The following is a 54,564-nucleotide window of genomic DNA, read 5'->3' as shown; positions in this document are numbered from 1 at the left end:
GAAGCGGTGGCAGAGGCCTATGATGAGATCAAGAAGTCCCGCGCCCGGTTCCGTGCGGCGGCGGGTGTGGCTTCCTCCAATGCCTCCTCTGGTTCCCGCCCCATGTATGATGCGGCGGCTGACGAGGACTAAAGCAAAGGAACAAAAAAGGACCCCGGAGCTCATAACGCTCCGGGGTCTTTGTTTGATCTGTCTCAATGGGGAAAAGGGTTACCAGGGCAGCCAATTGCCTTCTTCCCGGGCAGCCAGGACATCCAGTGCTCCGTCCAGCATCTCGGCTGCTTCTCCCCGGGTCAACTGGGTGGACAGGGCAGCGGCGTTAGCCTGATCGGTGCGGAGTACTCCGGCAGCGGCCAGATTGGCAGCGGGCTGAGCGGCCCAGTGGGTTTGACTGTCGGAGAAAAATACCTCCGCGGGCACATCCGAGACATGGAGAAGATTGTTCAGCATCACCGTGGCCTCTCCCCGCGTGACGATCTCATCGGCTCCAAATACGGGAGCACCGGAGTCGTCCTTGGAGCCCTGAATCGCTCCGGCCTTTAATGCCGCGGACACAGAACCCTTGGCCCAGGTGGGAATGGCGGCGTCATCGGAAAAGCCGGTGAGGGTGACGCCTTCCAGGGGCTCCAGGCCGGATACAGCCATAGCCATGGTCAAAAACTGGGCTCTGCTGACCGGGGCGTCCGAATCAAAAAAGTATTGGCCATTCACAGACTGTCCCACATAGATGCCTTCCTCGGCCAGGCGAATGGCAGCTTTGTGGGCGGGATCACCCTCCAGATCGTCATAAGTTACTTTGGTGTCCGGCTTTTCGATGCGAATGGTGACCTTAGCCTCGGGGGAGGTGTTGCCGGCCGGGTCCACTGCCACATAGGTGAAGGAATCGTTGCCAGTCTTGTTCTCATAGGGGGTGTACACAAATTGGCTGGAGCCATCCTCTGCCACCGTCACCGCACCCCGGGCGGGGGTGGAGGTGAGCTGGAAGGTAAGAGTATCCCCTTCAGAGTCCACCGCGTCAAAATAGCTGGTAATTGCCACATTGCGGTAGGTGGACAGGTCCATGTTCCGGGCAATGGGGGCCTGATTCTCCTCTGTGAGCAGGTAGAGAGTCACCGTACCGGTTTGGGTGCTGGGGCCGGAGGAGAAGGTTGGGAGAAAGGTAAAGGTTGCAGTGGTCACAGATGGATTCTGGGAGGTCTGGAAGCGAAGCCCAGCCAGAGCGGTGTTATCCACCACAGAGCCCTCCTCTACCGGCTGGCCGCCGATGAGCAGGGTGCCAGCCCCGGGGTCGGGTAACGTTTGAATGGTGATGTTCTGCAGAGGGTCCTGTTCCGAGCTGGAGGCAAAATCCTCCGGTCCAAAGGTAATAATAGAGCCGATGAGTCCGTTTTTGGAGATGTCTGCCACAGAAGGGGCCTCATCCTTTTTATTCCAGAAAAAGGCCGAGGTGGGCAGGCAAAGGGTAAGGAACACAGCTGTGGCCGTGATCGGGGCCAGAAAGCGCTGCGAAGAGAATGAGCGTTTCATGGGATACCTCCTTCAATGGATGATGTATCCCTAGTGTTCGGCCTGGGCAGGGAAATTATGCGAACACAAAAATTGGAAAACCGTCCTCAGCCGAGTTGGAACATGGGGGAGGAGAGATACCGGTCGCCGGAATCGGGAAGGACCACCACAATGGTCTTGCCGGCGTGCTCCGGCTGACGGGCCAGCTGTATGGCGGCCCAGAGGGCAGCTCCGGAGGAAATGCCCACTAAAATTCCCTCGGTACCCACGATGTCCCGTCCGGCCTGGAAGGCGTCGGCATCCTTGACCCGGATCACCTGGTCATAGATACTACGGTCCAAGGTGGCGGGAATGAAGTTGGCGCCAATACCCTGAATCTGGTGGGGGCCCGCCTGGCCGCCGGAGAGGAGGGGGGAGGCGTCAGGCTCCACAGCCACCACTTGAAGGGCTGGATTTTGTTCCTTGAGATACCGTCCGGTGCCGGATAACGTTCCTCCTGTTCCCACAGAGGCCACCAGAATATCCACCTTTCCCTCTGTGTCCCGCCAGATCTCAGGGCCGGTGGTACGGTAGTGGGCCAGCGGGTTGGCGGGGTTGTTGAACTGATCGGGGATGAAGCTGCCTGGGATGGAGGCGGACAGCTCCTTGGCCTTGTCCACCGCTCCCTGCATCCCCAGGGCCCCGGGGGTCAGTACCAACTGAGCCCCATAGGCGGCCAGCATGGCCCGGCGCTCCGCGCTCATGGTGTCAGGCATGGTGAGGATAACCCGGTAGCCCCGGGCCGCAGCAACGCAGGCCAGGCCGATTCCGGTATTGCCGGAGGTGGGCTCAATGATGGTGCCTCCCGGTTGAAGAAGTCCCCGTTCTTCGGCATCTTGAATGAGGGAGAGGCCAACCCGGTCTTTAGCGGAGCCGGCTGGATTCAGATATTCCAACTTTGCCAACAGGGCTGCGCTTAGTTGATGCTGTTTCTCCATACGGCTGAGACGTAGAAGGGGAGTGTTGCCGATTAGCTCCTCCACGCTTTGATAGACAGTTGCCATCGGAATCGTCCTTTCTTGATCATTTGGATATTCCTATCATAATACTATGAATATGCCTTTGTCAATCGCATTGCAAAAAAGGGCAAAAGCGGGTATAATATTTCTATTAAAACATATTTTTGATAGGTAGGTCGTACACGAATGCTATCGGATATTTGGGGAGAAGATATTTTATTTCTATAATTTTATTGCCGTACTGCCGTTAACCTTAATCAGATGTGATATGATCTCAGTTCAATTAAATCCTAATTAAAATAAGAAGCTCTATGTCCGCTGTGATTGTGGGGCTTTTTGGATTTAAGTCAATCAAACGCCTAAAAATGTAAGGCCAGTAAGTTTTTCTTACTGGCTTTATACATTTTTAGGATAAGATTCACTCACTGCAGCTAGGCAATAATAGGGGTCAAGGTACAGCTGACTGCCGTTCCGTAACCCGTAAATCTATTGTAATTAAGAGGTGACTTTACATTTTCCTTACTACGCCTTAAACCTTCATTCTGTCTTTTCCGGGGCACGGTGGAATTCCGCTGCTTCAACTCCACCCTCCACGCGGGCCGGGCGGCGGCTTATATCAACCTGTGCCTGGCCATGTCCGCCCAGGCCATCGCCCAGCGCAGCACGGTGATGCGCAAGACCCACAGCGACAACGAACTGTTTACCTTCCGGGTGTGGCTGGTGCGGCTGGGCCTGAACGGTTCTGAATTCAAGCACACCCGTGACCACCTGCTGGCCAACCTGGAGGGTGATCGCGCCTGGCGATACGATAAGGCCAGCTATAAAGCCAATCAAAAGAAGAAAAACAGAACCGCTGAGAGGTGAAAGTTTGAAAATTCAAATCGAAGATACCATCTATACCGGTACCGGGACAGAGATCATGGACCGCCTGCGGAATCGCTCCTTCGACCCAACGGAGTTCCCGGATGCGGACACCTACATCTGGTTCCTGCAACACAACGTGATCCGCACCACCGGAATGGAATGCCCCCTCCCAGACGGTGACACCGAACAGCGTTCGAGGGCTATGCTCAAGCACCTGGAACGTATCGGCGCTCTCGTAACACTTGAGGTAGTCCCGGCACACTGAACTTGTCAATGTTAGAGAAGGAGAAGGTCTGGATGTTGCGATAGATTGCTTCGCGCAGGTTAGCGGAAAAGCCTGCGGAAGCGCTGGCCGAGAAATAGCCGGCAGCCGCCCCAAATACCAGACCGAAAAACGCCAGGGTCACCATAATAGCTCCGTAGCGGTAGACCGCAGGTAGATTGGCTGCCTGCAGTCCCTGGTCAATAATACGGGCAGTCACAAAGGGAAGAAGGATTTCCATAATTACTTCTAATGTGGTAAATCCAATGCAGAGCAGGGCGTCCTTTCGGTATCGCCCAATCTGCTGGAGTACAGTTTTCATGGGGGTAAACCTCCTTTTAATGCGTATTCTTAAAGAACAATGCAGATTATGGCACAAAGCTACTTGAATGTGAAATTCAAATCAATTATAATCAATAAAAAACTTTTATTGATTAGAGAGGAGCGGCGAAGTGAATACTACCCAGCTGGAATGCTTTATGTCGGTGGCAAACCACCTGAATTTTTCCCGGGCGGCCAAGCAACTGCAAATTACCCAGCCGGCTGTCAGCCATCAAATCAAAACCCTAGAGGACGAACTGGGGACAGCCCTGTTTCACAGGAGCAGCAAAAGTGTGCGTCTGACCCAGGAGGGACATATGTTTACGCAATATGCCGAGGAGATTCTCAAGCTGTCCGGTATGTCCCGGGCGAGGCTGCGGGAGAGCCAGGCATCCAAACCCATGCGTTTCGGCATGGGCTGCCGGAGCATGGGAGAACTTAATCTGCTCCAGCCGGTGCTGCATAACTTAAAGGAGTTGGAGCCTGGAATTTTGCCCGTTCTGCGTCTGATTCCCTTTGATTCTCTGGAAAACCTGTTGTCAGAGGGCGATATTCAGGTCATGTTCGCCTTCGAGGAAGCGGCTCCGAAAAATCAAGTGTATCGGGAGCTGGCCTGGGGATCGATGTCCGCAGTGTGCGCAGAAGACCATCCGCTGGCACACTATGAGAGCGTTGGAGTCGACCAGCTAAAGGAAGGAGGACGGATTGCAGCGGGGCGTCCTCCGGTATGCCCGCCCTCGCTGTGTATGGTCCAAGGCCAGATCATTGGCGGTAAGAAGCCGGAGCAAGTCATCTTTTGCGAAAGTAGGGAAGTAATGGACGCGTTGACGCAGGCTGGGTGCGCCTTTTCTCTGGCTGTGGATGTGCCACAGCTGCGTATGCCGGGATTGCGTTATATTCCGTTGGAGGGGACAGAGCCCGTTTCCTTTGGCGTGTCCTATAATATGAATCAGCACAAACCAATTTTGCGCCAGTTTCTGCGTTTGTTAGAGGAAGAGATGAAAAAACGAGCATAAGAGCTGAAAAGAGCCTGGGACCGTATGCGGTCCCGGGCTCTTTTGAAAAAACAGACCAAAGCAGAACAGAACTGTCATATCCCCCATACCACGCTCATAGGATAGGGCAAAGGTAGGTGGACAGGCATGGAAGAACAAATGAGAGTCCAGGCATATCAGCAGGCAGCTGGAGCGCTGCCCTTATCACTGCGCCAGCGGGCGCTGGCCATATCCCTGCAGCGGCAGGCTCAGGTAGAGGAACTCCGACTGCGGGTAGGCAGACCCATGACAGTCGTTGTGTCCGGGCAGGAATATCCCCTGAGTGGAGGGAATGTGGAGGGGCGGGAGCTGGAACAGGTGGTTGAGATCGCCAGCCGAGCCTCCCTCCATGCGGTTCTGGACCAGGTGCGCAGAGGATATTTAACTATGGCCGGAGGGCACCGGATTGGGTTATGTGGCACGGCGGTTATGCGGGATGGGAATATTCACAGCCTCAGCCGCTTGTCGTCGCTCAATATACGGGTAGCCTGTCAGGTTCGGGGTGCTGCGGACCCAGTTATGGCCGCCGTATGTCCCGACGGACGGCTGGTCAGCACCCTGATCTTGGCTCCACCTGGGCTGGGAAAAACCACCCTGCTACGGGATCTCATCCGCCAGGTGTCGGACGGGGAGCACTGCACGGCCATGCGGGTGGCGGTAGCCGATGAGCGGGGAGAGGTAGCGGGTCTGTATCAGGGGAGGGCACAGCTGGATGTAGGCGCTCACACAGATGTGCTGGAGGGCTGTCCCAAAGCCCAGGGGCTTATGCTGCTGCTGCGCGCCATGAATCCCCAAGTGCTGGCGGCAGATGAGATTACCGCTCCCGAGGACGTGGCAGCGCTGCGCGCGGCAATGGGGTGCGGCGTAGTCCTGTTGGCCACGGCCCACGGGGAGTCGCGGGGGGATCTGGAGCGCCGGATGCTGTACCGTCCTATTTTGGAAGAAGGACTGTTCCAGCGTCTGGTGCGGATCCGCCAGGAAAACACACGCAGGTACTACTATATTGAGGAGCTGGATTAAATGTGGAAGCTGTTGGGCGCAATTCTGCTGGCCTCCGGCTGTGGGTGGATAGGGTTCCAGGCGTCTGCCGAGCTGGGCAGGCGGGTGCGAGCCTTACAGGCAATGACACAGGGCCTTGGCCTGTTGGAGCAGGAGCTGGAGTTGGACAGCCCTCCGCTTCCTCAGCTGATGGAGCGGCTAGCACAGCGAAGCCGGGAACCGGCGCGGACATTATTTCAGGGATGCGGAGAGGCGCTGGAGCGGCTGGAGTGGGAGGATTTTTCCCAAAGCTGGCGACGTCTGGTGGAGGGGCTGGAGGTCCTGGGGGAGGAGGACGCGATGTGTCTGCTTCCCCTGGGCGACACCTTGGGACGGTGCGATTGGGAGGAGCAAAAGCGGGTAGTGAGCGGTGTGCGGCACGAGTTATCCCAGCTGCTGCTGCAGGCTCAGCAGCTGCGGCGCAGCCAAGGCAGGGTGTACCAGGCATTGGGGCTGTCTGGAGGCGCTTTTTTTGTGATTTTGCTGTTATGAGAACAGTGGAGAGAAGGAGTACGAAAGAGAGGGCTTTCCATGGATGTGGATTTAATTTTTAAAATAGCCGCCATTGGGATTCTGGTGGCAGTGCTCAACCAGGTGCTCAGCCGGGCGGGGCGGGACGAACAGGCGATGATGACCACGCTTACCGGTCTGGTTGTGGTGCTGATGATGGTGGTGCAGGAGATTGCCAGTCTGTTTGACATGGTAAAGACGCTGTTTCATCTGTGATGGAAACCATGGTGAAAATTGCCGCGGTTGGCGTTACAGCGGCGGTGTTGGGAACGGTGCTGCGAAAGAGTGCGCCGGAAATCAGCCTGCTTCTGGCCCTGGCAGCCGGGCTGTGGATGCTGGGTATGGTAGCGGACGGTTTGGGAGGCGTGGCCCAGCTGATGGAGGAGCTGACCGGACAGGCAGGGCTGTCCGAGGAGCTGTTGGAGCCGGTGGCAAAGACGGTGGCCATCTCCATTTTGACGCGGGTAACGTCAGAGATCTGTCGCTCGGCAGGGGAGAGCGGTACTGCCGCCTTTGTGGAGACGGCGGGGACCTTGGCAGCCTTACTGGTGGCTCTGCCCTTGATCCGGGCGGTCACGGTGCTGATAGCGGAGATGTTGGGATGAGAAAAATATGGATCAGTTTCATTCTGCTGGCTGCATGTGTGGTTCCCTGCCACGGGGCGGAGCCGATGTCAGTCCCCGGGCTGGACGAGCTGTGGGAGCAGACGGAGTCCTACGGCGTGGAGGAGGGGGCCGATCTGGAACAGGGGATGGGACACCTGTTGAGCGACGCGGCAGAGCAGCTTGGGGAGTTGGGGAAATCCAGTCTGGCGGCCGGTTTAAAACTGCTGGCGGTGGTCCTGCTGTGCTCCCTGGCGGAGGGGGCGGCGGGGCAGGAAAAGAGAGAGGGCCTACAGGCCGTGGAGCTGGCAGGCGCTTTGGCCATTACCGCGCTGACCATGACGGATATGGCAGCAATGATTGGGCTGGGGCGGGAGACGATTGGGAAGATGGAGGTATTTTCCCAGTCCATTCTCCCAGTCATGGCGGTACTGACAGCGGCCACTGGGAGTGTGACCGGGGCGGCGGTACGCCAGGGGGCGACCGTTTTATTTTCCCAGCTTCTTATTATGGTTTTGGACAAGCTGATCATCCCATTGGTATACGGCTATGTGGCCGTCAGCTGCGCCTATGCCGCTGTGGACAATCCGGGGCTGGGGAAGCTGGCGGGAGTATTAAAAGGGATTGCCGCCTTTTTGTTGACTGCGCTGCTGGTTGTGTTTGTAGGCTATCTAACTGCCACCGGAGCGGTGGCGGGAAGTGTGGATGCCTCGGCAATTAAAGCGGCGAAGCTGGCCATCTCCCGGGCGATTCCGGTAGTGGGCGGGGTGTTGGCGGATGCCTCTGAGACGGTTCTGGCGGGGGCCGGAGCGCTGAAGGGGACCGTGGGAGTGGCGGGGATGCTGGTGGTTTTGGCCATTTGCCTGTCCCCCTTTCTCCAGTTGGGGCTACAGTATTTAGTTTATAAAGGAGCGGCTGTCCTTTGTGCGACGGTGGCACAGCCCCGGCTCAGCCGTCTCATTAATGCCATCGGCGGAGCGTTTGGAATCGTCCTTGGCATGACGGGGGCGTCGGCTTTGGTGCTCTTGGTCAGCATTGTATCCGCTCTGACAGCGGCGGTGCCCGGATGAGCGGGGCCCAGGAATGGCTGCTGGGCATTTTAGCAGCTTGTATTCTCTGTTCCGTAGCGGAGAGTCTGATGCCCTCCGGGCCGGTGAAACGGGTAGGAAAGCTGGTGTGCGGCCTGGTTCTTTTATGTGCGCTGCTGGCAGGGACAGGGAAGCTGGACTGGTCGGAAAGCCAAAGATGGGCAGAGCAATGGAATGCTCAGCTGGAGCTGGAAAAACAGGACTTGGAAAATCAGGTCAATGAGGAGATGAAAGTCATCATAGAAGAGAAGTTTGAGGCATATATTGTGGACAAGGCGGCGGAAATGGGGCTGGTCTGTACTCCACGGGTGTCCTGTCGGATGGAGGGGGAGCTGTGGGTGCCGGAAGAAATTCGGGTAACCGGAACATTCAGCGCCCAAGAGCGGGCACAGCTGGAGCAGTGCTTGCAGGAGGAACTGGGTGTTTCTCCTGAGCGGCAGGTCTACGAAGGAGAGGAGGGGACGCCGTGAAAAAAGGCTGGACCGGACAGTTGGCTGCGTGGAGGGGGGCGCTGGAGAAGTATAAATATGTGCTTCTGGTGATGGCGGCAGGTGCCGTACTGCTGTTGCTTCCGTTGGGGAGTGCTGGCGGAGAGCAGGAGAATCCGGGAACAGCAGCCGGGACAACACAGGAGTTTGATTTAGCGGCATTTGAGGGAAAGCTGGAGCAGGCTCTGTCCCAGGTGCAGGGGGCGGGGAGTGTGAAAGTGGTGCTGTCCATCCAAACTGGACAGCGGCAAATTCTGGCAGAGGACCAGGAGCAGGATGCGGACGGGGCTTATAATACAGCTACCGTTACCCTGGGACGGGGCTCAGGCAATCAGGAGGTAGTTCCGCTACAGACGGTAGCACCTCAATTTCGGGGAGCCCTTGTGGTATGTCCCGGGGGAGGGGACCCAAAGGTGCGTTTGGATCTGGCCCAGGCAGTTGCGGCTCTGACCGGACTGGGCGCGGATCGAATCACCATTTGTCAGGGAAATACGTAATGTCAATATCGTAGGAGGAATGAAGTTATGAGAACGGGGAACAAGGGGACGAATTGGTCGCAGCTGTGGAAGCGCAACGCGGTGGTGGGAGCCATTGCTCTGTTCGTATGTGCGGCGGTGTATCTGAACTGGAACTATGAGCAGGAGGCCCAGGCGGGAAAGACGCTGGGCCAGTCCACCATGGTGGGCAGTGAGACGGAAGATCCCCTGCTCCAGAGCACAACAGGCTCGGGTGTTCCGGACGGCACTCAGGCTGATACGCAGACAGGGGCGCAGGGAGAGGCTCAGACCACCGCCGGAGCCGAGGCGGGGACAGGGAGCGACTACTTTGCCACCGCTCGTCTCAACCGTCAGCAGGCCAGAGACAGCGCCTTGTCCCTGCTCCAGGATGCCGCAGCCAGGGAGGATGCGGACGAGACTGTAAAAAATCAAGTCAACGATACTATTCAGACGATGGCCGACTACACAGTGACAGAGGCCCAGATTGAAAATCTGGTGGTGGCCAAGGGCTATACCGACTGTGTGGCGTTTATTGGGGAGGAAGCACTCAGCTTGGCAGTGGCTGCACCTGAGGGCGGATTGACTGAGGCGGATACAGCTAAGATTGTGGATGTGGTCCATCAGACGGCTGGCTTCACCGCGGATCAAATTAAAATCATTGAGGTGAACTAAACGGGTAGGGGAGAAGAACTTTTGGATCTGCGGTTGTCAAGGGGGAAGAAATGTGGTAGAATAACCACATGCAAAACTGTCCCGCGATACTGCGATCTTTAAGGAGCGTGGCAACCATGAGTGAAAACAAGGAATACGTCTCCCGCTCTGACGAGCTGGGCAATATCCATATTTCCGAAGAGGTGCTGGCGGCGATCTCTGCAGCCGCTGCCCTGGAGGTAGAGGGAGTCAGCAGCCTGGCCGCCAATCTGGGCAGCGACATCGCTGAGCTGTTAGGAAAGAAGAACCTGGCTAAGGGTGTTCGGGTGAAGATGGAGGACGACAAGGTGATTGTAGACCTGTCTGTTCTCATCTCCTATGGCCATACCATCCCGGAGATGGGTAAGGCTGTCCAGGAGGGGGTCAAGGCGGCCATTGAGTCCATGACTGGCCTGGAGGTCTCCAGCGTTAACGTGAATGTGGGGGGAATTACCTTCCCGCCTAAGGCGTAACAAACCTCGTTTTAACAGGGAACGTAAAACGGACGGCATTTTGCCGTCCGTTTTTTCATGGAAAAAAGAGGACCGGAGCTTTTGAACTCCGGTCCTCTCTGCGTCTCAGAACTTACTTGATCATGGAAGCGACCTCGGCTGCGAAGTCGTCCTCCTTCTTCTCAATGCCCTCACCGGTCTCAAAGCGGGTGTAGGCCTTGACGGAGATCTTGCCGCCCAGCTGCTTGGCAACCTCAGCGATGTGCTTCTCCACGGAGACCTTGTTCTCCTTAACGAAGGCCTGCTGGAGCAGGCAGTTCTCCTCGTAGTACTTGCCGATACGGCCCATAACCATCTTCTCAATGATGTTCTCGGGCTTGTTGGCGTTCTTGGGATCCTCCTTAGCCTGAGCCAGCAGGATCTCCTTCTCCTTGTCCAGGGTGGACTGGTCAACATTGGACTTGTCCAGGAAGGAGGGGTTCATAGCGGCGATCTGCATGGCAACATCCTTGCCCAGCTCCACAACCTTGGCAGCCTCGATGCCCTCAACCTCCAGGTTGACAAGCACGCCGATCTTGCCGCCCATGTGGATATAGGGGACGTTCACGCCCTGAGCATAGCGGACGAAGCGGCGGATCTGGATGTTCTCGCCGATGGCCAGCACCTTGTCAGCGGTGACGTCAGCCACGGTGCGGTCAGTGCCGGGGTAGGTGCAGGCCTTCAGAGCCTCCACGTCGGCGGGGTCCTTCTCAGCCACAACAGCGGCCAGAGACTTGACGAAGTCCTGGAAGACCTCATTCTTAGCCACGAAGTCGGTCTGGGAGTTGACCTCGATGATCACGCCCACGCCGTTGTCAGCCACGATGGCGTAGGACACGCCCTCAGCGGCCACCTTGCCGGCCTTCTTGGTCTGAGCGGCCAGGCCCTTCTCGCGCAGCCACTCAATGGCCTTGTCGATGTCGCCCTCGGCCTCGGTGAGGGCCTTCTTGCAGTCCATCATGCCAACGCCGGTCATCTCGCGCAGCTTCTGTACGTCCTTAGCGGTGATAGCCATAAAAATACCTCCATTTACTCTCAGCCGGTCCAGGACCGGCCGCTGAACTTAACAATAAGAACAGCGCCCGCCCGCGCGGGACGGGCGCTGCTGTAGACAAAAAGCGATGGGGTCTTACTCGGCGGCGGGAGCCTCAGCCTCAGCGGCGGGGGCCTCATCCTGACCCTGCTTGCCCTCCTGGATGGCGTTAGCCATGACAGAGGAGATCAGCTTGATGGCGCGGATGGCGTCGTCGTTGCCGGGGATGACGTAGTCGATCTCGTCGGGATCGCAGTTGGTGTCCACGATGGCCACGATGGGGATGTTCAGCTTGCGGGCCTCGTTGATGGCGTTGCGCTCCTTGCGGGGGTCAACCACGAACAGGGCGCCGGGGAGCTTCTTCATCTCAGTGACGCCGCCCAGGTACTTCTCCAGCTTGGCGATCTCACCCAGGTGCTTCATGACTTCCTTTTTGGGCAGCATGTCGAAGGTGCCGTCCTCCTGCATCTTCTTCAGCTGGTTCAGGCGCTCCACGCGGCCACGCATGGTCTTGAAGTTGGTGAGCATACCGCCCAGCCAGCGGGCGTTGACCCAGTACATGCCGACGCGGCCGGCCTCTTCCTTGATGGCCTCCTGAGCCTGCTTCTTGGTGCCCACGAAGAGGATGGTCTCACCCTTCTCGCCCAGCTCGCGGACGAAGTTATAGGCCTCTTCCAGCTTCTTCACGGTCTTCTGCAGGTCGATGATATAGATACCGTTGCGCTCGGTATAGATGTAGGTGGCCATCTTGGGGTTCCACCGACGGGTCTGGTGGCCGAAGTGAACGCCGGCCTCCAGCAGCTGCTTCATAGATACGACTGCCATTGCTTGTTTCCTCCTATTTTTCAGTTAAACTTTCTGGGGGCATCATATTCCCCGCCAACCAGGAAAGAAATCCCCGGCACCGGGCGGAAAATCCGCACTCCCACGCATAATGCTCTGGTATTTTATCATAGCTTTCCCTGTATTGCAAGACTTTTTTCCTCTTTTAAAGGAAAATATAGGGAAATAGGGAGAGAAGTTTTTTCAAAAAGGTGTTGCTTTTCTGAAAAAACTATGGTATTATAACTGATGCGTTTATGAAACGATCCTCCAAAGAGAAAGAGGTGAACATACAATGAAGGAAGGCCTCCATCCCAACTATCAGCAGACCACGATTCGGTGCGCCTGCGGCAACGTGATCGAGACTGGCTCCACCAAGCAGGATATCCGCGTAGAAGTGTGCTCTAAGTGTCACCCCTTCTACACCGGCAAGCAGAAAATGGTGGATACCGGTGGCCGTGTCAGCCGCTTCAACAAGAAGTTTGGCCTGGACAAGTAAGATCGTGCCTATAAAAGCCGCGCCGAGTAATCGGTGCGGCTTTTTGTAGTATTTTGCGCCCTTACAGTCGCACAAACCCTGGTTCCCCGGTAATCAGCCGGGCCTTCAGGTCCCGGCAAATAATATTTAAGGAGGAAACCACATGTTTAAGCGTATTGACCCCAAGCAGCTGCAGGAAAACGTATTTTCCCTCATCGGAGATAAGTGGATGTTGATTACAGCCGGCACGAAGGAGCAGTGCAACACTATGACTGCCTCTTGGGGCGGAGTGGGCGTCATTTGGGGCGCGCCTGCGGCCACCTGCTATATCCGGCCGCAGCGGTATACTAAGGAATTTATTGACCGGGAGGAGTACTTCACTCTGACCTTCTTTGGGGAAGAGTGGCGGAAGGCTCTGTCTCTGTGCGGTTCTAAAAGCGGCCGGGATGTGGATAAGATCAAAGAGTGCGGATTTACTGTCCAGACGGCGGAGTGCGGAGCCCCCTATTTTGAGCAGGCAGAGCTGGTACTGGTGTGCCGGAAGCGTTTTGCCCAGCCCATGGATCCTGCCAACATGCCGGAGGATGTGAAGGAGAAGTGGTATCCTCAGAAGGATTACCACACCATGTATATTGGAGAGATTGTGGAGGTTTTGACCAAGTGATCTCCCGATCTGTTAGGAGAACTGAATGACCGAACAGAATATAAAACAACAAATCAACCGCGCGGTGCTGGTGGGACTGAATGCCTTCAGCCTGGACCGGGATGAAAATGCCACTGAGGCCACCATGGAGGAACTTGCTGCTCTGCTGGAGACGGCAGGGGGGGAGAGCGTGGGGATGGTGCTGCAGTCCAAGGACAGCCCCGACCCCCGCACCTTCATTGGGGAGGGAAAGGTGGCCGAGGTCAAGGACCTGGTGAAAGCTATGGACGCGGATATGGTCATCTTTGACAACGCCCTCTCGCCCTCCCAGCAGCGGGTTCTCAGTGAAGAGCTGAAGGTCCAGGTTCTGGACCGCTCTGCCCTGATTCTGGACATTTTTGCCCAGCGGGCCCGGACCCGAGAGGGGCGGCTGCAAGTGGAGCTGGCCCAGTACAAGTATCTGCTGCCCCGGCTGCTGGGCATGTGGACCCACCTGGAGCGCCAGGAGGGCGCCATCGGCACCCGGGGACCTGGCGAGACCCAGTTGGAGACCGACCGCCGCCACATTCGCCGGAAAATTTCCAAGCTAGAAGCGGAGCTGAAGGAGGTCCGTCGGGTTCGGGCCACTCAGCGGGAGCGCCGGATCAAAAATGAAGTGCCGGTGGTAGCTATTGTGGGCTACACTAATGCGGGCAAGTCTACCTTATTAAATAAGCTGACCGGGGCGGACATTCCAGCCAACAACCGGCTCTTTGATACCCTGGACACCACCACTCGTACCCTGGAGATTTCCGACACCTGCACTGTGCTGCTGTCAGACACCGTAGGCTTTATCCGCAAGCTGCCCCACCACCTGGTGGAGGCTTTCAAAGCCACCCTGGAGGAGCTGTCTTTTGCCGATCTGCTGCTCCATGTGATTGACGCATCCAATGAGGAGTGGCGGGAGCAGGCGGCGGTGGTGGATCAGCTGATCCATGAGCTGGGAGCGGACCGGACCCCGCGCATTGAGGTGTACAACAAGTGCGACTGCTGGGACAGCGATATCCGTCCCCACGGAGAGGGACGAGTGTCCATTTCGGCCAAGACGGGGGAGGGATTGCCCGATCTGCTCAAGGCCATTGGACAGGTGCTGGACAACGGAGCCAAGCGTGTGACCATCCATCTGCCCTATGACAAAGGCGGCCTGCTGGACAAGCTGTACCAGGAGGCCAAGGTGGAAAAGGTGGACTACGCCCAGACCATCGACGTAGTGGCCGTCTGTACACCTAAAGTGATTGGTCAGCTGGGCGAGCTGGTGGAGGGCTGGAAGCCCCACCGGGAGCCCTGGGAGGAATGAGATGAACTTGGATACCCCCCGGCTGCTTCTGCGGCCCTTTGTACCCGAGGACAAAGGGGAACTGTACGACTACGCCAAGGACCCAAGGGTGGGGCCGGCGGCTGGGTGGTCTCCCCACAAAAGCCAGGCGGAGAGCCTGGAGATCATTCAAACGGTGTTTTCCGCCCCCAATGTATTTGCCGTGGTGGACCGGCAGTCCGGGCGGGTGATTGGTTCAGCCGGGTACACCGGCCGTCACCGTCCGGAATTTCCTGCCCCTGACGGGGAGATCGGCTATTCCCTGCACCCGGATTTTTGGGGGCGGGGTCTGATGGGGGAGGCGATGGAGGTGCTGCTCCGGCTGGGCTTTGAGGAGCTTGAGTTTGCGTCGGTGTGGTGCAGTCACTATACGGAAAACCACCGCTCCCGCCGTGTGATCGAAAAAAGCGGCCTGCGATTCCAGATGGAGGCCCTTGTTTTGGATGAGCCCACTGGAAAGGAAAAACCGGCCCGTTTTTATGTTATCACCAGGGAGGATTGGATGAGCCGCCGAGGCTAAGAAGGGATGTGTCCCATGACAGAATATTATATCCCCACCGGAAGCAGTCAGACTGAGCTGGTGGAAAAGCGCTCCCGTTTTATCGGCCAGGTCTGGCGCGTGGAAAGCGAGGAGGAGGCCCGGGCCCGGATCGAGGAGACCAAGAAGCGGTACTACGATGCCCGGCATAACTGTTGGTGTTATCTCATCCAGGACGGTCCGGTGCGTTACTCCGACGACGGGGAGCCCCAGGGAACAGCTGGCCAGCCCATGCTGGGGGTGTTCCAGAAAGAGGGGGTGGTCAACGTCTGCTGTGTGGTCACCCGGTATTTTGGAGGGATCCTGCTGGGAGCAGGCGGACTGGTCCGGGCCTATACCCAAAGCGCCAAGGACGCTCTGGACGCAGCTGGTATCTCTGTAGTGCGCCGGTGGGTGGCCCAGGAGGTGCCCTGTACCTACGCCCAGTTTGAGGGGATTCGCCGGGAGGTGGAGAGCTTCGGCGGAGTAGTGAAAGAAGTGGACTACGGCAGCGACGTCGTGCTCTCGGTTCTGCTGCCCGAGGAGCGGGCGGAGGCATTTGCCGCCCACGTACTGGACTACTCGGCGGGTACGGTGGAGGTGCTGACAGCAGGGGAGGCCTTTCAGGACGTTCCCTGGAAACCGGCAAAGACATCATAAGCTCAAAACCCACCGGTTTAGCCGGTGGGTTTTTCCTGAGAAAAGGAAAAACACCCTGTGTCTAAGACACAGGGTGTTTTTAGTTGCCATATTCCATTACACAGCGCGGGTGACCTTACCGGAACGGAGGCATCTGGTGCAGACGTACACGTGAGTGGGGGTGCCCTTCACGATCGCCTTCACGCGCTTCACATTGGGCTTCCAGGTGCGGTTGGAACGGCGGTGAGAGTGGGAAACCTGGATGCCGAAGGTGACGCCCTTGTCGCAGAATTCGCATTTGGCCATGTTGCTTACCTCCTCGCTATGAGAATCGCTTTCAAAAAAGCCTCGACTGATATGATAGCAGAAATCTTGTCGGAATGCAAGAACTTTTTTTATAATTTATAAATTGGGGAGAGAAAAAGAGGACTACTTTTGGCTTTGTCTTGCGAAACCTATGAAGTTCGTCTATACTAAGAAGTAATAGGAATGTTCCGCAGAAGGCTGGTGTGCCTAAGGCGGGGAAGGAAGGGATTGAAGTGACAGAAAGTCTGTACAGCGTCAAGCTGGGTGAGATCATTCGGGAGTTTAATCTGGAGGTGCTGTGTGCCGCACCCGACTATGAGAACGTGCCGCTGCGCACCGTGGACATCAATCGGCCCGGACTGCCTCTGACTGGTTTTTTTGAACATTTTGATACCAAACGTCTGTTACTAATCGGTTTGACGGAGCATACTTATCTGGAGGGACTGTCCAGTAAGGAGCGACGGGAACGGTTTGACCGGCTGTTGTCCTATCCGGTGCCCGCTGTGATTATTACCCGGGAGCTGGATGCCTACCCCGAGTGTCTGGACGCAGCCCGGGAGCACGGGCGGACGATTCTGCGCACCAAGGCCCAGACCTCCGCGTTTATGAGTGCGCTGATTGGCAGCCTATATAACCAACTGGCACCCCGAATTACCCGCTCTGGTGTGATGATGGAAATTTACGGTGAGGGCGTGCTGCTCCAGGGAGAATCCGGGGTAGGCAAGAGCGAAGTGGCCATTGAGCTCATTAAGCGCGGCCACCGGATCATTGCCGACGACGCGGTGGAGATCCGGGAGACCAACCATGGCACGCTGGAAGCCACGGCTCCTGAGCTCATCCGTCACTATATGGAGCTGCGGGGCATCGGTGTCATTGATGTCCGGCGCCTGTTTGGTATGGGAGCCATCAAAATTAAGCAGGAAATCCACCTGGTCATCCGGCTGGAGCCTTGGAACGATGAGGCGGTCTATGACCGTTTGGGTCTGGAATCTGCCCAGACAGAGATTCTAGGCGTCAAAGTGCCCTCCATCACCATTCCGGTCAAGCCCGGCCGGAATCTGGCCAGTATTGTGGAGGTGGCGGCGATGAACAACCGCAACCGGAAGATGGGCCACAACGCTGCCCTGGAGCTGACCCGGCGAATGGATGAACACTTTGAAAAAATGATGGGGAACGAAGGAGAAGCGTGACCATGTATTATATCGGCGTAGATGTAGGCGGAACCAACCTGGTAGCTGGCCTGGTGGACCGGGAGGGTACTATTTTAAATAAAGTGAGCCGTCCTGTGGACCGTTCCCACTCGGCCGAGCAGCTGTGTGATGAGGTTGCCCAGCTGGCACAGCAGGCCTGTGAGCAGGGAGGGAAGAGACCGGAGGAAATCCAGGCGGTAGGGGTAGGAATCCCGGGCCTAGTGGATAATAAAACCGGTGTGGTGGTCCAGACGGCCAACATGCCCTTCCGGGATACCCCCTTCCGTGCCCGCTTCCAGAGCAAGTGGAATGTTCCGGTTTATCTGGGCAACGATGCCAACTGTGCTGCCATCGGAGAATACTGGGCGGGGGCTGCAAAGGGCTGTAGTCCCGCGGTGGTGATTACCTTGGGAACCGGAATCGGAGGGGGCATGGTGGTGGATGGGAAGCTGTTCACCGGCTGCGCTAACTCCGGTATGGAGGTCGGTCACATGGTGATTTATCCAGGTGGCCAGCTGTGCGGCTGTGGAAACCGGGGCTGTTGGGAGCAGTACGGTTCTGCCACCGCTCTGATCCGCATGACGCGGGAGGAGATGGAACGGTGCCCGGACAGCCTGCTGTGGCAGATTTGCCAGGGAGACTTGGCCCAGGTCCAGGGGCGGACCCCATTCCAGGGGGCGGCCCAGGGGGACGAGGCGGCCAGACGGGTCCTGGAGCGGTACTGGGAGGGCCTGTCGCTGGGGCTGATTAATCTGGTCAATGTCCTCCAGCCCCAGGTTATCTGTCTAGGAGGCGGAATCAGCAATGCCGATGACGCCTGGCTGCTGGAGCCGGTGCGGGAGCGAGTTAAAAACGGCACCTATGACAAGAATACCCCGGTCCGTCTGGTGCGTGCGGCCCTGGGAAATGATGCAGGAGTGGTAGGGGCAGCATTGCTGTGCCATCTGCTGTAACTGGAAGGATGTAGAAAACAGAAGGCGGAGGACGGGTGCCTCCGCCTTCTGAATTTCCTATTCTATTTTCCCAAAAGTTTTGCTATAATCGTACCAAGTAATTCCGAAGTCAGAAAATGGAGGCCCTTATGGAGCGGATAGAGCAACTGAAACAGGTACTGTCCAACCGGTGTCCGGATCTGGACCTTCGGGCAAATGAGCCCATGTCCCGGTATACTTCCTTTCGAGTAGGAGGACCGGCCGCCCTAATGGCGCTGCCCAAGACCATACAGGAGGCGGCCGCGGCGGTGGAAACGGCCGCAGAGCTGGGTATTGAGCCCTTTTTTATGGGCAACGGCTCCAATCTGTTGGTGGCGGATGAGGGCGTGGACCGGTTTCTGATCCGCTCCACGCCCGGTTTGTGTGGTTGTCAGGCGAAAGGCACAACGCTGCTGGCGGACAGCGGTATTTCTCTGGCCCGTCTGGCCATGACTGCCCGGGACCTGGGGCTGACGGGATTGGAATTTGCCCATGGGATCCCTGGCTCTCTGGGAGGAGCGGTGACCATGAACGCGGGTGCCTATGGGGGAGAAATGGCCCAGGTGGTGCGGGAAGTTACCTGCCTGACCAAATCCGGCCAGGTGGAGCGGGTAGAGGAGTTTGACTTCGGATACCGCCACAGTGCCTTCTCCGACGGCAGCCGTATGATTCTTGGGGCCCGCCTGGAGCTGGAGAAGGGGGAAACGGAGTCTATCTCTGCCCGAATGGCGGAGTTGGCCCAGCAGCGCCAGTCTAAGCAGCCCCTGGAATATCCCAGTGCAGGCTCTATGTTTAAACGTCCAGCCGGCCACTTTGCCGGAGCCCTGATTCAGGAGTGCGGCCTGAAGGGCTTTACGGTTGGCGGTGCCCAGGTGTCAGAAAAGCACGCAGGGTTTGTCATCAACCGGGGAGGGGCCACCTGTGGGGACATACTGGCCTTGGTGGAGCAGGTAAAGGAGCGGGTATTTGCCCATACCGGTGTGATGCTGGAGATGGAGGTCAAGGTGCTGCGCTGATCGAACTGCCTTTTGGTGTAGAAAGAGAGAATATAGACCCAGGGAGAGGGAAGCAACCATGGAATTTGTGATCATTTCCGGCCTGTCTGGGGCAGGGAAGAGTAAGGCGGCCTCCATTATGGAGGATATGGACTTTTTTTGTGTAGACAATTTGCCTGCGCCGCTGATTCCCAAATTTGCAGAGTTGGGCATGGCGGGAGCGGGGGAATATGACCGGGTAGTGCTGGTCTCTGACATCCGCAGCGGGACAAAATTTGACAGTTTGTTTCGGGCACTGGATGATCTAAAAGCGATGAAATGCTCCTACCGCATCCTGTTTATGGAGGCATCTGACGGAGTGATCATCAAGCGCTATAAAGAGACCCGGCGTAGCCACCCCTTGGCGGAAGAGTGTGACAGCCTGGAGCAAGCCATCCAGATGGAGCGGGAGATGCTCGCCCCGTTGCGGGAACGGGCGGAATATATCATTGATACCAGTAATTTGTCCACCGCCAAGCTGAAGGGGGAGCTGCGCCGGCTGTTTGCCAAGGGAGGGTCCTCCGAGGGACGGATGGATGTGCGGGTGACCTCCTTTGGCTTTAAGCATGGGGTGCCAATGGAAGCAGATCTGGTGTTTGACGTGCGGTTTCTGCCCAATCCCTACTACGTACCGGAACTGCGTCCTCGAACCGGCCTGGATACCGGTGTGCGGGACTATGTATTTTCCAGTCCCCAGACAGAAGAGTTTTTAAAGCGGCTGACCGATTTTGTCTGCTGGCTGCTTCCGAAGTATGAGGAGGAGGGCAAGACCTCCTTGGTGATCGCCATTGGCTGTACCGGCGGACATCACCGCTCGGTGGCCATTGCCCACGATTTGACGGAACAGATTCGCCAGGGGGGGTGGCCGGTGGTGGAGAGCCACCGGGACCTGGGGCGGAATTGAGTGCAGTCTCCGTGAAAAGAAAGGAACATGTCTATGATGGAAAACCTCCCGAATCTCCAGCAGTGGGAGCGAGGGCCAAAAATTGTAGCCGTGGGTGGTGGAACGGGGCTTTCCACTATGCTGCGGGGATTGAAGAAATACACAAAAAATCTCACTGCCATCGTCACGGTAGCGGACGACGGGGGTGGGTCCGGCATGCTGCGCCGGGATATTGGAATGCCGCCCCCCGGCGATATTCGGCACTGTATGGAGGCGTTGGCCAATACAGAGCCTATTATGCAGCGCCTGCTGACGTATCGTTTCACAGAGGGTTCGCTGGCAGGGCAGTCCTTCGGCAATTTGATTTTGGCCGCTTTGAATGGGGTAACCGGTTCCTTTGAGGAGGCGGTCAGCCAAATGAGCCAAGTGCTGGCCATCACTGGCCGGGTCATTCCGGTGACCAGTGCTGATGTTCAGCTGGAGGCTGTGTTTGAAAATGGTACCCGAGTGGTTGGCGAGTCAAAAATCTACAGCTTTAAAAAGGAACAGGACTGCCGGATTGCCCGGGTGGCCCTGATCCCTCAGCGTCCCGCCCCTTTGCCTGCCGCTTTAGAAGCCATTGGGGAGGCCGATTTGATCGTTCTGGGACCGGGCAGTCTCTATACCAGCGTGATTCCCAACCTGTTGGTAGATGGAGTGGCTCAGGCCATTGCCCAGTCTCCAGCTCCCAAGATCTATGTGTGCAATATCATGACCCAGGAAGGGGAGACCGAGGGGTATACGGCCGCCGACCATTTGGAGGCCCTCCTAGACCATGGAGCGCCCGGAATGTTGGATTTGTGCCTGGCCAACTCCGCCCCCGTTCATCCGGGGCTGGTGGAGCGCTACCGGGAAGAGGATGCAGCCCCTCTGGTGGTGGACCGGGAACGGGTTACTGCCATGGGGCTGGAACTGGTAGAGCGTCCGGTGGCCTCTGAGGGCGGAAACTTTGCCCGCCATGATCCCGATAAGCTGGCGGCCACTCTGTTGGAGATCTACCGCCGCAGAGCGGTGCGGATTTTCCATGGAGAGCGCCGGTACATTTTGGAGGAATGACCATGTCCTTTGCCGGAGAAGTGAAAGCGGAGCTGTGTCGGGCTCCACATAGCCGAAAGTGTTGTGCTCAGGCGGAGTGTTATGGTATTTTCCTTTACAGCAATACCTTTTCTGCTGGGGAGGTGCGCATCATTACAGAGAGCGCAGCGTTTGCCCAGCGGCTCCCTCTAATATTAAAAAAGGCATTTAAACTCTCCTTTGACCGCGTGCCGGAGGGGGAAGGAAAGTACATCTTCTCCATCACCGATCCCCAAAAACTCTCCATCATCCAGCAGCTGTTCGGCGGAGACCCCAAAACGCCGGCCCTCCATATTAACTTTGGTATTGTGGAGGAATCCTGCTGCCGCACAGCCTTTCTGCGGGGGGCCTTTTTGGCGGGCGGGTCGGTGACGGACCCTCGAAAGGGCTACCACTTGGAGCTGGCTACCTCCCATCTCAGCGTCAGCCGGGAGATGCTGGCGCTGATGCGGGAGATGGAGCTGGAGCCAAAGGCGGCTCAGCGGAAGGGCAACGCAGTGATTTATTTTAAGCAGAGCGACCGCATCGAGGATTTCCTCACCTCCATTGGAGCACCTCTGGCGGCCATGGAGGTCATGAACGCCAAGCTGGAAAAGGATTTAAGAGGGAGCGTCAACCGCAGAGTCAATTGTGACGCCGCAAATTTGGACAAGGCGGTGGAGGCCGCCATGGTTCAGATGGAGGCCATTCGCAAGCTGGAGGAGCAGGGGCGGCTGGCCGCCCTACCGGAGAAGTTGCGGGAGACGGCCCGGCTGCGTCTGGAGCATCCTGAGGACACCTTATCCCAGTTGGCCCAGCAGTGTGACCCTCCCGTCACCAAGTCCGCCTTAAACCACCGACTGCGCAAGCTGGTGGAGCTGAGCCGAGAGGAGTGGGAGGATGGAGGAGCAAGGGAAAAGAACTGAGCCAGCTGTAGTGCTGCGGGTGTCCACGGAACGGCTAGTTGCCACCGCCCTTATTGCTGGCTTTGCCGGCCTGGTGCTGCTGCTTCTGGGAGTGGCGGCAGGCTGGTGGCCCATGTGCGCCGCAGGAGCAGGGGTGCTGCTTCTGGGAACTGCGTGGTGTGCCTACCACCGCAGATGCCAGGTCGCTTTTTATAATGACCGGGTGGTGGTCTCCACTCCCTTTTCCCAAGAGACACATCCCTACCAGGGCCTGAATTTCCTCCTCCGCCGCTCTTGGACAGTGACCTTCCGCCGGGGCGGGACGGCCACAGGGCTGGCCGGTACAGCTATCCAAATGTGCCGAGGGAAAAAGCCGGTGGTAACAGTGGCTGCTTCCCTGTGGAGTGGGAAGGAGCTGCGCCGTGCCATCGCCTTCCTGGAGGGTCTGCCCAACCCCAAGCGTTACCTGTAAAGACCGACCAAAGAAAGAAAAGGAGTTTATTCCATGGCTGTTTGTACCTTTCGTGCTGCTGTCCCTGGGGACGAGGGGTTAATCTTGTCCTTTATCCGCTCCCTGGCCGAGTATGAGCACATGTCTGACCAAGTGGTGGCGACCCCGGAGATTTTGCGGGAGTGGTTGTTTGAAAAGAAAAAGGCGGAGGTGATCTTCGCCGTGGATCGGGAAAGAGAGGTGGGAATGGCCCTCTTTTTCCATAATTTCTCCACCTTCCTTGGCCGGGCAGGCATCTACCTAGAGGATTTGCTGGTGTGGCCGGAGGAGAGAGGGAAGGGATATGGTAAGGCTTTGCTGAAGGAACTGGCCCGTATCACAGTGGAACGGGGCTGCGGAAGACTGGAGTGGTCCTGTCTGGACTGGAACAAGCCTTCCATCGATTTCTACACCAAACGGATGGAAGCTGTCCCCATGGATGAGTGGACAGTATATCGCCTAACGGGAGAGACCCTGGAACGGGCAGCGGAGCAGTCAGATGACTGAATAAAAGAAGAAAGTAAGCACGAACAGAATAGCCCACGGGTTGACATTCATTGGGGCACATCCAAGCTGGGGAGGAGCATCTATGTCCTTTGTCCATCTACATCTGCATACCGAGTTCTCCCTCCTGGACGGGGCCTGTCGCATCAAAAAGCTGGTGGAACGGGTCAAGGAGCTGGGCCAGGAGGCGGTAGCCATCACTGATCACGGGGTGATGTACGGAGTCATCGACTTCTACCGGGCCTGTAAAGCGGAAGGGATCAAGCCGATTATTGGCTGTGAGGTCTATGTGGCTCCCAGGGGCCGGACCCGCTTCCAAAAGGTCCATGAGTTTGACGCGGAATCCCGCCATCTGGTGCTGCTATGTCGGAATGAGGAGGGATACCGGAATCTGTCCTACATGGTATCCCAGGCCTTTCTGGAGGGCTTTTATATCAAGCCCCGCATTGACATGGATCTGCTGCGGGAGCACTGCGGCGGACTGATCGCCTGCTCTGCCTGCTTGGGGGGCGAGCTGCCCCGGTTGCTGATGGCAGGGGAATATGAACAGGCCAAGAGTGTGGCGCTGGAAATGCGGGAGCTGTTCGGGGAGGACGGTTACTACCTGGAGCTACAGGACCACGGCATTGCCGCCCAGAAACAGGTCAACGCTGGACTTGTGCGCATCCACGAGGAGACCGGAATACCCCTGATCGCCACCAACGACGCCCATTATCTGCGCCGGGAAGATGCAGAGATGCAGGACATTCTCATGTGCATCCAGACAGGAAAGCTGTTGGAAGACCCGGGGCGGATGAAGTTTGAGACCCAAGAGTTCTATGTCAAGTCGGAGGAGGAGATGGCCGCTCTTTTCCCCAACTACCCGGAGGCTTTGGAGAATACGGCCAAGATTGCCCAGCTATGTAATGTGGAGTTCCAGTTCGGCAAGTACCACCTGCCCCACTTTACGCTGCCGGAAGGGTATACCGACGGGGACGCCTATTTTGAGAAGCTGTGTATGGACGGCTTTGCCCGCCGCTATCCTGAGGGCAAAGAGGAGTACCGCAAGCAGCTTCGCTATGAGATGGACATGATTCGAAAGATGGGGTTTGTGGACTACTTCCTCATTGTGTCTGACTTCATCGCCTTTGCCAAAGGAAACGGCATCCCGGTCGGTCCGGGGCGTGGCTCTGCCGCAGGCTCTATGGTATCCTACTGTCTGAACATCACCGATGTGGAGCCTATGAAGTATAACCTCTACTTCGAACGGTTTCTCAACCCTGAGCGGGTGTCCATGCCCGATATTGACATTGACTTTTGCATCCGGAGGCGGCAAGAGGTTATTGATTATGTAAACCGAAAATACGGGGCAGACCATGTGGCCCAAATTGTTACCTTCGGCACCATGGCTGCCCGAGGGTCTGTGCGGGATGTGGGCCGGGTGCTCAATTTCCCCTATGCTGAGGTGGATGCGCTGGCCAAGCTGATTCCCAGCGGGCCGGGCAACCTTCATATCACCCTGGAGGAGTCGCTAAAGCTGTCCAAGCAGCTGAAGGATGCCTATGATGGGGACCCCCGCATTAAAAAGCTCATTGATACCGCCATGGCCATTGAGGGGATGCCCCGGAACACCTCAACCCACGCGGCGGGAGTGGTCATTACCAGCCGGCCGGTCTGTGACTACGTCCCTCTGGCTACCAATGACGGCCTGCCGGTCACGCAGTATATCATGACCACCCTGGAAGAGCTGGGACTGCTAAAAATGGACTTTTTGGGCCTGCGCAACCTGACCATTTTAGATGATGCGGTCAAGATGGTTCGTGGCAAGGAACCTAACTTTACATTGCATGATATTCCGGAGAATGACCCAGCTACTATGGCCATGTTGTCGGAGGGGCGCACCGCCGGGGTGTTCCAAATGGAATCCACCGGAATGACAGGAGTTTGTCTGGGACTCAAGCCTCAGAACATTGAAGATATCACCGCGATTATTGCTCTGTACCGTCCCGGCCCCATGGAATCCATTCCCCGTTTCATCGCCTGTAAGCAGAATCCAGACAAGATCACCTATAAGCATCCATCCCTGATCCCCATCCTGTCCAACACCTATGGCTGCATCGTCTACCAGGAGCAGGTGATTCAAATTTTCCAGCAGCTGGGCGGCTACTCTCTGGGACAGGCTGATATGGTGCGCCGTGCCATGTCCAAAAAGAAGGTCAAGGATATTGAACGGGAACGGGAGGCATTTCTCCACGGCGATCCCTCCCGCAATATTGCCGGGTGTGCCGCCAAAGGGATTCCGGAGAGCGTGGCCCAGAGCATCTACGATGAGATTTATGACTTTGCCAACTACGCCTTTAATAAGGCCCATGCGGTTTGTTACGCCATCGTGGCCTATCAGACTGCCTGGTTTAAGTGCCACCATCCCAAGGAGTATATGGCCGCCCTTCTTACATCGGTGCTGGATTCCACCGAAAAGGTGGCAGAATATATCGCCGAGTGCCGGAGCATGGGCATCCAGTTGCTGCCCCCTGACATCAATGAGTCGGACGCCGACTTCACGGTAGTGGGAGAAGGAATCCGATTTGGATTGGTTGCCCTGAAGGGCGTGGGCCGATCCTTTATAACCGGCCTGCTGTCAGAGCGTGAAAAGGGTGGAGCCTTTACAGGATTTATGGACTTCTGCGACCGGATGTTCGACCAGGACTTAAACCGGAGAGTAGTGGAAAGTCTCATCAAATCCGGAGCCTTTGACCGAATGGGCTGCCACCGGTCACAACTGATGCAGGTTTATGGTCAGGTATTGGATGGAATTGCCGCCAGCCGTAAGCGGAATGTGGAGGGCCAGTTGGACCTGTTCGGTTTTGGTGGGGGAGAGGAATCCCCAAGCCCCCTGCCAGCCCTCCATCTCCCCGACTTACCTGAGTACAGTCCTCAGGAGCTGATGAGTATGGAGAAGGAGACCACAGGCCTCTATCTCTCCGGCCATCCCATGGACCAATACCGGGAGGCAGCACGGCAGCGGGGGGCCGTGACCATCGGTTCCATTTTATCAGACTTTGACCGGGAGGAGGGGCCCCAGCAGTATCGGGATGAGCAGCGGGTCACCATAGCCGGCATGGTCACTACCTACCGGACCCGTACCACCCGGTCCAACACGCTAATGGCTTATGTCAACCTGGAAGACGACACTGGCGCCATGGAGCTGCTGTGCTTCTCCCGGGTACTGGATGAAAGCGGGAGCTATATTCGGGAAAACAGCGCGATTTTGGTCAGCGGAAAGATTTCGGTCCGGGATGAAAAGGAACCCCAGCTGATGGCAGATTCCATTCGTCCCCTCAATGACCTGGATGCAGAAGCGGTGGCAGCTGGAAGTCAGAAGCTGTATCTCCGTTTCCCTAACCGGGAGGACCCGCGTCTGCGAAAGGTTCGGCTGGCTCTGTCCTTTTTCCCGGGAGAGAGCCAGGCAATCTTGTATTTTGAGGATTGCAAAAAGCGAGTGGGAACCCGTTGTCAGCTTCACCCGTTGTTGATTGAGGATTTAAAGGAGCGGCTGGGAGAAGAAAATGTAGTGATTCAATAGGACAAGGAAAAAACGAGCTTCCCCGGTGGGGAAGCTCGTTTTTTTAGAATAGATTCAGATGTGTGCCAGAGCCCGGCTGCGGTTCAAGGCGGCGTACACGAGAGTAGCGGCAATCAGCCCAAAGATCGCCTGCACAATATTTCCCGGGATGGATGCAGCGGCCGCCCAGCCCTTTCCCAGCCATAAGCAGGCATAGGCAAAGTATCCAGTTACAAGGATGGCGCCGCTAACCACTCCGCTGAGTCCCTGAGCCAGTAGTAGGTTATGCTTGCGTAGCCCACGGAAGAGAAGGGCGGCTGCCACCGCCATAGTAAATTTGATCACCAGTGTGCCGGGGGCATAGTGGGCGTAGCCGAACAAATCTGCCAACATAGAGCCGATACCGGCAGCTGCTCCGCCATACAAGGGACCCAGAATCCAGGCGGAGAGCAGAACCGCGCAGTCCCCTAAGTTGACATACCCTTGCATTGGGGAGGGAATTTGAACCACGAGCGTCATGACGGTACACAAAGCTGCAAATAGCGCAGCCTGAACTAGCTTTTTGATTTTCTGATCGGCCATAGAGAGTACACTCCTTTTTGTTTCCAGGGTTTATTCCGAACATTTTTCTTGCTATTTTCCGTAGCTTGTATTTTAATATAATCTGGCATGAAAGAAAGGGCCAATTTGATATTATTTTATAAGACCAGATGGAGGGGCCATGCTGACTTATGATTTAACTGACCGGGGAAATTTGGCCCGGTATGATTATTTGTACCGCTGTATGAAAGAGGATATTCTGGCCGGACGAATCAAAGCGGGGGAAAAGCTGCCATCCAAGCGTGCGCTGGCAAAGCATTTGGAGGTGGCGGTGGTGACGGTGGAAAACGCTTACGCCCAGCTGACTGCGGAGGGATATTTGCGGTCGGAAGAGAAGAGAGGGTATTTTGTCAATCAGGTGCAACCGGAGCATCGGACAATCAACGGGGCGATTCCTCGCCCATCTCGTCGGGAGGAGGAGCGCCAGTGGCTGCTGGACTTGAAAGGGAGTGGAAGCGGGACGGAAGGCTTTCCCTTTTCGGTGTGGGCTAGGCTGATGCGTAGGGTGCTCAGCGAACAGGGGGAGGCTCTGCTGCGGTCCATGCCCCACAACGGGGTATCGGAACTTCGCCAGGCCATTGCCCGGCACGTGTATCAATACCGGGGAATTTCCGTTCTTCCGGAGCAGATCGTGGTGGGAGCAGGAACGGAGTATTTATATAATTTAATTGTTCAGCTATTGGGTCGGGAGCAGGTATATGGGGTGGAGGATCCCAGCTATTCCAAAGCGCCCCGTATCTACCAGCTCAACGGAGCATCCTGCCTCAGTATACCGGTGGATCAGCAAGGGGCGCAACCAGATGCGGTGGAACGGCAAGAGGTGGATGTGCTGCATATCTCTCCCAATCATCAGTTCCCCACAGGAGCGGTTATGCCTATTGCCCGGCGACAGATGCTCCTCTCCTGGGCGAGGGAGCAGGAAGGGCGCTATATCATCGAAGATGACTACGACAGTGAATTTCGGTTCACAGGACGCCCCATCCCTACCTTGCAAAGCATTGACCGGGGAGAGCGGGTCATCTATATGAACACCTTTTCCCGCTCTCTGGCTCCCTCTCTGCGGATCAGCTATATGGTGCTGCCCCACTCACTGCTGGAGCTTTATCAGCACCGTCTGGGCTTTTATGCCTGCACCGTCCCGGCGATGGAGCAGTACACCCTGGCTCATTTTTTAAATGAGGGGCATTTTGAGTCCCATGTCAACCGGATGCGAGTCTATTATCGGGGACGAAGGGACGCGGTTTTACAGACCATCCAGGAAAGCGCTCTGGGAAAACGATGCCAGATTCTGGGGGCGGACGCAGGGCTTCATTTTCTGCTGCGCTTGGATACCAAACTGGAGGATTGGGACTTGGAACAACAGGCAGCTGCCCAGGGGATCCGGTTGTCCTTCCTCTCTCACTATCAGCGGGAGCCGGAATCTGGCCTGCCCCATACGCTGGTGGTAAACTACCCTGGGGTGGACTTGGAAAATCTGGCCCCTGCGCTGGAGAGATTGGCCCGTTTAATGGGATAAAAAAGCTGCCTGTATGGAAAACAGACAGCTGAATAAACGGATAAGGTCAATGTTTCAATTTTGCTTTTCCAGAAATGTGGTCCATCTCTACCTTCCAAATGGCGGTGACCGCCAGACTCTTTTCCACGGCAGCCGGGAAGGCATCCATATCATTGGGAGTAAGCCTCTCACATAAAGCATGCAAAGCGGCTGTTTTTTCCTGGGGATCGGTCACCTCCAAGACGGTTCCGGTGACAATCACTGACTGATAATAGGTGGTGTACATGGCGGGCGGCACGAAAGCAGGGGTGTCCTCGCCCACAAATGTAATACATATCCTGGGGTTGGCGCGCAACAAATCCACCTTGCGGCCCTGTCGGGCACTGTGAAAGTACAGGCAGTTGTCAACCCGCACGAAAGAGAGGGGAAGACAGTAAGGAGTATCTTCTCCAGTTGACAATGCGGCCACGCCGTGGGAACAGCGGTCAATGAGAGCAAGAGAAAATTCCAGGCTTTGTTCACGGTCTGAACGTCTCAAGGTACATTCTCCTTTCTGGGTTCTGGTGTGCTGAGAAGAGAAATCATGGAATGATATATGCCAGACGGATTAGTTTGAAACTGATGAGACATGGCGATCGCCTGAGGACGGCCGGGGACCAGAAGGGACAGCTCCAGGAGAGGGCTGCCCACGTCGTGGAACCCCAGGTGGAGGGTACAGGTGCCATCCGGATTGTCCTCGATGCGGCTTTGGATCTGGGCTTCCCGTCGCAGGGCCTCGTTGACCTTGACCAGGTTTTCATCGCAGTGCATGCGCACCGAGTAGGGCAGGCTGCTCTGACAGATCTCGCTGTTGCGCCGCCCTTTGTCTGTAATGGTGTAGCGATCGTCCTCCTTGGAGAGCTGGCCGGTTTCCACCATATGGTCCACCGCTTGTGTGAGGGAGAAGTAATCTACCCCGGCATCACATAAGGCCAACTCCAACAGCTGCAAAAAGGTGATGGGACCGGCGGCACGGGCCATGATATACAGGACCAAGAGCTTAAGGTCCAATTCATTTTGAATAAATCCCACTGGGGCCATGAAAACGCTCCTTTCTGGTCAGGCGTCTGGTCTGGCATTTATTATAACGCGGATTGAAAAAAGCCGCAAGAGCAAAAGCGGAAAAGAAGAGGACAAGGCGCTCCTGACACCAAATCCGATATGGGTCATAAGATGAGGTGTAAGCAGAACCAAATCGGGCGGGAAAACCGCCCACGTCACCCAATATATTTAGGAGGGAACCATATGCCAGAAATGGTCGTACCCGGCCCCGTGAATGAGGAGCGCAGCATCCGGGAGGCCGTATGTATACACACAAGAAAAATTTTCGATTCATGTAAAGATAAAGACTGTATCGAAGATTTGAGGGTTTACCCCACCCGCGGTTCACAGGAGGTCCTTGACCGGGCAATGTCTGTGAAGGCAGGATGCGCCGAACTGCTGTACTCGTACATCGATGTTGAGCCGGTTTGCTTTAATCGAGGTTTTTACACGGTGGATGTGCGGTATTTTTATCGTATCACCGCAGATGCGTTTATCGGCACTGCCCGTCCTGTAGAGGTGACCGGACTTGCTGTGTTTGATAAGCGAGTCATTCTGTTTGGTAGCGAGGGGAGTGCGAAGGTGTTCGCATCTGCTGGTTCGGACTGTGGTCGTGACCCTCAGCAGCTGCCTCGAACCAATGCTCCTATCGCTGTAGTGGAGGCGGTAGATCCTCTGATTCTGGGCATGAAGCTGATGGACGTGTGCGAGTGCCGGCACTGTGATTGCGGAAACACCGAAATTCCCAATGCAGTGGCGTCCTGTTTCCCGGAGGAACTGGTGACAGGCGGTGACACTCATCGTCTCTTTGTGACCCTGGGGCAGTTCAGCATCATTCGTCTGGAACGAGATACCCAACTGCTCATGCCAGTATACGACTACTGTATGCCGGAGAAGGAGTGCCCCTGTGACGGTTGCGGCTGCCAGGAGGATCCCTGCGAATTGTTCCGGAAAATCAAATTCCCTGTGGGAGAATTTTTCCCGCCCAACAGCACGCCCTGCAAGGGAAACAGCTATCAGGAGGCCCGCAGCTGCGGTTGCTGCTGAGAACTGACTAGGCTTGCAAAAGCCGCCGTCTCAGACGGCGGCTTTTTTTACATAAGGGGAGCGAATACCCGCAGTATGCTGCGATACATCTGTAAGAGGATATTTAGATGTTTAAACCGGCGTAAGGAGATGGATTCGCTCTGTTTTAGGGTTGCTTCAAAGTCAGCTCGGATATCCCGGATACAGGGAGCCTCGCATAGCCATACGCCATCCTCAAAGTGGAGAAACAGACTGCGGTAATCCAAATTGACCGTTCCTACTGTGGCAAATCGATCGTCAACCACAAAGTTTTTTGCGTGGATAAATCCAGGCTTATACTCATAAATTTTGACGCCAGCCTTGAGTAAAGGGGGATAGTGGGCACGGGTAACCTCGAACACATAGCGTTTGTCCGGGATGTGGGGGGTAATGATTCTCACATCCACGCCGGCCTTAGCTGCGTTACAAAGGGCAGTGTTTGTGGCCACATCGATGACCAGATAGGGAGTAGTAATATAAATATAATTTTTAGCTTTGGCAATCATGTTGAGATAGACGGCCTGCCCAACCGTTTCCCGATCCAAGGGAGTGTCGGTATAGGGCTGGACATAACCGGTCCAAGGGCGCACAGGGGCAGCAGGGGGACGAAACCGGTCAAAATCCTCGTCCCAGCCGCAGCAGTGGTCCCACATGGTCAAAAACATGACCGTCATGGACCAGACTGCGTCTCCCTCCAAAAGGATGGCACTATCTTTCCAGTGCCCAAAGCGCTGGCGAAGGTTGATATATTCGTCGGCCAGATTGATTCCCCCGGTAAAGCCGACCTTTCCATCAATGATCATCAGCTTTCGGTGGTCCCGGTTATTCAGGCGCAAGGACATCACTGGCACAAACCGGTTAAATACCCGGCATTGGATTCCTTTGGCCGCCATTTGCTGGTCATAGTCTCGGGGCAGGGTAAACATACACCCCATATCATCATAAATTAGGCGCACTTCCACACCTTGCGCAGCCTTCTCCTCCAAAATAGCCAGGATACTGTCCCAAAACAGGCCGGGCTGGATGATAAAGTATTCCAGGAAAATATAGTGTTCCGCTTTTTTCAGCTCCTGGAGCATCCGGGGAAAGGCCAAGTCTCCCAACGAAAAATACTCTGTTTCCGTATTGGTGTAGGCGGGACAGGCGGCGCAGCGTTCCAGATAATTGGCCTGACACACAGCGTCTCCCCCCAAGGGGAGTAGGTCGTCTGCCTTAAAATCCTCTTTCAGGGCAGAAGCAGATTTTTCAAGAATACCCTGCATACGCTTTTGAATACGTTTTGGGATGTGACCGCCGCCGATAAGCAGATAAAAGATTCCTCCAAACACTGGAAAGGGAAGGATGATCAGTAGCCAGGCAATTTTATAGCCAGGTTCCATTCGGCTGCTGATGATGGCTAAAGCGGCAAAGACGCTCACCAGGATGCAAAACCAGTAAAAATTATCCGCATATTCAGAAAAAATCGCCACCATGAGGCCAAGGGCTGCAATCTGTGCCAAAAGAGAGAGCCCTACGAAAACAGAGCGGTGAAAGAGAATGTAAAGAATCTTTTTCAAAATATACCTCCTGTAGGTACTGGAGAGAGTCCTTTACTCCTGGGGGAGGATACAGCAATCAATGGAAGAGTGGGTCAATTCAATTAGTCCGTAGGTGGATCGGCTGGCTCCCGGATTGAGAAGGATCAGACCATCCTCCAAGGTGCGCAACACAGCCTGGTGGGTATGGCCATAGAGCAGAAGATCGGCGTTTGAGGCGCGGGCATCAGCAATTGCGGCATAGGGGCCCTTCTTGACGCCCCAGAGATGGCCATGGGACAATAAAATCCGTTTTCCGGCCAGGAGAATCTGCTTTTTGGGTGGTTCTGTTGTCCACCCATCGCAGTTTCCGGGGACCATACAAAAGGGAAGTCTGGGGTAAGCGCAGGCGACTTCCTGTGCGTCCTCCATCAAATCCCCCAGATGGATCACTTGGTCCGGGTGATGGGTCTCAATGGCGAAATACATACCGGACAACGAGCGATGGGAGTCGGAAAAAACCAAAACTTTCAACTTTGTCACCTTGCCGTTCTTTCTGCATATACTGGATTGAAATGAGGTTAGGGGTGATATTTGTGATATCCAAAAATAATCAAGAAGCTGCGGGAAAAGGAATGTCTGCCGTAGAGCTGATGAAGAACCGGGCTGTACTGGCCGGCTTAGCTGGCTCTGACGATACGCAAAGGCTGATGACAATGCTTCAAAAACAGGGTGGAGTCCAGCAGGCGGCAAAGGCTGCGGCTGCTGGAGACCCCAGTCATTTGATGACCATGGTGGAACAGCTAATGAGCAGTAAGGAAGGGGCTGATTTGGTAGCCCGCATCCAACAGCAGGCCCGAAAAGCCGGAGTGGAGTAGTCGGTCTCTTCACAGGAGAGGGGAGGGGTAAGCCGTGGCTGAGTTCGAGGAAAAACTGAATGCAATTCTGGGTGACCAGGAAGCGATGGGACAGATCATGGCCCTCGCCCGCTCCCTGTCTGCCAGTGAGCAGACAGAGTCGGAGAAGACACAGGAGGAGGACGGCGTCTCAGAACGTGACAAACCGGAGGATATCCAGGCGCCGTCCTCCCAGCAGGGACCAGATTTATCCGCTCTGTTTGACCAGCTTGACCCAGCCATGCTGCAGATGGGAATGCGGATTCTGCGAGAATATCGGGGAAGGGATGACCGAAGCGCAGATCTGCTTCGGGCGCTGCGTCCATTTGTGCGGGAGGAGCGCCGGGGGAAGTTGGATAAGGCATTGCAGATTGCCCAAATGACCCGTATGATCCGTGTGGCGTTAACCGCCATGGGCGGGAGGGGGGAGGAGGGGGATGTATAATCGTTATATCCCAGAAGACACATCCTATACTTGGGTGGGGGAAGAAGCGCAACCAGCTTGGATACCGGGAGCGGAGCACCACCGAAATTCCTCTCAGCGTCCGTCACAAACAGGCAAACGGGCGGGGACCAGCCAGAGAAACCAATCCTTCTCACAAGGACACAGGCCAACCGGGGGGAAGAGCTCAAAAAACACTTGGCTTGGAGGTTTGGAAAGCCTAACAGGGCTGCTCCAGGGGGAGAAAGCTGGAGGAATGGGCGGCATCCTAAAGCGGTGGAGCGGTGAAAACTGGGATACCGGGGACATACTCCTGCTTTTGATTGTGCTATATTTATTGGTGGAGGGGGAGGACCTGGATCTGGTGATCGCTTTGGGGATTGTACTGGTCATGGGACTGGGCAGCGACAAAAAAGAGGAGGAATAAGGAGGGGGGCGGCCGAAGCCGCCCCTATGTGTGTTCTCAAGAAAGGCTGTGGAAGGACGTGCCGTCTGGTAGGGCAAAGGACGCGGTAGAAGGACAAGGGGTAGTAATGGGGGAGTAGGCGGTCATCCGATAGACCGTCTGTCCGTTGTAGTCTGTCTCCGCGCTGATTAAAAGACCGCTGTCCACACTGATCCAGTAACGTTCTACCACATTTTCTTCCTCTATTGTTACCTCCACAAAAACGCATGGGATGTCGCCCCGGGACTCATAGCCAGCCGCAGTAATAAGCTCTGGGTCCAATTCCAGCACCGTCTCATAGGTGGGCAACCGCTGGGAGAGATCGGCGGACAGACTGTCGGCGGGGGCGGTACAGTAGTTCTGAGAGCCATCATACCAGTAATAAAGAGTTTCCTCGCCAATCAAATCATTGCGGATGGAGCCGGAAGGCAGTATCTTGCGGGTGTGGGTCCAACCTCCATCTGTCCATACCTGAACTTGAATGACAGAGGAGCCCTCACCCCAAAGTGTCTCCACCGTTAGCTCCCGGTAATAGCTGTCTGAGCGAGCTAGAGTAGCGATGACGTTCTGCACCGTCTCAGGGGTTACCTCCACCTTTTGGTATGCACCTGAATTAGCGGCGCTGCTGGAGGCGGAAGAGCCTTGGGAGCTGTCCCCGGAAACGGGAAGCTGAATGGATGGGGTGTTTAGGGCAAAGAGGCTTCGGCCAAAGCTGGTAAACATGGCACCCACAATCAGTGCGATTACAGCGATGGCAATGATCAGTCGATTTTTGGGGTCCAAACTGTCACCTCATTCCGGGAAAGCAGAGAAAAACCGATAAATCAGGGATGAAACTCTGCCGGGGGCTGGGAGCGAAGACCGAAGTGCCATTCAATGGCGTCGGCAATTCGCTGGCAGGCGTGTCCGTCCCCATAGGGATTGACGGCGTGGGCCATTTTCAGATAGGCGTCCCGATCGCCCAACAGCTCACACGCCATACGGAAGATATCCGCTTCCTCCACACCGGCCAGGCGTACCGTACCGGCAGCCACAGCCTCGGGACGCTCGGTCTCCCGGCGCAGTACCAGCACCGGCTTGCCCAGAGCAGGGGCCTCCTCCTGAAGACCTCCGGAGTCGGTCATCACCAGATAGCACCGGGCCATCAGATTGTGCATCTCATCCACCGACAAGGGGGCAATGAGATGGATACGGGGATGGTTATCCAGATACGTATGGGCGGCCTCCTGGACCACCGGAGAAAGGTGGACGGGATAGACCAGCTCCACCTCGGGGAAAGCGTCAGCCACTCGGCGCAGGGCGGTCATGATGTTGGCCATGGGCTGGCCGTAGTTTTCCCGGCGATGACAGGTGACCAGAATGACCTTTTGGTTGTCATAATCCAGATTATTTAAAATATCCTCTGAAAAGGTAAAATCCTTTACAACTGTAGTCTGCAAGGCATCTATGACAGTATTTCCAGTCAAAAAGACTCCCTTGGTGATATTCTCCCGGGCCAAGTTTTCCCGGTTGGAGGCGGTGGGGCAGAAGTGGAGGTCAGCGATGGCTCCCACCATTTTCCGGTTCATTTCCTCCGGGAAGGGAGACCATTTGTCGTAGGTGCGCAGACCGGCCTCTACATGTCCCACCGGGATCTGGTGGTAGAAGGCGGCCAGAGCGCCGGCAAAGGTGGTGGAGGTATCCCCATGGACCAGCACAAGGTCAGGCTTGGCCTGCTCCAGAACATCCTCCATGCCCAGCAAACATTTCGAGGTGATGGTGGATAAGGTCTGCCGGGGCTGCATAATGTTCAAGTCATAGTCGGGCTTGAGATGGAAAATTTCCAGTACGGAGTCCAGCATCTGCCGGTGCTGGGCTGTGACACAGCACAGGGCGTCCAGGTCCGGACGCCGGGACAGTTCCAGGGCCAGAGGGGCCATTTTAATGGCCTCAGGCCGGGTGCCAAAAATGGTCATTACTTTTTTCTTGCTCATTTGTCGGAGCGATCCTCCTCGCCAAAGAAATTTTCATTGCCTGCGATTTGGGTTTTCGAAGGGGGGGACTTCTGGCTGCTGTGGGGAGAAGGGCCACCGTTATGGCTCATATAGAGCATGTAAGCAAGTGCCCCGGCCGCACACAAAGCCAGGAGGAACAACATGGCACGGACGGCGCCGTTGGTGGTAAGCACCACAGCGGACAGGCCCAGAATGGCGCTGATGATGTACAGCACCGCCACCGCCTGCTTTTGGGAAAAGCCCATGTCGATCAGACGGTGATGGATGTGGCCCCGGTCAGGGGTCATGGGGGACTGTCCCTTGGCCAGGCGGCGCAGGATAGCAAATGCGGTGTCGAAAATGGGCAGGCCAAGGATCAGGAAGGGGGCCGCGAAGGAGATAATGGTGTAAAATTTAAATAGCCCCTGTATGGATACCACCGCAAGGACAAAGCCCAGGAAGGTGGAGCCGGTGTCCCCCATAAAAATCTTGGCCGGGTTCAGGTTATAGGGCAGAAATCCCAGACATGCGCCGGCCAGTGCGGCCATGAATAGCGCCACATCGGGCTCGGAGACCACCAGAGCGATGACCAGCAGAGTCATGGAGCTGATGGTGGACACACCGCAGGCCAAACCGTCCAGGCCGTCAATGAGGTTGACGGCGTTGGTAATGCCCACAATCCAGAGAATGGAGATGGGGTAGGACAGCCAGCCCAGCTCCCAATAGGGATTGCTGCTGAAAATATTGATGTTGGACAGGCCGTAGATCCGGTTTCCAGCCCAAACGGCGATCAGAGCGGCCAAAATTTGAATGAGAAATTTTGGCTTGGCGGGCAGGGCGTAGATGTCATCAAAGATGCCCAGAATCACAATGATGACCGCACCCAGCAGCATACCCCGCAGCTGCTGGGTCAGGGGGAGAAACAGCAGTACGCTGAGGATAAAGCCAAAGAAAATGGCCAGACCGCCCATCCGGGGGATGGGATGGTCGTGCATACGCCGCCCGTCCTTGGGCACGTCCACAGCGCCCACCCGAAAGGCCAGGGACTTTACCACGGGAGTGGAAATGAGGGCCACCACAGCGGCGGTGAGGAGAGCGGCCACCGCGGCGCCAATGAGAGAAATTTGTATGGTCATATCCGATCCTCTTTTGTACTTGGATGAGGGGCTGCCAGCAGCCCAAACGCATTACCGGGCAACAAAGCCCACCTTCTTGTAGACCTTCCGCAGGGTCTTGTTGGCCACGTAGGAGGCCTTTTCCGCCCCCTGCTTATAGACCGACTCCAGGTAGGCCTTGTCCGCCAAAATCCGGGAGGCCTCCTCGCGGATGGGGCGGAGGGTCTCCACCACCGCCTCACCGACGGCGGGCTTAAAGGCGCCATAGCCCTTACCATCAAACTCCTGCTCGATCTCCCCAAAGGTCTTGCCAGTGACGGCAGAATAGATGGACATCAGGTTGGAGACGCCGGGCTTGTGCTCCGGGTCGTAGCGGACGCAACGCTCGGTGTCGCTGTCGGTGACGGCGCGCTTAAATTTGCGCTGAATGTCTTCCGGCTTCTCCATGAGGAACACGCAGCCCTCAGGGGCGGACTTGGACATCTTGGCCTCAGGGTTGCTCAAGCCCATGATCCGGGCGCCGGTCTTGGGAATATAGGGCTCAGGGATTTTGAACACGTCCCCGTAGATGTTGTTGAAGCGCTGGGCCACGTCCCGGGTCAGCTCCACGTGCTGCTTTTGGTCGTTGCCCACAGGTACATAGTCCGGCTGGTAAAGGAGGATGTCGGCGGCCATGAGGGCAGGGTAGGTGAACAGACCGCCGTTGATATTGTCGGCATTTTTGGCGGACTTATCCTTAAACTGGGTCATCCGGGAGAGTTCTCCAAACATGGTGTAGCAGTTGAGCACCCAGCCCAGCTCCGCGTGGGCGGGGATATGGGACTGAATAAACAGGGTGTTTTTCTCCGGGTCCAGTCCGCAGGCGATGTACTGGGCCAGCTGTTCCAAGGTGCGGCGGCGCAGATCGGCCGGATTCTGGCGCACGGTGATGGTGTGCATGTCAGCCATAAAATAATAACAATCAAACTCATCGGCCCGGGCGCCCCAGTTTTTGATGGCCCCTAAATAGTTGCCCAGGTGCAGGTCACCGCTGGGCTGGATGCCGGAGAGCATTACTTTTTTCTCGTCCATGGTGTGTTGACTCCTTTGTCAATGGGTGTCCGTTGGGCTAAGACACCCATATAATATCACTTTATTGTAGCACTGGTGAGAGGGAAAGGCAATAAAATGTTGGATAATTTCCAAAAGGGAAAAAATATGGTATTCTTATGGGAAAGAAGTGGAGAGGGGCGGAAAGAGAATGCCGTGGTATGTCTATATTCTGCGCTGTGGAGACGGGAGTTTGTATACCGGTACCGCTCTGGATGTGGAGCACCGCCTTGCCGTCCACCGGGCAGGGAAGGGAGCCAAGTATACCCGGGGCCGGGGACCGCTGGAGCTGGTGTATCAGGAGGAGCTGCCGGACAAGGGTGGGGCCTTGCGCCGGGAATTGGAGATCAAAAAACTGACGCGGCAACAAAAGGAACAGCTGATTGCTGCGGACCGAACAAAAAACCGGACCACCAATTGATTGGTGGTCCGGTTTTTTCAAGTCTGTGGAGCTGGATCCAGGGCAGAGGGAATATCCTGTGACTCTGAGTCAATGGTAGGCGCAGAATTTCCGTCTACGGTAAAGCCCATGTGGTTGGAGGAGGTGCGTCCATCAATGGTCAGGGTGTAGCCGTCCAAAATGGAGGGCTGTTCTCCTTCAGCGGGGATGGCGTGGTCAATGGTTACGGTGTCTCCCACATTCAGGGTTACCACGTCCCGGTTTTGGGAAGCGGAGAGGGAGTAGAACACCTCATCGCCCTCCAGACGTAGGAAGTAGTAGGAGTTGCCGTCCAGAACAGCAGTGCGGATCTCAGCCACAGTGCCGCTGGCCTGGGTCTGGGGCAGCTCCTCAGGTTGGGTAATGCCCTTGTTGGCCAGCAGCTGGATATAGGTCTGTTCGCAGGAGGATACGGTGGTGCCGGTGGCCACGATCTGATACTGAGCCACGTTGACCATGGCGTACATCTTGACCAGATTGGTGGCGTCCAGCAGGGGGATAAAGTAGGTAGGCTCTCCAGCGATGTTCAGCAGCAGGGGGAAGGTGGACTTGTAGCCCAGGTCCTGGACCACACCCTCGGCGGAAGCCCGGGCAGCCGCCTCAGTGGCGCCGGGAGCCTCATAAAAGGTGGTCTGCTTGGTGCGCATATTGCACAGTAGGAAGCCCAGGTTGGACTGGTCGGCATTGGCGGAGGTAACGCCGGTGTAGGCGTATACATCATCGTTCATGGCGATGTAGTTGTAGCCATCGGTGGTGACAGTCACATCCTTCTGGCCCAGAATGGAGTTAATAAAGCCGTGGACCAGGGTGCCGTGGTAGTCATACTGCTGCATGATGAGTTCGGGGACATAGAGGGTGTCCACCCAGGTGGGGACCTCTTCGTAATACTGGCTCTCACCGGTAACGGCGTCCACCAGCACCGCGCCCTGGATATCGGTGCCGCCGAAGAGGCCGATGGTCTTCACTACCCGGGGAGCGATCCACCAGGGGTGGCCGTTTTCGTCGATCTCAAATTCGGGAGTGGAGAACATCATGGTAGGGTACTGGAAACGCAGGTGGCGCACGATGTTCCGGTTGAGGGGCTCGGAGAAGGAGTACTTCATTCCCTCGCTTAACCGTACCACGGTGGCCTCCTGGGTAACCATGTCCACCACCACATAGGCGGGCAGACCGTTGCCCCGGTTGGTCAGCCACTTGAACAGGTCGGCATAGGCGATAGGAGCCACCCGGACGGGCCGTCCCTGGTAGTTGATCTGGGTGGAGTCGTTGGAGTACTCAAACTGGCTGACCATGTCGCTGAGGGTGCCCATCTGGCGGTCGCCCAGATACTCGGCGCTGGTGCGGTCCAGCGTGGGGATCTCGTTGAAGGAGATCTGAGCCACATCGGAGGCAAAGTTGCCCTCCTCCACCGTAAGCAGGTCCCGGTAAGAACCGGCCCGGAAAATGGGCATGGACAGGACCTGGCCCACTAGGGCTACCAGCACCACAGCCACAAAGAGGATGCCCACAGGCAGGCACCGGCTTTTGACAAAACGAAACCATTCTTTCAATTTCTCGGCCGGAGCGCGCACTACGTTGTCCCGGGGTGCGCCGGAAAGCAGAAAGACGCAGATGACATAGACCACGCACAGAAGCCCCAGAAAGCTATAAAAGTCGCTGGAGTGGGGATTGATGGCGGGCAGCGAGACGTAGAAGTACACAAACCCGATCAGCGCAGTGATCACGAGACTGAGGACGGTTCTACCAAGGCTCCCCTTGGGCAGATGGAATCCTATTTTATTCAAAATGATTCTCCTTTTCCGCAGTTGGCGTATGAATATCCTACCCCGAAGGCAGGTTGATTATAGCATAGACGATGGAGGGGAAAAAAGCAATGGATGGAAGATTAAAATTCCATGAAGAAGGAGAGAAGGTACAGACGGGTTCCTCTTGCCAAACTAGTCGGGATACCCTATAATATGGAGGATACATGGAAAATTAGGTGGCGAAAGCCGCTTTGACGGAGGGAACAGTATGGCACTGGATCACAAGTATTTTGAGGAGATGGAGGCGAAGATCCCCCATGGGAAGGTACGTACCCGCTTCGCCCCTTCCCCCACGGGGTATATGCATGTGGGCAATCTGCGCACCGCCCTGTATACCTGGCTCATCGCTCGGAATGCGGGAGGCACCTTCATTCTGCGCATTGAGGATACCGACCAGGTCCGGGAGGTAAAGGGAGCCACGGAGGTCATCTACCGCACCATGGCCGAGTGTGGCTTAAATCATGACGAGGGCCCCGATGTGGGCGGTCCGGTGGCGCCCTATATTCAGTCTCAGCGCCGGGACACCTATGGTAAGTATGCCCAACTTCTCATTGAGAAGGGCCACGCCTACTACTGCTTCTGTGAAAAGACAGAGTCGGAGGAGGATTCAGGGGAGTTTGACCGGGGCGAAGATCCCTGCCGTTCTCTGAGTCTGGAGGAGGCCCAGGCCCGAGTAGATGCCGGAGAGCCCTATGTCATACGCCAAAAAATTCCCCATGAGGGGACCACTACCTTCCACGACGCGGTATTTGGAGCCATTACTGTAGAAAACAATACGTTGGATGACCAGGTGCTCATCAAGCGGGACGGCCTGCCCACCTATAATTTCGCCAACGTCATTGACGACCACCTCATGGGTATCACCCATGTGGTGCGGGGCAGCGAGTATCTCTCCTCCGCTCCCAAGTATAACCTGCTCTACGAGGCATTCGGCTGGGAAATTCCCACCTATGTTCACTGCTCCCCAGTGATGCGAGACCAGCAGCACAAGATGTCCAAGCGCCACGGAGACCCCTCCTATGAGGATCTGAAGGCCCAGGGCTACCTGACCCAGGCTATTTTAAACTATGTGGCTTTGCTGGGCTGGTCTCCCCGGGGAGAACTGGCCGAGCAGGAGATCTTCTCCCTGGAAGAGCTGGCCAAAGTCTTCGACCTGGAAGGGGTGTCCAAATCCCCTGCCATCTTCGACATTGATAAGCTCAAGCACTTCAACGCTCTGTACCTGCGTGCTATGGCGCCGGAGGAGTTTGCCAAAGTGGCCGAGCCCTATATCCGCCAGGGGGTGAAGAACCCGGCGATCTCTGCCCAGGAGGTGGCTGCCCTGCTCCAGGCCCGGTGTGAGACCCTGATCGAGATCCCGGAGAAGGTGGACTTCTTTGACGCCCTGCCCGAGTATGATGCGGAGCTGTTCACCAACAAGAAGTCCAAGACCAATCCTGAGGTTTCCCGGGATATGCTCCAGGCGGCCATCCCCATGCTGGAGGGGCTTGGAGAGTGGACCCAGGACGCCATTCATGACGGCCTGGTGGCCCTGGCTGAGCAGCTGGGTGTGAAGAATGCCACCCTCATGTGGCCGGTGCGTATCGCGGCCGCCGGCAAGGCGGTAACCCCCGGTGGCGCGGTGGAGATCTGCCGCATCCTGGGCCGGGAGGAAACCCTGCGCCGGCTGAAGCTGGGACTGGAAAAGATGCAATGACAATTGTCTGAACAGCCAAATGGGCTGGGACCTGATGAGTCCCAGCCCATTTTTATTAGTTATTGATCGGTAACACGTTGATACCAGTGCAGGCCAAAGCCGATGGCGGTGTCCAGCTCCTCCAGCTTGGCAAGCTGATCCCGGCCTGCTTTCGGAGTTTTCCAGGCGTAGGGGGTAATACCGAAGAGGGCCAGAATATCCTCCCGGCAGGAGAGGTGAATGGTGCCCTGCACCTTCTGGGCACTCTGCCAAGTAAAACCGGGGTACTCCTCCTGCTTGACCGGATTTTCATAGGGCTGGGGATATAGGATCTGTTTCATCTCCCACAGGTGGCGGGGGGAGGGGACGGCATAGCAGAACCATCCCCCGGGTCGGACTACCCGGGCAAACTCCTCAGCGGCCAAGGGAGAGAAGATATTGACTAGCAGATCCACGGAGGAGGGGCTCAGCGGGAGGTGATAGACCGAGGCCACGGCAAACTCCCCCTGAGGCAGGCGTTTGGCCGCCCGGCGCAGGGCAAACTTAGACAGGTCCACCCCTGCCGTGGCGGGAGTGAGACCAGCCTGCGTCAAGGCATGGAAAAGACCGGAGGTATAGTATCCCTCGCCACAGCCGCTGTCCAGTATCACAGGGGTGGAGAGAGCGGCCAGCCGTTCCAGAGCCCCGGTGCACAGGGCTTGGAGGAGGGGGGCGTAAGGGCCATATAAAATAGGAAAACTGCAAAAATAAGGCTTTTCGGGGCCTGCAATCCGAAAAAAATAAAATGAAAGACTATCACATTACACAGAGGGCCGTCCGGGAAAACCTGGGCGGCCTTTTTGCGTGGTAGGCTTGGAAAGGGGGAAATTTTTTCGATAGAAAATCAGCTCTAATTTTTGTGCAACACGCTGAAATTAAAGGAGGTTAGTGAATGGCAGATGACAAGCTGAAAACAAGCCCGGAGTCCCCTGGCCAGGATCGCCCCGGTGATACGCCTGTGGAAGATGCCCCGTCAATGCAGGAGCCCCCAGCCCCGGAAACCGCCGCGCAAAAAAAAGCGGCGGAACACACTGAACCGGAGCAGTCTGTGATCCCTGGCATGGGTGAGGACGCCCCGGCCCGGACTGCCCCTGGCGAGGTGGTGGTTGATTTTGATAAAATCAACGAGCTTATGTCCCAGCGCCGGGCATCTGCGCAGGATGCCGTATCAAAGGCGGAGGCTCCGTCTGTTGAGGCTGACGGGCAGGAAAAAGCGCCAAAGCGCCGGGGCCGCCCACCGAAGCAGCAGGAGAGGCCGACTGCGGAGAAAACAGCGAAAGCGACGGAGCCCCGCACGGGCCGCCCGTCTAAGGTTGACAAGGCGGCCCGTGACGAGCCCCCGTCCCCACCTATGGACAAAGTGTCCAGAGGTAAGAAAGCCGATAAGGGCAAGGAAACGGGCTCCGGCGGTGCGCCTGCGTCTAAATCCGCTAAGACGGTAAAGCCGGGCAAGGCCGCTCCCGTCAAGGAGGCGGCAGTTCCGCCCCCGGAAATCAAGCTGCCGCCCATGCCGGAAGTCCCGCCCCGCCCGGTGGAAGAGGGAAAAATCGTCCATTTGAAGATGTCGGAGCTCCACCCGTTCCACACGTTCCGAGAGCACCCCTACAAGGTGCAGGACGATAAGGCGATGGACGATCTGGTGGGGACGATCAAGGAACACGGCATTATGACACCCGCCACCGTCCGCCCGGAAAAGGACGGCAAGGGCTATGAGATCATCGCGGGCCACCGCCGCCATCATGGTGGTACACGGGCCGGGCTGGAGGAAATGCCCTGTATTGTCCGGGAGATGACTGACCTTGAAGCCGTCCGGGAAATGCGGAACAGCAATAAACAGCGCGGCGATCCGCTCCCCAGCGAGCTGGCAAAGCTCCTGGATTTGGAGGTGGAGGCCATCAAGCGCCAGGGGGCCCGCCCGAAAACGGAGAAAGAGGCCGAGGCCCTGGGTAAGCTCTCGGTGGAGATCGTGGGTAAGGAACACGACATGAACTATAAAAAGGTCATGCGGTATATCCGGCTCAATTCCCTGGTGCCGGAGCTTCTGGACAAGGTGGACGCAAAGCAGATGGGCTTTATGCCTGCGGTGGAGATCTCGTATATCAGGCCGGAAAACCAGCGGCTGATTGCCGTTTCCATTGATGGGGAGCAGTCCTCCCCCTCGGTGGCCCAGGCAAAGCGGCTCCATGAGCTGGACAAGGAGGGCAAGCTCAACGGCGATGTGATTGACGGGATTTTGAGTGAAGAAAAAAAGGAGGATCGCGGTGTGATTATTTCGACTGCTGAACTGTCTAAGTATTTCGGCAAGGAGGTCACTCCTGCCAAAATGAAGGAGCAGATCATGGCCCTGCTGGACGAGTGGAAAGAGAAACAGCCGCCCGAACTGGCAAAGCCGGACAAGAAAAAAGACTTGGAGAAGTAACCGGGCCCCGCTTCTGGACACTTTGTCCAGAGGTAAGCGCCCCGCGCTTGGGATGGGCTCTGTGGTGATATATCCCCCGTCGCCGCCTATATTCCTGCACAGCCGGGAGTGGGCCGTCAAGGGTGCAACGCACCGCCGCTCGCGGCGGCTTGCCCTTGACGGTCTGCCCCGGCTGTGCTACTTCCAGCGGCGGGGCGGGGGTATATATCCTCCAGAGCCGCCCCCTTTCCCTGGATAGGGAAAGGGCGGGGGGATAGGGTCGAACTACCTATAATAAATATCGGAGGTGTTGAAGATGAAACGATCCCTTGCTTATATTACCGCCGCATGGCGCGGCGATCCTGCGGTGGATATGGAGCAGGCGGCGCATTACTGCCGCGTGGTCTACGATGCGGGCTATTCCCCCATCTGCCCCATGCTCTATCTGCCGCTGTTCCTCAATGACGCGGTGCCGGAGGAGCACAAGAACGGCATCGACATGGGCCGTGACCTGCTCCGGCGTTCCCGTGTGCTGGTGGTGTGCGGGCATACCATCACCGAGTCCATGAAAAGTGATATTGCCGTGGCCCAGCGCCTGAGGATCACCGCGACTACCCTTGAGGGCATCCTGACCGTCAAGGGCCAGGGGCGGTGCTGATGGCGTCCCTGTTTGAAGCCTACATCACCAACCTGGGAAAGTACAACGAGGGTGAGCTGGTTGGCGAAACGCTGAAATTCCCCACGACTACCGAAGAAGTACAGGCCCTTTTGAAGCGGATCGGCGTGGACGGGGTGCGGTATGAGGAATTTTTCATCACCAGCTTTGACGGTGATGTGCTGGGGCTCTATGACTATCTCACGGAATATGAAAACCTGGACGAGCTCAATCATCTGGCCTGCCTACTCTCCGAGCTGGAGCAAAGCGACTTGGAGAAGTTTGAAGCGGTCATTGACAGCGGCGAACATACTTCCAGCGTGGCTGACCTCATCAATCTGGCGCAAAACTTGGATTGCTACGAGTTTTATCCCGGTGTGGAGGACGATGAAACCCTGGGCCGCATTTATGTGGAGGATATGGAGGCCATTGACATTCCCGATCACCTGCTCCCTTAACGCAGAACGTGAAAGACCTTTTGGCCAGCCGGGAAATCGAGGCCATTCTGGACAACACCGACTTTATGATCCTGTTGTCCCAGGCCCAAAGTGACCGGGCGATTTTGGCGAAACAGCTCGGCATTTCCGAGCATCAGCTCTCCTACATCACCCACTCCAATTCCGGCGAGGGCCTGCTGTTCTATGGCGATGTGACCATCCCCTTTGTGGATCGGTTCCCCAAAGGCGAGATCTACAACCTGCTCACCACCCGCCCGGAGGATTTGAAGAATGAAGCGAAAACCGAATAAACCCCAACAGGAGCCCAGGGAGCGCCCCGGCTCCTGGGAGGAGCCCGCCGATCCCGGCGGCGCTTCTTCCGGGGACGCTGGGGGCGGCTCCCCAGGCGGTGCCGGGGCTGCGGACAGCGGCACTTCTGGACAAAGTGTCCAGAACATGGGGTGCCCCGCAAAGTCGAAAGACTTTGTGGGGAGAGGAGGAGCAACGGAGCGGGCGGATTTTGGCGGCAGCGCCGCCGAAGGAGCCAAAGCGAAGTTTGCGACGACGAAGTTCCGGCAGAAAAGCAAACAGGAGCAGGCCGCCGCGTCCAAGCTCCGCATGGAGGAACGCGGGGAAAAGCTGGAACGGGCAAAGGATAAGCTGGCAAAACAGAAGCCGCCCAAAAAGCCCGGCCCGGTGCGGCGGATAGGCCGGGCCGCTGGCGGGGCCGCCCACGGTTTTGTGCATGGCAAGATTTATGAGAATGAACAGGAAAACGTGGGGATCGAGGGGGCCCACCGCTCCGAGCTGGTGGGCGAGTCCGGCCTACGGCATGGCAAGCGGTTTGTGCAAAAGAAAATCCGGCAGCACCCGGCAAAGGCTGTTCAACGGGCCGAGTCCAAGTATATCAAGGCAATGGCGGACTATCATTTCCGCATGGCCGCCCAGGAGCACCCGGAAATGTCCGGCAACCCTGTTTCCCAGATGTGGCGCAAGCACCGCTTGAAAAAGCAGTATCAAAAGCGGGCGCGGGAGGCGGCAAAGACGGGCACGGCAAGCGCGGCCAAAAAGACCGCCGCTGCCACGGAAAAGGCCGGGGCGAAGATCGCGGGCTTTGTGAAGCGGCATCCCGTGGGGGTGCTGCTGGCCCTGGCCTGTGTGCTCCTGCTCTTTATGATGCAGTCCTGTTCTTCTTCTCTGGTGATGCTGGGAAATTCCGGTGCGGGGGCCGTGGGCGCTACCACCTACCCCTCGGAGGACGGGGAGATCCTGGCGGCGGAGGCGGCCTATTCCGGCATGGAGGCCGAGCTGCAAAACTACCTGGACACCTATACCGCCACCCACAGCTATGACGAATACCATTTTGACCTGGACGAGATCGAGCACGATCCCTATGTGCTGATCTCTATCCTCTGTGTGCTCCACGAGGGGGAATGGACGGCGGACGAGGTGCAGGGCACCCTGGAAAACCTCTTTGACCGCCAGTATATCCTGACGGAGCGCGTGGTGCGGGAAACCCGGTATGACAGCGACGGTGATCCCTACTCCTGGTATATCTGCTATGTCACGCTGGAAAACAAAAACCTTTCCCATCTGCCCCTGGAAATGATGGGCGAGGAACAGATGGCCCGTTACTCCCTCTATATGTCCACCCTGGGGAACAGGCCCGATCTGTTCCCGGAGTCAGCCTATGTGGGGAAATACATCACAAACCCACCCGCTGACTATGACGTGCCGGAGGAATATCTGGACGATGAAACCTTTGCGGCCATTTTGGGCGAGGCGGAGAAATACCTGGGCTATCCCTATGTGTGGGGCGGCAGCTCTCCGGCCACGTCCTTTGACTGCTCCGGCTTTGTGTCCTGGGTAATCAATCACTCCGGCTGGAATGTGGGCCGCCTGGGAGCCCAGGGGCTCTATAACATCTGCACCCCCACCAGCGCACCCCACCCCGGCGATCTGGTGTTCTTTGTCGGCACCTATGACACGGCGGGCGTGTCCCATTGTGGTATCTATGTGGGGGACGGGATGATGATCCATTGTGGCGATCCCATCCAATATGCAAACCTGAATACAAGCTACTGGCAATCTCATTTCTACGCCTACGGGCGTTTACCCTGACAAGGAGGTTATCTATGGCGGCAAGCAAAAGCCAAAAAATCCAGGCCGAGATTGATAAGGTCAAGGCCAAAATCAGCGAACAGCAGGCCCGGCTGAAAGAACTGGAGCAAAAGCACCGGGAGGCGGAAAACGAGGAGATCGTGGACATCGTGCGGGGCATGAGCGTTTCCCTGGAGGAGCTGCCCCTGGTGCTCCAGCGGCTCCGGGACGGCGGCACCTCTGGACAAAGTGTCCAGAAGTCCGAGGACGGCGGAAAGGAGGAAAATTGAAGATGAAACGCTTTCAGGTGATGGCGGCGGCGCTCTGCGCCGTCGTTCTTTTATGCGGCTTTAGTGTCCCGGCGTATGCCTACGCGGACGGCGGCGAGGGCGCGGACTACGGCGATCCCACCATGACGGAGGAAACTCCCGCCCCGGAGCCCACCATTGAGCCCGGCGAGGGCTTTTCGGAGGAGGGCAACCTTGTGACCCGCGATCTGCTCTATGACGAGCACACCAACAAGCAGTTTATTACCGTCCAGACCAGCGGCGGCAATACGTTCTATATCGTCATTGACTATGACAAGCCCGTGGACGAAGAGGGCGAACAGTACGAAACCTACTTTTTCAGCGTTGTGGATGAGGCTGATCTGCTGGCTGCGGCGGAGGCCGCTGGCGTGGAACAGGCGGTGTGCTCCTGCTCTGAAAAATGCGAGGCAGGGGCCGTCAATACGGATTGTGCCGTCTGCTCTGTCAATATGAGCAAGTGCGTGGGTGTTGAGCCGGAGCCCACGGAAACCGAGGAGCCCGCCCCGGAGGAGGCCGAGCCGAAAACGGGTGGCAACACGGGGATGCTCCTGGCGGTGCTGGCCGTGGCCCTGGTGGGCGGCGGAGCAGCGTTCTATTTCAAGGTGCTGCGCCCCAAACAGCAGAAAGCCGCCGCGCCCCAGGAGGACTACGGCGACGAGCTCACGGACTATGACGAGCCGGACGGCTACGGGGACGAGGACGATGACGGCCCGCCCTGGGACGAGGAGGACGATGACAGAGAGGAGGCGGACAAATGAGGTTTACCAACAGCCCCTATGAAAAGATGATGCAGCAGAAGCCCCGCCCCCAGGCTCCGGCCCCGGCAAAGCCGCCCAGGGGCTCCCGGTGCTCCGGGTGTCCCTACTGGCGCGGGATCGGCTGCGTGTCCTGCTACCGGGAGCTTATGGCCCCGGCTGGCGGGAGGTGACGGCTTGGCCCGTGAACTGACACGCGAGGAAAAACGGGCGATCCGCGCCCTGGTGACAAAATGGTGTGCCAACTATGACCGGGAGTGCGGCTGCCTGCCCCTGGACTGTGAGTGCTATATGTTCGGGAAATGCTGGACGGGGGCGCTGTGCCGCTACTTTCGGGAGGCGGTGCTGCCCCTCGATCCGGCGCTGGAGGCCGCCCTTTTGACCGAGGGGCCCAGGCCGGATTTTAAGATTTGCCCTATCTGCGGCGGGCCCGTTGCCCCGGATCGGCGGCAGGCTTACTGCTCGGCGGTCTGTGCAAAGAAAGCCCACCGCCGACAACAGCGGGAATATATGCGGAAAAAGCGGGGCTGGGGCGTTGACAATTAGGCCCCCAAAACCCGCTGATTACAAGGCTTTCCGGGGCCCTTTTGGGGGTGGGCCGTATCTTTCTATGGCCTGCCCTTATTTTGCTCAAATGCTTTCCACATCTACCTCCGCCGCTTCTGGACACTTTGTCCAGAGGTGGCGGGGCATCTAAGGAGGTGTTATTCTGGAAGAAAATCAAGGCTATGTGATCCGCCGCACGATCCTGTTTGACAATCAATGCGGTTTTGCCCTGGGGGAAAATAGCAGGGCCCCTAATCCCTATGTGACGTGGCGGTTTAACGAGCAGGACGGCCAGCGGAATTACTTTTGGGGCCACTATATGAATGAGCCGGATATGGCGGAACGGGACTTACTCAACCGGGCCGAGGACTACCAGCGGCGTTACCATGTGCAGGAAGTGGAACAGGCCCCGGACAAGGAAACCTATCTGTACTACTCCACCCAGCGGCCTATCGACATCGGCACTTACCCGAACAGCTACTTTAACCGCCCTGTCCACATGGATTTATACTTTACCCGCCAGCAAGTGACGGGTGAGGCGTTCCAGGCGTGGGGAGCCATCACCTATGCCCATCCCCTGACGGAACGGGAAATGCAGGACTATGAGCTCCGGCCCTCCCGTAATAACCTGGATATTCGGCGGCAGATGGACGCCCAGGCTCAGGTGGTGGGAAAATGGGAGGACGCTCACCGCATCCCGGATCAAAAACGGCTGACGTGGTTTTACCCTGACTTCGGCAGCTATGTGGTGAAAGAATACATCACCCCGGAGCAACTGGCCAGCTTTGCCCGTGGCGTGGAACGCCAGGAGGCGGCGCGAGCTCATAAGGAGGCCAAACGCCAGCCCCCGATTGCGGAACAACTGAAAGCGGCGCAAAAGGAGGCCCAGGAACACCGGGCCCTGGACGGGCCAAAAAAGAAAGCCCCTGACCGGGGCGACAGATAGGAGGACTGTTATGGAAAAGAAGCGTGAACAGGATTTTGCCAACCAGGAGGCCCTGCGGCTCTCCGGGGTATTCAATACGCCGATCCCCGCCCAGCCCCCGGAACGGGAAAAGGCGCTGGACAAGGTAAAGGAACCGCCCCGCGCCTACCGGAGCCTGGAACGGGAGGAGCGGTGACAAAGAAACGCCGCCGCCCCATCCATCTCCATGTGATGGTGTCTGAAGAAGAGCAGGCGCTGATCCGGGAACGTATGGCCGAGGCGGGCATCCGCAACATGGGGGCGTATATGCGGAAAATGGCCCTCAATGGGTATGTGCTCCATGTTGACCTGTCACCCGTCCAGGAGCTGGTGTCGCTCCAGCGGCGGTGCTCCAACAATCTAAACCAGGTGGCGATCCAGGCGAATACCTACGGCGGCATTTACCCGGAGGAGATCAAAGCTCTGCAACGGGACTATGAAAAGCTGTGGCGGCCCCTTTACGATCTGTTGGAAAAGCTCTCTGCCATCGTGCGGCTCTGACCTGCCGGGGAGCGGTTTTGCCGTTCCCCGGCTATCTCGACTTCTGGACATTTTGTCCAGAGGTGGGGATAGCCGAGGCATCCTTGTTGGCCCCCTCCTGCGGAGTTATAATATACATATAGAGGCAAACAACGAACTTTTTGTAGGAGGTATGAACGATGCGGACAATCTTAAAAATCATCGCGGCTCCCTTTGTCCTGGCCCTGATCCTCATTGTGGCGGTGCTTACGTTCCTGTCCTGCGTGGCGGGGGCGGTGTGCATTGTGGCTTGTGTGGGCCTGTCCCTGCTGGCGATCCTCTGCCTGCTGGCCGGGCAGACAGTAGGCTGCATCGCCATGTTTGTGCTGGCGTTCCTGGTTTCCCCCTTTGGGCTCCCGGCCCTGGGCGGCTGGCTGGTGGAGCGGCTGCATGGTGTGAAGTATGCGGCGATGGACTTTATGGCGAGCTGATACTTATGAACAAAGTGTCCAGAGGTTACATAGACAGGTTCAAATTAGCATGATATATTATTTGAGCAAGTAAAAATCGCCTTTGCAACGGTTCATTGCGGCGGTTCCCGTTTGTGTTGGTAGAAATAGAGAGCCTTGTTTGTTATGATTTTCTCAAATCAAACAGCAAGGCAGGAGGAAACAATAATATGGCCATCGGAGAGAAAATACAAAAATTAAGAAAGCAACGAGGGCTTTCACAAGAGGCACTCGCTGAAAAGGTAACGGTTACACGACAGACGATCTCAAAATGGGAATTGGGACAATCGACCCCTGATTTGGATTTTATAGCCCAGCTTAGCGACATTTTCAATGTGTCCTCTGATTATCTTATTAAAGATGAAATGACCGAACCAGACGAGTTACCTTATAAGAAGCGTAGTTATCGTTTATCTGAAAGAGGCAAGCGTATTGTTTTGGTAATCGTTTCTGCGTCAGCATTGATTGCTGGCTGCGTATGCCTGATCTGTGACTACTTTACTTCGGACAGGTTGTCATGGTCATTGATTGCCGCTGTTTCAATCATAGCTGCATGGCTTATGTTACTTCCAAGTCTGATTTCCAGAACAAAGATCGTTTTGAAAACCTTAGTTGTAGTCAGTGCCATCCCTATTCCACTACTGGCAATCTTGTCCCTGCTATTGAATAAGTCAGTTATATTTACGTTGGGCATTTGCATAACGCTGATTGCGATTGCCGCTATCTGGATAATATACGGGATTTTCCGCAAGTGCAGGAAAAATTTGTGGCGGGCATTTGGTTTTGCCCTGCTGGTTTTGATACCAGTACCGATTGCGATTACCCATATTTCAGCTTACTTTTTGCCACAAGTCCAATTTGATTTTACATCTGACATATTCAACAGCGGGATCACTCTTGCGCTTTCTCTTGTATGCTTTGGGGTAGATTATTTGCATTATCATAAGAAAGGGGATGCCACAGACAAAAAATGAAAACAGTTCTTCTACACGGGTTGGGACAAACAGCGCAAGATTGGAAAGAGGTAGTTCGTCAACTTTCAACTTCCAATGTTGATTGCCCGGAGCTTTTTTCTGCAACGGGGAACGAAATATCTTACTCTCGGATTTTGGCTGATCTGGAACGGCAGTATTCTAATGCAACAGAGCCGCTTCATATCTGTGGCTTATCATTAGGGGCGCTGCTTGCCCTCGATTTCACTATTCGTCATGGGGATAAAGTAGCATCGCTGGTCTTAATCGGCGCACAATACAAAGTACCAACATTCCTGATAGATTTTCAAAATTTCTTGTTCCGCTGTATGCCCAGCAAGAGTTTTGATAGCATGGGATTATCAAAAAGCGATACGATTAAGCTGTCACACTCGATGCGGTCATTAGATTTCACTTCACATTTAAGTGGGGTTACTTGTCCTGTCACTATTGTATGCGGCGAAAAAGATAGCGCCAACATAAAAGCATCGAAAAAGTTGAAAGCGTTACTTCCTCAAGCAACTTTGCATATCATCCCTGGTGCAGGACACGAAGTCAATAAGTATGCACCAGAAACAATCTCAGCCATATTAAATGGATAGTTAGCAAAAAATCCAGAGATAAACCTTATTTCATAGAGTTATTTCTATGAAAACCTGATTACTAATACTTCTGGACAAAGTGTCCAGAGGTGCCGGGCGGCGGGTGAAACAGACCGCCGCCCGCTTTTTCTGCTGGGAAAGGAGGTGCGGCTATCGCTACAACTTACATCCGGCCCTACAAGGTAGCGGCGGGAAAAACTGCTATTCAGACAATGGAGGATCGGTTTGCTTACGGGCTCAATCCGAAAAAGCTGGGGGCCGTATCTGCCTACCTCTGCGATCCGGCGTCGGCCCCGGCTGAGTTTCTTCTGACAAAGAGCCAGTACCAGGCGGAAACGGGCCGGGCCGTGGAGCGCGGGGCCCTGTTCTTTCAGATCCGGCAGGCGTTCCCGCCTGGTGAGGTCACGCCGGAGGAGGCCAACAAAATCGGCTATGAAACGGCCATGCGCTGGACAAAGGGCAAGTATCAGTTCTTTGTCTGTACCCACATCGACAAAGGCCACATTCACAATCACATTTACTACAACTCCACGGCCCAGGACTGTTCCCGGAAGTTTCACAACTTCATCGGCTCCAGCTTTGCGGTGCGGCGGCTCTCTGACCGGGTGTGCATCGAGCATGAGCTGTCCGTCATTCAAAATCCAAAACAGCACAGCAAGGGCCGCTTTCTTCACTATGGCCAGTGGATCGGGGAAAAACCGCCCTCTGCACAACAGCGGGTGCGGCTGGCCATCGTGGAGGCCCTGGGGCAACGGCCCGCTGACTTCCCGGCGTTCCTGCGGCTTATGGAGGAGTCCGGCTTTCAAGTGAAGCATGGGCGGGGCGGCGCGATCTCGTTCCTGGCCCCTGGGCAGGATAAGTACACCCGCCTGCGGGCATCCACCCTGGGCCCCGGTTTCGATCCGGATGACATCCGGGCGGTAATTGCCGGGGAGCGTCCGATCCCGGAGCTCCCGAAGGACAGCCCAGCTCCGCCCCGGCGGGTCAATCTGATTATCGACATTAGGGAGCGCATGGCCCAGGGCAAGGGGCCCGGCTATGAGCGGTGGGCCAAAGTTTACAACCTCAAACAGATGGCCGCCGCGCTCCAGTACCTCCGGGAACACGATCTGATGGATTATGACGCGCTGGCCGCCAGCACCGAGGCGACGGTGGATCGCGCCCACAAGCTGGCCGGGGAGCTGCGGGACACAGAGGCGGCCCTCTCTAAAACTTCTGAGCTCATGGGCGCGGTGGTGCAGTATGCAAAGACGCGGCCTGTGTTTGACGGCTACAAGGCTGTTGGCGCCGGGAGATCACGACCATATTTTGTCGGGAGTATTTAACCAATTTTTGTCGGCGAACCCCAGAGCCAGTAGAATAAACAAAAAGAGTGCCAACAACCCAGCACTCATAGA

Annotated in this window: 63 protein-coding genes and 4 pseudogenes (1 of these 67 only partly in view); 50 read left to right on the top strand and 17 right to left on the bottom strand. The window is 56.5% G+C overall.

Annotated features, from left to right (window positions below; translation table 11 throughout):
- Positions 1–132: the 3' end of a hypothetical protein gene (locus tag B5E43_RS07025; RefSeq protein WP_087394974.1), read on the top strand. The gene continues 390 nt to the left of window position 1, outside the view; 132 of the gene's 522 nt are visible here — the last part of the coding sequence; its start codon lies off the left edge, out of view; its stop codon occupies positions 130–132.
- Between the two features lie 78 nt (positions 133–210).
- On the opposite strand, the gene B5E43_RS07020 is transcribed toward B5E43_RS07025, so the two are convergent.
- A complete protein-coding gene (locus B5E43_RS07020) occupies positions 211–1,527 on the bottom strand; it encodes an Ig-like domain-containing protein (protein ID WP_087394972.1) in 1,317 nt (438 codons plus the stop codon).
- A gap of 86 nt (positions 1,528–1,613) precedes the next feature.
- Positions 1,614–2,549, bottom strand: a complete 936-nt coding sequence (cysK, locus tag B5E43_RS07015) for a cysteine synthase A (RefSeq protein WP_087394970.1) — start codon at positions 2,547–2,549, stop codon at positions 1,614–1,616.
- A gap of 475 nt (positions 2,550–3,024) precedes the next feature.
- Between cysK and B5E43_RS07010 the strand changes: the two are divergent.
- Together B5E43_RS07010 and B5E43_RS07005 are read left to right on the top strand one after the other, a co-directional pair.
- Positions 3,025–3,368 (top strand): annotated as a pseudogene (locus tag B5E43_RS07010) (amidoligase family protein); the annotation flags it as partial.
- 4 nt (positions 3,369–3,372) lie between these two features.
- Positions 3,373–3,633: a hypothetical protein gene (locus tag B5E43_RS07005; RefSeq protein ID WP_087394968.1), complete on the top strand. Its 261-nt coding sequence runs from the start codon at positions 3,373–3,375 to the stop codon at positions 3,631–3,633.
- Here B5E43_RS07005 and B5E43_RS07000 read toward each other — a convergent pair.
- Entirely contained in the window at positions 3,575–3,952 is a 378-nt protein-coding gene (locus B5E43_RS07000) for an ABC transporter transmembrane domain-containing protein (protein ID WP_087394966.1), read from the bottom strand. The two genes, B5E43_RS07005 and B5E43_RS07000, sit on opposite strands and share 59 nt — an antisense overlap.
- Before the next feature lie 130 nt (positions 3,953–4,082).
- Between B5E43_RS07000 and B5E43_RS06995 the strand changes: the two genes are divergently transcribed.
- From B5E43_RS06995 to B5E43_RS06950, 10 genes are all read left to right on the top strand, one after another.
- A complete protein-coding gene (locus B5E43_RS06995) occupies positions 4,083–4,967 on the top strand; it encodes a LysR family transcriptional regulator (protein ID WP_087394964.1) in 885 nt (294 codons plus the stop codon).
- Positions 4,968–5,093: 126 nt separating this feature from the next.
- On the top strand, positions 5,094–6,005 hold the full coding sequence (locus B5E43_RS06990) for a stage III sporulation protein AB (RefSeq protein ID WP_242964750.1): 912 nt from the start codon (positions 5,094–5,096) through the stop codon (positions 6,003–6,005).
- The gene (locus B5E43_RS06985) at positions 6,006–6,515 is read left to right on the top strand and encodes a stage III sporulation protein AB (RefSeq protein ID WP_087394962.1); all 510 of its coding nucleotides are present in this window, start codon (positions 6,006–6,008) and stop codon (positions 6,513–6,515) included. It abuts the gene before it with no gap.
- 39 nt (positions 6,516–6,554) lie between these two features.
- Positions 6,555–6,749, top strand: coding sequence for a stage III sporulation protein AC (spoIIIAC, locus tag B5E43_RS06980; protein ID WP_087394960.1), 195 nt, complete (start codon positions 6,555–6,557; stop codon positions 6,747–6,749).
- Positions 6,749–7,138 carry a SpoIIIAC/SpoIIIAD family protein gene (locus B5E43_RS06975; RefSeq protein WP_087394957.1) on the top strand — a complete coding sequence of 130 codons (390 nt, stop codon included), beginning with the start codon at positions 6,749–6,751 and terminating at the stop codon, positions 7,136–7,138. The genes spoIIIAC and B5E43_RS06975 overlap by 1 nt, the downstream gene beginning before the upstream one ends.
- Complete coding sequence (locus B5E43_RS06970; protein ID WP_087394955.1) at positions 7,135–8,205, top strand: stage III sporulation protein AE; 1,071 nt, start codon at positions 7,135–7,137, stop codon at positions 8,203–8,205. Before B5E43_RS06975 ends, B5E43_RS06970 begins: the two co-directional genes overlap by 4 nt.
- Positions 8,202–8,693: a hypothetical protein gene (locus tag B5E43_RS06965; RefSeq protein WP_087394954.1), complete on the top strand. Its 492-nt coding sequence runs from the start codon at positions 8,202–8,204 to the stop codon at positions 8,691–8,693. The genes B5E43_RS06970 and B5E43_RS06965 overlap by 4 nt, the downstream gene beginning before the upstream one ends.
- Complete coding sequence (locus B5E43_RS06960; RefSeq protein ID WP_087394952.1) at positions 8,690–9,208, top strand: hypothetical protein; 519 nt, start codon at positions 8,690–8,692, stop codon at positions 9,206–9,208. Before B5E43_RS06965 ends, B5E43_RS06960 begins: the two co-directional genes overlap by 4 nt.
- Before the next feature lie 27 nt (positions 9,209–9,235).
- Positions 9,236–9,880 carry a SpoIIIAH-like family protein gene (locus B5E43_RS06955; RefSeq protein ID WP_087394950.1) on the top strand — a complete coding sequence of 215 codons (645 nt, stop codon included), beginning with the start codon at positions 9,236–9,238 and terminating at the stop codon, positions 9,878–9,880.
- A gap of 116 nt (positions 9,881–9,996) precedes the next feature.
- Positions 9,997–10,371, top strand: coding sequence for an Asp23/Gls24 family envelope stress response protein (locus B5E43_RS06950; RefSeq protein ID WP_087394948.1), 375 nt, complete (start codon positions 9,997–9,999; stop codon positions 10,369–10,371).
- A gap of 112 nt (positions 10,372–10,483) precedes the next feature.
- On the opposite strand, the gene tsf is transcribed toward B5E43_RS06950, so the two are convergent.
- Together tsf and rpsB are read right to left on the bottom strand one after the other, a co-directional pair.
- Positions 10,484–11,404, bottom strand: a complete 921-nt coding sequence (gene tsf, locus B5E43_RS06945) for a translation elongation factor Ts (protein ID WP_087394947.1) — start codon at positions 11,402–11,404, stop codon at positions 10,484–10,486.
- A 114-nt stretch (positions 11,405–11,518) separates the two neighbouring features.
- On the bottom strand, positions 11,519–12,247 hold the full coding sequence (gene rpsB, locus B5E43_RS06940) for a 30S ribosomal protein S2 (protein ID WP_087394946.1): 729 nt from the start codon (positions 12,245–12,247) through the stop codon (positions 11,519–11,521).
- A 292-nt stretch (positions 12,248–12,539) separates the two neighbouring features.
- Between rpsB and rpmE the strand changes: the two genes are divergently transcribed.
- From rpmE to B5E43_RS06915, 5 genes are all read left to right on the top strand, one after another.
- Positions 12,540–12,743, top strand: coding sequence for a 50S ribosomal protein L31 (rpmE, locus tag B5E43_RS06935; protein ID WP_087394944.1), 204 nt, complete (start codon positions 12,540–12,542; stop codon positions 12,741–12,743).
- 142 nt (positions 12,744–12,885) lie between these two features.
- A complete protein-coding gene (locus B5E43_RS06930; RefSeq protein WP_087394942.1) occupies positions 12,886–13,386 on the top strand; it encodes a flavin reductase in 501 nt (166 codons plus the stop codon).
- A gap of 25 nt (positions 13,387–13,411) precedes the next feature.
- Positions 13,412–14,701 carry a GTPase HflX gene (gene hflX, locus B5E43_RS06925; protein WP_087394941.1) on the top strand — a complete coding sequence of 430 codons (1,290 nt, stop codon included), beginning with the start codon at positions 13,412–13,414 and terminating at the stop codon, positions 14,699–14,701.
- Between the two features lies 1 nt (position 14,702).
- A complete protein-coding gene (locus tag B5E43_RS06920; RefSeq protein WP_087394939.1) occupies positions 14,703–15,239 on the top strand; it encodes a GNAT family N-acetyltransferase in 537 nt (178 codons plus the stop codon).
- A gap of 15 nt (positions 15,240–15,254) precedes the next feature.
- A complete protein-coding gene (locus B5E43_RS06915; protein WP_087394937.1) occupies positions 15,255–15,896 on the top strand; it encodes a YigZ family protein in 642 nt (213 codons plus the stop codon).
- A gap of 96 nt (positions 15,897–15,992) precedes the next feature.
- Here B5E43_RS06915 and rpmB read toward each other — a convergent pair whose 3' ends face one another.
- Positions 15,993–16,181 (bottom strand): 50S ribosomal protein L28, encoded by a 189-nt coding sequence (gene rpmB, locus B5E43_RS06910; protein ID WP_087288054.1) that lies wholly within the window; start codon positions 16,179–16,181, stop codon positions 15,993–15,995.
- Positions 16,182–16,414: 233 nt separating this feature from the next.
- Here rpmB and hprK point away from each other — a divergent pair, with 233 nt between their 5' ends.
- From hprK to B5E43_RS06865, 9 genes are all read left to right on the top strand, one after another.
- Positions 16,415–17,371 (top strand): HPr(Ser) kinase/phosphatase, encoded by a 957-nt coding sequence (gene hprK / locus B5E43_RS06905; protein ID WP_242964749.1) that lies wholly within the window; start codon positions 16,415–16,417, stop codon positions 17,369–17,371.
- Between the two features lie 2 nt (positions 17,372–17,373).
- Complete coding sequence (locus B5E43_RS06900; protein ID WP_087394935.1) at positions 17,374–18,324, top strand: ROK family protein; 951 nt, start codon at positions 17,374–17,376, stop codon at positions 18,322–18,324.
- Positions 18,325–18,452: 128 nt separating this feature from the next.
- On the top strand, positions 18,453–19,358 hold the full coding sequence (gene murB / locus B5E43_RS06895; RefSeq protein ID WP_087394933.1) for a UDP-N-acetylmuramate dehydrogenase: 906 nt from the start codon (positions 18,453–18,455) through the stop codon (positions 19,356–19,358).
- Positions 19,359–19,416: 58 nt separating this feature from the next.
- A complete protein-coding gene (rapZ, locus tag B5E43_RS06890) occupies positions 19,417–20,280 on the top strand; it encodes an RNase adapter RapZ (RefSeq protein ID WP_087394932.1) in 864 nt (287 codons plus the stop codon).
- A 27-nt stretch (positions 20,281–20,307) separates the two neighbouring features.
- Positions 20,308–21,354, top strand: coding sequence for a gluconeogenesis factor YvcK family protein (locus B5E43_RS06885; RefSeq protein WP_242964748.1), 1,047 nt, complete (start codon positions 20,308–20,310; stop codon positions 21,352–21,354).
- 2 nt (positions 21,355–21,356) lie between these two features.
- A complete protein-coding gene (gene whiA, locus B5E43_RS06880) occupies positions 21,357–22,277 on the top strand; it encodes a DNA-binding protein WhiA (RefSeq protein WP_087394930.1) in 921 nt (306 codons plus the stop codon).
- Positions 22,252–22,728, top strand: a complete 477-nt coding sequence (locus B5E43_RS06875; RefSeq protein ID WP_087394928.1) for a hypothetical protein — start codon at positions 22,252–22,254, stop codon at positions 22,726–22,728. Before whiA ends, B5E43_RS06875 begins: the two co-directional genes overlap by 26 nt.
- A gap of 33 nt (positions 22,729–22,761) precedes the next feature.
- Positions 22,762–23,253 (top strand): GNAT family N-acetyltransferase, encoded by a 492-nt coding sequence (locus tag B5E43_RS06870; RefSeq protein WP_087394926.1) that lies wholly within the window; start codon positions 22,762–22,764, stop codon positions 23,251–23,253.
- 82 nt (positions 23,254–23,335) lie between these two features.
- Positions 23,336–26,812, top strand: coding sequence for a DNA polymerase III subunit alpha (locus B5E43_RS06865; RefSeq protein WP_087394924.1), 3,477 nt, complete (start codon positions 23,336–23,338; stop codon positions 26,810–26,812).
- Between the two features lie 54 nt (positions 26,813–26,866).
- On the opposite strand, the gene B5E43_RS06860 is transcribed toward B5E43_RS06865, so the two are convergent.
- On the bottom strand, positions 26,867–27,373 hold the full coding sequence (locus B5E43_RS06860; protein ID WP_087394919.1) for an ECF transporter S component: 507 nt from the start codon (positions 27,371–27,373) through the stop codon (positions 26,867–26,869).
- A 139-nt stretch (positions 27,374–27,512) separates the two neighbouring features.
- On the opposite strand from B5E43_RS06860, the gene B5E43_RS06855 reads away from it, so the two are divergent.
- Entirely contained in the window at positions 27,513–28,907 is a 1,395-nt protein-coding gene (locus tag B5E43_RS06855; protein WP_087394917.1) for a PLP-dependent aminotransferase family protein, read from the top strand.
- Between the two features lie 46 nt (positions 28,908–28,953).
- On the opposite strand, the gene B5E43_RS06850 is transcribed toward B5E43_RS06855, so the two are convergent.
- Together B5E43_RS06850 and B5E43_RS06845 are read right to left on the bottom strand one after the other, a co-directional pair.
- The gene (locus tag B5E43_RS06850; protein WP_158098988.1) at positions 28,954–29,424 is read right to left on the bottom strand and encodes a pyridoxamine 5'-phosphate oxidase family protein; all 471 of its coding nucleotides are present in this window, start codon (positions 29,422–29,424) and stop codon (positions 28,954–28,956) included.
- Positions 29,421–29,966 carry a DUF4364 family protein gene (locus tag B5E43_RS06845; protein ID WP_087394913.1) on the bottom strand — a complete coding sequence of 182 codons (546 nt, stop codon included), beginning with the start codon at positions 29,964–29,966 and terminating at the stop codon, positions 29,421–29,423. Before B5E43_RS06845 ends, B5E43_RS06850 begins: the two co-directional genes overlap by 4 nt.
- A 369-nt stretch (positions 29,967–30,335) precedes the next feature.
- Here B5E43_RS06845 and B5E43_RS06840 point away from each other — a divergent pair, with 369 nt between their 5' ends.
- A complete protein-coding gene (locus B5E43_RS06840; protein ID WP_242964747.1) occupies positions 30,336–31,013 on the top strand; it encodes a hypothetical protein in 678 nt (225 codons plus the stop codon).
- Between the two features lie 47 nt (positions 31,014–31,060).
- Here B5E43_RS06840 and cls read toward each other — a convergent pair whose 3' ends face one another.
- Positions 31,061–32,587, bottom strand: coding sequence for a cardiolipin synthase (gene cls, locus B5E43_RS06835; protein WP_087394910.1), 1,527 nt, complete (start codon positions 32,585–32,587; stop codon positions 31,061–31,063).
- Positions 32,588–32,620: 33 nt separating this feature from the next.
- Positions 32,621–33,079, bottom strand: coding sequence for a YfcE family phosphodiesterase (locus B5E43_RS06830; protein ID WP_087394908.1), 459 nt, complete (start codon positions 33,077–33,079; stop codon positions 32,621–32,623).
- 62 nt (positions 33,080–33,141) lie between these two features.
- Between B5E43_RS06830 and B5E43_RS06825 the strand changes: the two genes are divergently transcribed.
- The 3 genes from B5E43_RS06825 to B5E43_RS14885 all read left to right on the top strand — a co-directional run bounded on the left by B5E43_RS06825 (position 33,142) and on the right by B5E43_RS14885 (position 34,310).
- Positions 33,142–33,423 (top strand): hypothetical protein, encoded by a 282-nt coding sequence (locus B5E43_RS06825; RefSeq protein WP_242964746.1) that lies wholly within the window; start codon positions 33,142–33,144, stop codon positions 33,421–33,423.
- Positions 33,424–33,457: 34 nt separating this feature from the next.
- Complete coding sequence (locus B5E43_RS06820) at positions 33,458–33,886, top strand: hypothetical protein (protein ID WP_087394906.1); 429 nt, start codon at positions 33,458–33,460, stop codon at positions 33,884–33,886.
- Between the two features lie 208 nt (positions 33,887–34,094).
- Positions 34,095–34,310, top strand: a complete 216-nt coding sequence (locus B5E43_RS14885) for a hypothetical protein (protein WP_143382965.1) — start codon at positions 34,095–34,097, stop codon at positions 34,308–34,310.
- A 36-nt stretch (positions 34,311–34,346) separates the two neighbouring features.
- Here the strand turns inward: B5E43_RS14885 and B5E43_RS06815 are convergent, their stop codons facing one another.
- The 4 genes from B5E43_RS06815 to trpS are packed head-to-tail and all read right to left on the bottom strand — an operon-like array spanning position 34,347 to position 38,487.
- On the bottom strand, positions 34,347–35,111 hold the full coding sequence (locus tag B5E43_RS06815; protein WP_087394904.1) for a hypothetical protein: 765 nt from the start codon (positions 35,109–35,111) through the stop codon (positions 34,347–34,349).
- Between the two features lie 41 nt (positions 35,112–35,152).
- Positions 35,153–36,301 carry a UDP-N-acetylglucosamine 2-epimerase (non-hydrolyzing) gene (wecB, locus tag B5E43_RS06810; RefSeq protein ID WP_087394902.1) on the bottom strand — a complete coding sequence of 383 codons (1,149 nt, stop codon included), beginning with the start codon at positions 36,299–36,301 and terminating at the stop codon, positions 35,153–35,155.
- On the bottom strand, positions 36,298–37,437 hold the full coding sequence (locus B5E43_RS06805; protein WP_087394900.1) for an MraY family glycosyltransferase: 1,140 nt from the start codon (positions 37,435–37,437) through the stop codon (positions 36,298–36,300). The genes wecB and B5E43_RS06805 overlap by 4 nt, the downstream gene beginning before the upstream one ends.
- Positions 37,438–37,488: 51 nt before the next feature.
- Entirely contained in the window at positions 37,489–38,487 is a 999-nt protein-coding gene (trpS, locus tag B5E43_RS06800; protein ID WP_087394899.1) for a tryptophan--tRNA ligase, read from the bottom strand.
- Positions 38,488–38,656: 169 nt separating this feature from the next.
- Here trpS and B5E43_RS06795 point away from each other — a divergent pair, with 169 nt between their 5' ends.
- Complete coding sequence (locus tag B5E43_RS06795) at positions 38,657–38,926, top strand: GIY-YIG nuclease family protein (protein ID WP_087394898.1); 270 nt, start codon at positions 38,657–38,659, stop codon at positions 38,924–38,926.
- A 17-nt stretch (positions 38,927–38,943) separates the two neighbouring features.
- Here the strand turns inward: B5E43_RS06795 and B5E43_RS06790 are convergent, their stop codons facing one another.
- On the bottom strand, positions 38,944–40,728 hold the full coding sequence (locus B5E43_RS06790; protein WP_242964745.1) for a CvpA family protein: 1,785 nt from the start codon (positions 40,726–40,728) through the stop codon (positions 38,944–38,946).
- A gap of 229 nt (positions 40,729–40,957) precedes the next feature.
- Here B5E43_RS06790 and gltX point away from each other — a divergent pair, with 229 nt between their 5' ends.
- On the top strand, positions 40,958–42,445 hold the full coding sequence (gltX, locus tag B5E43_RS06785) for a glutamate--tRNA ligase (protein WP_087394896.1): 1,488 nt from the start codon (positions 40,958–40,960) through the stop codon (positions 42,443–42,445).
- A 59-nt stretch (positions 42,446–42,504) separates the two neighbouring features.
- On the opposite strand, the gene B5E43_RS06780 is transcribed toward gltX, so the two are convergent.
- Complete coding sequence (locus B5E43_RS06780) at positions 42,505–43,074, bottom strand: methyltransferase domain-containing protein (protein WP_242964744.1); 570 nt, start codon at positions 43,072–43,074, stop codon at positions 42,505–42,507.
- Between the two features lie 281 nt (positions 43,075–43,355).
- Between B5E43_RS06780 and B5E43_RS06775 the strand changes: the two genes are divergently transcribed.
- The 16 genes and pseudogenes from B5E43_RS06775 to B5E43_RS06710 all read left to right on the top strand — a co-directional run.
- Positions 43,356–44,882: a ParB/RepB/Spo0J family partition protein gene (locus B5E43_RS06775; protein ID WP_087394892.1), complete on the top strand. Its 1,527-nt coding sequence runs from the start codon at positions 43,356–43,358 to the stop codon at positions 44,880–44,882.
- A 295-nt stretch (positions 44,883–45,177) separates the two neighbouring features.
- Positions 45,178–45,519 (top strand): hypothetical protein, encoded by a 342-nt coding sequence (locus tag B5E43_RS06770; protein WP_087394891.1) that lies wholly within the window; start codon positions 45,178–45,180, stop codon positions 45,517–45,519.
- Positions 45,519–45,968 (top strand): annotated as a pseudogene (locus B5E43_RS06765) (antirestriction protein ArdA); the annotation flags it as partial. The gene B5E43_RS06770 and the pseudogene B5E43_RS06765, both read left to right, overlap by 1 nt.
- Positions 45,962–46,264 (top strand): annotated as a pseudogene (locus B5E43_RS06760) (hypothetical protein); the annotation flags it as partial. The pseudogenes B5E43_RS06765 and B5E43_RS06760, both read left to right, overlap by 7 nt.
- Positions 46,245–48,074: a C40 family peptidase gene (locus B5E43_RS06755; protein WP_087394889.1), complete on the top strand. Its 1,830-nt coding sequence runs from the start codon at positions 46,245–46,247 to the stop codon at positions 48,072–48,074. The pseudogene B5E43_RS06760 and the gene B5E43_RS06755, both read left to right, overlap by 20 nt.
- Before the next feature lie 14 nt (positions 48,075–48,088).
- Positions 48,089–48,343, top strand: coding sequence for a DUF4315 family protein (locus B5E43_RS06750; RefSeq protein ID WP_007491255.1), 255 nt, complete (start codon positions 48,089–48,091; stop codon positions 48,341–48,343).
- Positions 48,344–48,345: 2 nt separating this feature from the next.
- On the top strand, positions 48,346–49,119 hold the full coding sequence (locus tag B5E43_RS06745; protein WP_087394886.1) for a DUF4366 domain-containing protein: 774 nt from the start codon (positions 48,346–48,348) through the stop codon (positions 49,117–49,119).
- The gene (locus B5E43_RS15235) at positions 49,116–49,289 is read left to right on the top strand and encodes a hypothetical protein (RefSeq protein ID WP_006575055.1); all 174 of its coding nucleotides are present in this window, start codon (positions 49,116–49,118) and stop codon (positions 49,287–49,289) included. The genes B5E43_RS06745 and B5E43_RS15235 overlap by 4 nt, the downstream gene beginning before the upstream one ends.
- A 4-nt stretch (positions 49,290–49,293) precedes the next feature.
- Positions 49,294–49,662, top strand: coding sequence for a cysteine-rich VLP domain-containing protein (locus B5E43_RS06740; protein ID WP_087394884.1), 369 nt, complete (start codon positions 49,294–49,296; stop codon positions 49,660–49,662).
- A 262-nt stretch (positions 49,663–49,924) separates the two neighbouring features.
- Positions 49,925–50,608 carry a hypothetical protein gene (locus B5E43_RS06735; protein WP_242964743.1) on the top strand — a complete coding sequence of 228 codons (684 nt, stop codon included), beginning with the start codon at positions 49,925–49,927 and terminating at the stop codon, positions 50,606–50,608.
- Between the two features lie 10 nt (positions 50,609–50,618).
- Positions 50,619–50,783: a hypothetical protein gene (locus B5E43_RS15230; RefSeq protein WP_164475078.1), complete on the top strand. Its 165-nt coding sequence runs from the start codon at positions 50,619–50,621 to the stop codon at positions 50,781–50,783.
- Positions 50,780–51,127: a plasmid mobilization relaxosome protein MobC gene (locus tag B5E43_RS06730; protein WP_087394882.1), complete on the top strand. Its 348-nt coding sequence runs from the start codon at positions 50,780–50,782 to the stop codon at positions 51,125–51,127. Before B5E43_RS15230 ends, B5E43_RS06730 begins: the two co-directional genes overlap by 4 nt.
- A gap of 158 nt (positions 51,128–51,285) precedes the next feature.
- The gene (locus B5E43_RS06725; RefSeq protein ID WP_087347888.1) at positions 51,286–51,576 is read left to right on the top strand and encodes a CD1845 family protein; all 291 of its coding nucleotides are present in this window, start codon (positions 51,286–51,288) and stop codon (positions 51,574–51,576) included.
- A gap of 188 nt (positions 51,577–51,764) precedes the next feature.
- Positions 51,765–52,568 carry a helix-turn-helix domain-containing protein gene (locus B5E43_RS06720; protein ID WP_087394880.1) on the top strand — a complete coding sequence of 268 codons (804 nt, stop codon included), beginning with the start codon at positions 51,765–51,767 and terminating at the stop codon, positions 52,566–52,568.
- A complete protein-coding gene (locus B5E43_RS06715) occupies positions 52,565–53,167 on the top strand; it encodes an alpha/beta hydrolase (RefSeq protein ID WP_087394878.1) in 603 nt (200 codons plus the stop codon). The genes B5E43_RS06720 and B5E43_RS06715 overlap by 4 nt, the downstream gene beginning before the upstream one ends.
- A 212-nt stretch (positions 53,168–53,379) precedes the next feature.
- Positions 53,380–54,447: pseudogene (locus B5E43_RS06710) on the top strand (relaxase/mobilization nuclease domain-containing protein); the annotation flags it as partial.
- Between the last annotated feature and the right edge of the window lie 117 nt (positions 54,448–54,564).

The sequence above is a fragment of the Flavonifractor sp. An100 genome, from assembly GCF_002161175.1.
Classification (GTDB): Bacteria; Bacillota; Clostridia; order Oscillospirales; family Oscillospiraceae; genus Lawsonibacter.
The sequence above is the reverse complement of the archived record's forward strand: the minus strand, read 5'-3'. Positions and strand labels throughout refer to the sequence as shown.

Bases quoted from the DNA above. Each gene is read 5' to 3' on its own strand.
- B5E43_RS07020 (WP_087394972.1), bottom strand. From the start codon at position 1,527: ATGAAACGCTCATTCTCTTCGCAGCGCTTTCTGGCCCCGATCACGGCC.
- cysK (WP_087394970.1), bottom strand. From the start codon at position 2,549: ATGGCAACTGTCTATCAAAGCGTGGAGGAGCTAATCGGCAACACTCCC.
- B5E43_RS07000 (WP_087394966.1), bottom strand. From the start codon at position 3,952: ATGAAAACTGTACTCCAGCAGATTGGGCGATACCGAAAGGACGCCCTG.
- B5E43_RS06990 (WP_242964750.1), top strand. From the start codon at position 5,094: ATGGAAGAACAAATGAGAGTCCAGGCATATCAGCAGGCAGCTGGAGCG.
- B5E43_RS06985 (WP_087394962.1), top strand. From the start codon at position 6,006: ATGTGGAAGCTGTTGGGCGCAATTCTGCTGGCCTCCGGCTGTGGGTGG.
- spoIIIAC (WP_087394960.1), top strand. From the start codon at position 6,555: ATGGATGTGGATTTAATTTTTAAAATAGCCGCCATTGGGATTCTGGTG.
- B5E43_RS06975 (WP_087394957.1), top strand. From the start codon at position 6,749: ATGGAAACCATGGTGAAAATTGCCGCGGTTGGCGTTACAGCGGCGGTG.
- B5E43_RS06970 (WP_087394955.1), top strand. From the start codon at position 7,135: ATGAGAAAAATATGGATCAGTTTCATTCTGCTGGCTGCATGTGTGGTT.
- B5E43_RS06965 (WP_087394954.1), top strand. From the start codon at position 8,202: ATGAGCGGGGCCCAGGAATGGCTGCTGGGCATTTTAGCAGCTTGTATT.
- B5E43_RS06955 (WP_087394950.1), top strand. From the start codon at position 9,236: ATGAGAACGGGGAACAAGGGGACGAATTGGTCGCAGCTGTGGAAGCGC.
- B5E43_RS06950 (WP_087394948.1), top strand. From the start codon at position 9,997: ATGAGTGAAAACAAGGAATACGTCTCCCGCTCTGACGAGCTGGGCAAT.
- tsf (WP_087394947.1), bottom strand. From the start codon at position 11,404: ATGGCTATCACCGCTAAGGACGTACAGAAGCTGCGCGAGATGACCGGC.
- rpsB (WP_087394946.1), bottom strand. From the start codon at position 12,247: ATGGCAGTCGTATCTATGAAGCAGCTGCTGGAGGCCGGCGTTCACTTC.
- rpmE (WP_087394944.1), top strand. From the start codon at position 12,540: ATGAAGGAAGGCCTCCATCCCAACTATCAGCAGACCACGATTCGGTGC.
- B5E43_RS06930 (WP_087394942.1), top strand. From the start codon at position 12,886: ATGTTTAAGCGTATTGACCCCAAGCAGCTGCAGGAAAACGTATTTTCC.
- hflX (WP_087394941.1), top strand. From the start codon at position 13,412: ATGACCGAACAGAATATAAAACAACAAATCAACCGCGCGGTGCTGGTG.
- B5E43_RS06920 (WP_087394939.1), top strand. From the start codon at position 14,703: ATGAACTTGGATACCCCCCGGCTGCTTCTGCGGCCCTTTGTACCCGAG.
- B5E43_RS06915 (WP_087394937.1), top strand. From the start codon at position 15,255: ATGACAGAATATTATATCCCCACCGGAAGCAGTCAGACTGAGCTGGTG.
- rpmB (WP_087288054.1), bottom strand. From the start codon at position 16,181: ATGGCCAAATGCGAATTCTGCGACAAGGGCGTCACCTTCGGCATCCAG.
- B5E43_RS06900 (WP_087394935.1), top strand. From the start codon at position 17,374: ATGTATTATATCGGCGTAGATGTAGGCGGAACCAACCTGGTAGCTGGC.
- murB (WP_087394933.1), top strand. From the start codon at position 18,453: ATGGAGCGGATAGAGCAACTGAAACAGGTACTGTCCAACCGGTGTCCG.
- rapZ (WP_087394932.1), top strand. From the start codon at position 19,417: ATGGAATTTGTGATCATTTCCGGCCTGTCTGGGGCAGGGAAGAGTAAG.
- B5E43_RS06885 (WP_242964748.1), top strand. From the start codon at position 20,308: ATGTCTATGATGGAAAACCTCCCGAATCTCCAGCAGTGGGAGCGAGGG.
- whiA (WP_087394930.1), top strand. From the start codon at position 21,357: ATGTCCTTTGCCGGAGAAGTGAAAGCGGAGCTGTGTCGGGCTCCACAT.
- B5E43_RS06875 (WP_087394928.1), top strand. From the start codon at position 22,252: ATGGAGGAGCAAGGGAAAAGAACTGAGCCAGCTGTAGTGCTGCGGGTG.
- B5E43_RS06870 (WP_087394926.1), top strand. From the start codon at position 22,762: ATGGCTGTTTGTACCTTTCGTGCTGCTGTCCCTGGGGACGAGGGGTTA.
- B5E43_RS06865 (WP_087394924.1), top strand. From the start codon at position 23,336: ATGTCCTTTGTCCATCTACATCTGCATACCGAGTTCTCCCTCCTGGAC.
- B5E43_RS06860 (WP_087394919.1), bottom strand. From the start codon at position 27,373: ATGGCCGATCAGAAAATCAAAAAGCTAGTTCAGGCTGCGCTATTTGCA.
- B5E43_RS06855 (WP_087394917.1), top strand. From the start codon at position 27,513: ATGCTGACTTATGATTTAACTGACCGGGGAAATTTGGCCCGGTATGAT.
- B5E43_RS06845 (WP_087394913.1), bottom strand. From the start codon at position 29,966: ATGGCCCCAGTGGGATTTATTCAAAATGAATTGGACCTTAAGCTCTTG.
- B5E43_RS06840 (WP_242964747.1), top strand. From the start codon at position 30,336: ATGTCTGTGAAGGCAGGATGCGCCGAACTGCTGTACTCGTACATCGAT.
- wecB (WP_087394902.1), bottom strand. From the start codon at position 36,301: ATGAGCAAGAAAAAAGTAATGACCATTTTTGGCACCCGGCCTGAGGCC.
- B5E43_RS06805 (WP_087394900.1), bottom strand. From the start codon at position 37,437: ATGACCATACAAATTTCTCTCATTGGCGCCGCGGTGGCCGCTCTCCTC.
- trpS (WP_087394899.1), bottom strand. From the start codon at position 38,487: ATGGACGAGAAAAAAGTAATGCTCTCCGGCATCCAGCCCAGCGGTGAC.
- B5E43_RS06795 (WP_087394898.1), top strand. From the start codon at position 38,657: ATGCCGTGGTATGTCTATATTCTGCGCTGTGGAGACGGGAGTTTGTAT.
- gltX (WP_087394896.1), top strand. From the start codon at position 40,958: ATGGCACTGGATCACAAGTATTTTGAGGAGATGGAGGCGAAGATCCCC.
- B5E43_RS06775 (WP_087394892.1), top strand. From the start codon at position 43,356: ATGGCAGATGACAAGCTGAAAACAAGCCCGGAGTCCCCTGGCCAGGAT.
- B5E43_RS06770 (WP_087394891.1), top strand. From the start codon at position 45,178: ATGAAACGATCCCTTGCTTATATTACCGCCGCATGGCGCGGCGATCCT.
- B5E43_RS06755 (WP_087394889.1), top strand. From the start codon at position 46,245: ATGAAGCGAAAACCGAATAAACCCCAACAGGAGCCCAGGGAGCGCCCC.
- B5E43_RS06750 (WP_007491255.1), top strand. From the start codon at position 48,089: ATGGCGGCAAGCAAAAGCCAAAAAATCCAGGCCGAGATTGATAAGGTC.
- B5E43_RS06745 (WP_087394886.1), top strand. From the start codon at position 48,346: ATGAAACGCTTTCAGGTGATGGCGGCGGCGCTCTGCGCCGTCGTTCTT.
- B5E43_RS15235 (WP_006575055.1), top strand. From the start codon at position 49,116: ATGAGGTTTACCAACAGCCCCTATGAAAAGATGATGCAGCAGAAGCCC.
- B5E43_RS15230 (WP_164475078.1), top strand. From the start codon at position 50,619: ATGGAAAAGAAGCGTGAACAGGATTTTGCCAACCAGGAGGCCCTGCGG.
- B5E43_RS06725 (WP_087347888.1), top strand. From the start codon at position 51,286: ATGCGGACAATCTTAAAAATCATCGCGGCTCCCTTTGTCCTGGCCCTG.
- B5E43_RS06720 (WP_087394880.1), top strand. From the start codon at position 51,765: ATGGCCATCGGAGAGAAAATACAAAAATTAAGAAAGCAACGAGGGCTT.
- B5E43_RS06715 (WP_087394878.1), top strand. From the start codon at position 52,565: ATGAAAACAGTTCTTCTACACGGGTTGGGACAAACAGCGCAAGATTGG.